Below are 40819 nucleotides of genomic sequence, written 5' to 3' on the forward strand. Positions count from 1 at the left end.
CGGTCAGCACCGTGATCGGCAATCCGGGGCAGGGCGACTATGCGCTGGCCAACGCGTTCATGGACGAGTGGGCCGGCTGGCGTAATCGCGAGACCCAGGCTGGTCGCCGTCAGGGCCGCACCCTGGCGATCAACTGGCCGCTATGGCGCAACGGCGGGATGCAGATCGATGCTCAACGCGAGCAACAGATGGTCGAGCAGACCGGGATTCAACCCTTGAGTGACAGTGGCGGCCTGGATTTTTTACGCCGAGCTTTGGCCGATGCTCAGGGGGCCGAACGCTGGATGGTGCTGGAAGGGGATATCGCCAGGATCAAGACGTTTATCGCCGGGCAGTGGCAGGAGCCGCCAGCTGCGCCAATCACCCAAGCGCCGGTCGAGGCGGCACCCTTGGCGCAAACCGTGGAGGGCGACCTGAACGCGCTGGCGATCCGGCATTTCAAGCAACTATTGTCGAAAACCCTCAAGCGGCCATTGGATAAGATCGACAGTGACGGCTCGTTCGAGCGTTACGGGGTCGACTCGATCATGCTTACCGAGCTGACCACTCAACTGGAACGCACCTTTGGCTCGCTGCCAAACACCCTGTTGTACGAACACCAGACCGTGCGCGAACTGAGCGACTACTTCATCCGGCAGCACCCCGAAATGATGCGGCAGTTGCTGATGGCCGAGCCGGCCAGGCGCAGCATTCCCTCCGAAAAAGCGCCGCCATTAGCCACGGCACAAGTGTCCCGGCGCCAGCACAGCCGCCGTCAACCGCCAGTAACCGTGCCAGCGGCCAGCAACAACCGCGATCTGGCGATCATCGGCCTCAGTGGCCGCTACCCCGGTGTCGAAGACCTGGAAACGTTCTGGCAAAAAATTGCTGGCGGTGAAGACCTGATCAGCGAAGTGCCAACCGCGCGCTGGGATCACCAGGCGTACTTTGACGAGGCGCGCGACCGCTTCGACAAGACGTACTGCAAGTGGGGTGGCTTTCTCGACGAGGTCGAAGACTTCGATCCGCTGTTTTTCAACCTCTCGCCCCGAGAGGCGCAAATCATCAACCCCAACGACCGGTTGTTCCTGGAAACCTGCTGGAACCTGCTGGAAAGCGCCGGGATCACCCGGCAACAGATCAAGCAACGCTATCAACAACAGGTGGGTGTGTTTGTCGGTGTGATGTACCAGCAGTACCAGGCGTTCGAGTCGGATCTGGTCCGGGAGTCGTTGGTGTCGGTGACGTCCTACAGCGCGATTGCCAACCGGGTGTCCTATTTCTTCGATTTTCAGGGGCCGAGCCTGGCAATCGACACCATGTGTTCCTCGTCGATCTCGGCGATCCATGCCGCTGGCGAAGCGCTGCGCAATGGCGACTGTAGGCTGGCGATTGCCGGCGGCGTCAACCTGACCCTGCATCCGAAAAAGTACATTGGCCTGAGCGTCGGCCAGGTGCTGGGCAGTCATGCCGGCAGCCGCAGCTTTGCCGACGGCGACGGTTATCTGCCGGCAGAGGGCGTCGGGGCGGTGTTGCTCAAGACCCTGGCCGACGCGGAGCGCGATGGCGACCACATCCTGGCGGTGATCAAGTCGACCGCTACCAACCACGGCGGCCACACCCATGGCTTCTCGGTGCCGAGCGCCAAGGTGCAGGCGGCGCTGATCGACCGCAACTTCAAGCGCGCGGGGATTGACCCGTGCACCGTCAGTTACGTCGAGTCGGCGGCCAATGGTTCGGCGATGGGCGACGCCATCGAGCTGAGCGCGCTGAGCCGCATTTTTAGCGAAGCGGGGGTTGCCAGTCAGTCCTGCGCCATTGGCTCGGTCAAATCCAACATCGGCCATGCCGAAGCGGCTTCGGGCATGGCCGCGCTCAGCAAGCTGGTGCTGCAACTGCAACACCGGCAGCTGGCGCCGTCGCTGGTGCTGGGGCCACTGAATCCCAAGCTGGATTTCGAACACTCGCCGTTCGTGCTGCAACGTACCCTGGCCGATTGGCCTCAGCCGGTGGTCGAGATCGATGGCGTGTGGCAATCCGTTCCGCGCCGGGCATCGCTCAGCGCGTTTGGTGCCGGGGGCTCCAATGCCCATCTGATTATCGAGGAATATCCGACAGCGTCCGCGCCCGACGTAGTGCCGCCAGAAGACGGTGTTGTACATATCGTGCCGCTGTCAGCCAACAGCAGCGGTTCGTTGCAGCAGGCGGTGGCCAGGTTGGCGCGGCATCTGGATGCCCATCCGGATCTTCGGCTCAAGGATCTGGCCCACACTCTGCAAACCGGCCGGGAAGCGATGCCGCTGCGGCTGGCGTTACAAGTGAGCAGCACCGGCGAATTGCGCACGGTGTTGGCCGATATCCTGCGGCCACTGGAGCAGGGCGAACCGATGACCGTACTGGAAACACTCGATTTGCCACTGGCCTTCGGCAATGTCGACGAAGTGTCGGCGGCACTGGCCAGCTTGCTGTCCGGTGCGGGTGCCGTGGCGCTGAGCAACGGCCTGATCGAGGCTGATGACCGGAAACAACTGGCACTGCTCTGGACCCAGGGCGGCGAGATTGCCTGGGACAGGCTCGCGCGAAATAACGGTGCACGCCTTATCGCCTTGCCCACCTATGGCTTCGACAAGCAGCGTTACTGGCTGGAACAGTCAAACAAGGCGTTGCGTGAGGAGGTCACGGACGCGAGCCCGGCCAGCCCGGCAGTGGGCAAACACCACACCGCCGCCGAACAGGGCCTGCGTCTGCTGGCCGACTTGCTGGGCATGCAACCCAGCGACTTGTCGCCCGCCAAGCCACTCAACGCCTACGGCGCCGATTCCATCGTCATGTTGCAGTGGGCCATGCAGGTGCAAGCGCAGATTGATCCCGGACTTACCCTGGCTGATATCCAGCAGTGCCTGACCCTCGGTGACGTCCTGCAATTGCTGAGCGCAACGGCCAGTTTCAAAAAGCCGGTGCTGCCCCCGGAAATCATCGGCCTGTTGAGCGGTTCGACCACACGCTTCCCGGAGTTGCAACGACTCAATCAGGTGCAACATGGCCGGCCGGTGTTCTGGTTCCATGGCGCCTTGGGCGGCAGTGAAATCTATCAAGGTCTTGCCCAGCACATTCAGCGCCCGTTCTTCGGGCTTCAGGCCAGAGGCTGGATGACCGATCGCGCGCCGTTGCTGGGGATTTCGGCAATGGCCGCCTATTACGTCCAGGTCATCCAGTCGGTTCAGCAGCAGGGCCCGTACGATCTGGGCGGCTATTCGCTGGGCGGCATGCTGGCGTATGAAGTGACCCGGCAGTTGCAGGAACTGGGGGAAACCGTCACCAGCCTGGTGATGCTCGATTCACCGGACGTGACCGGCGAACGCACCGCACGCCTGTGCGACAAGACCCGCCTGTTGCAGACCGTCAACATGTCCTTGCAGATGACCATCGGCCAGACCCCGGAGCGCTTCGCCGAGGTGTTGATCCATCGCGATGAAGTCGATCTGTCGCTGGCGCCAGCGGACTACCGGCAGCAATTGACGGCACTGGCCCGGCAGCGGGGCCTGAAGACCAGCGACGAGCGTTTGCAGCAACTGATGGCGCAAGTGACGCAGATCCAGCAGGCGTATCAGGTTGAGCATTATCGAATCCAGCCATTGCCCAAAGCCTCGGACGTTGCCTGCTATTACTTTCGCAACGCCAGCGGTCTGTGGATGGGCGAACTGGAGCCGTTTTTCTCCACCGACAGCCAGGAGTTCGCCGCTTTCAACCACGCCGAATACTGGCAGGAGTGGCAGCGACAATTGCCGAATTTCGAGATGATCGAGGTGGCGTCGGCCAACCACATGACGTTGTTGACCCAGCCGGAAGTGTTCAGGGTGATCGCGCAGTTCTGTGCGTCCCTGTATGGCGAAAAGCGGGTGGAGAATGCCGTTGGATAATACCCAAAGCGGCGTCCCCACCCACGGCCCGAAGGGGCTAGGCGGTTTGTTTCAGGCGCCAGAACTTGTACGCCAGATGGCCGTTTTTATAGGCCTTGATGCCGCTGTCGTCGAAAAAATGGAACATGGTGTCGAACGCGTGCCAGACCTCGGGTGGCAGCGAATCACTGTGCTGTTTTTTCTCGTTCACCAGGCTCTTGAGCAGGTGCTTGAGGTGACCTTGCTCGCTTTCAAACGCCCTGATCACGCCTTCGGAAATGTCGGCATGTTCCTCAACCTTGAAGCCTGTGTGGCGAATCATTGCCTGGTGCTGCTCCAGCACGTTGGTGAAGAAGTCGACACCAATGCTGTCACGCTCGGACAGGGCACTGGTGTTGTCGCCTTTCATGGTGTCGGCATAAAAAAACAAGCCATCCTTTTTCAACACACGCTGCACCTCTTCACCAAACGTGTTGAGGTCGGGGTAGCAGTGGGACGATTCGATATTGATCACAACATCGAATTCGTTATCGGCAAAGGGCAGCGCCATCGCGTTGCCGCCAACGAAGGTCAGCCCTTCAATACGGTGTACCCGGTTGCACAACTCGATATGCGCCGGACAGAAATCCAGCCCGGTTATAGACGCGGCGCCGGTATAGCGGGCGAGGTAGGAGCAGTTGCCGCCGCGTCCCGAGCCAATTTCGAGGATCTTCTTGCCGCGCAGATCGGTATCGCCCAACAGGGTGCGGATCAGGTTCGCCGAGCATTTCTGCTCCAGATCTTCGTCATTGATCCAGTCAAAGCGGCTGTCTTTGGCCAGGTAGCCGTAGTTGAGGAAGGTCAGACGTTTGTCGGGAAACATCCGGGTCATCATGTCGTACCACTGACTGATCGGCGATACGGTTTCTTGTCCTTGGGTCGTCATGTCTACCTCCGTGTCGAAAATTGCTGGGTTTGCATTGCTCTGCCAACGGCGGCAATTGCATGGCGCTGATGCGGCCGCCTGAGGAGCATAGCGGTCATGGGCTAAGGCTCCGAATATTTTTTCATCGATATCGCAGACCGTTCCAGAGCGGCTCCTATACTGCGAGCCGTAACGTCAGCTATCTATTTCAGGACGAAATTTATGCCTTATCTTTTTCAGGGACAGACGTCTTGCGTGGTGTTCATGTTTCCCGGTCAGGGCTGCCAGTTCTATCAGATGGGCCGCGAGCTCTATCAGAACAACTCAGTGTTCCACCGCTGGATGAACGAACTCGACACACTGATCCACGCCGAACTGGGGCAGTCGGTGATTGCCGGGATTTATCACGACAACAGCCCGCGTTCAAAGGCTTTCGACGATATTCGCCTGAGCCATCCGGCGATCTTCATGATCGAGTACGCCCTCGGCAAGACACTGATCGAGCACCGCATCACCCCTGATTATCTGCTGGGCACCAGCCTGGGCGAACTTGCTGCCGCAGCGCTGGCAGACGTCATTTCTCTGTCCGACGCCATTCGCCTTGTTGTACGTCAAGGGCAACTGTTTCACCAGCGCCAGTCACCGGCAGGCGAGGGTGCAATGCTGGCGATCCTGGCCGAAGAGTCGCTGTATCAGCAGACGCCGTCGCTGCGCGAGCACTGCGATATCGCGGCCCACAACGCGCCTTCGCTGATCGTCGTCGCCGGTCCGACCAGCGCGATTGCCGATGCCGAACGCCACCTCAGCGCTCGGGACATCGTGTTCCAGCGTCTGCCGGTCAATCAGGCCTTTCATTCGCGCCATATCGATTTTCTCAGGCCGGAGGTCGAGGCATTGTTGCGCCAGACAAGCCTGCACAAGGCGCAGATTCCGGTGATCTCCTGCCACAACACCGAAACCTTGCAGCAGCTCGACGCCGATCACTTCTGGCAGACCATCCGCCAGCCGATCCGTTTTTCCCAGACCCTGGCGCGGATCGAGCGTGAGGCCGCCGAGCGCGGCGAATCGATGATCTACCTGGACCTTGGTCCGAGCGGCACGCTGGCCAACCTGATCAAACAGAATATTCGTGACCGTGCGTTGCCGCCGATTTTCCCGGTGCTCAGCCCGTTCGGCCGCGACCTGGAGAAATTCGACGAGGTGCTGACCCTCGGTCGTGCCTTGCAGCCGCTGCCGGCGAAATCTGCGCTGATAACACCGCCGACAGCAGCACCGGCTCAGGTGGCCGCGCCGCCCGCGACATTTCAGGTCCAGCAGCCGACCCGCCTGGTACAGCGCCCATCGACGCCAATGCCGTCCGGGCCGAAACGCGTCTATGGGTTTCCGGGGCAGGGTTCGCAGCGACTGGGCATGGGGGCGGCGTTGTTCGAACAGTTCCCCGAGCATCTGGCCGAGGCCGACAAAATCCTCGGCTATTCGCTGAAAACACTGTGCCTGGAAGACCCCGATCAACAGCTGTCCAACACCCGGTTTACCCAGCCGGCGCTGTACACCGTCAGTGCCTTGGCGTTCCTCGCCAAACAGCAGGCGGACCCGCGTAAAGCCGACTTTCTCGCCGGTCACAGCCTGGGCGAGTACTGCGCGCTGTTTGCCGCGGGTGCGTTCTCCTTCGAGACCGGGCTGAAACTGGTGAAAAAACGCGGCGAGCTGATGGCCCTGGCCACTGGCGGCAGCATGGCCGCTGTTATCGGTCGCAGTCCTGACGAAGTCAACGAGCTGCTGGCCCGTCACGGCCTCGGTGCGCTGGACGTTGCCAACTACAACTCACCCTCCCAGGTGGTGCTTGCCGGTCCGGTCGAGGCACTCAGCGAGGCGAAGGAGATTTTCCAGGCGATGGACATTACCTTTGTAGCGCTGCCAGTCAGCGCGCCATTCCATTCCCGCTACATGGAAGGCGCGATGGGGGCATTCGGCGAGTACCTGGCTACGTTCGAGTATTCACCGCTGCACACCCCGGTGATCGCCAACATCGACGCCGCGCCTTATCGCGATGATCAGTTGGTCGATAACCTGACCCGGCAGATCTGCGGCTCGGTGCGCTGGCTCGATACCGTGCAGTACCTGATGCGCCAAGGGGCATTCGAATTCGAGGAACTCGGGCCGGGCGAGGTGCTGACAAAACTCGTCAAAACCGTGCGAAACGCTGCCGCCTTTTCGTGACTGCACAATCGAATGGATGCCTTGTCATGGAAAAGACGATGAACGCCACATTGACCGATCAGTTGTTTTTCATTGCCAGTGTGCTGAGCCTGGAAAGTCGTCAGCTGATCTCCGGTCGCGGGATCAACCAGTCGTTCGGGTTTGAGCGGTTTGCCGCCGCGGCTTCGATCAATCCTGGTCCGTTACGGGTGGCCTTCGACGGACTCAAGGCGTTTGGCTGGCTGAATCCGTCGAATGGCGACGAGTATTTCTTCACGGGTCGGGCCTCGGCAATCGACACATTGCCCACGCAGATGGCCGAACTGTTTTCGTGGTTGGCGCCGCAGCGATTGCCGGACGCGCAGGATATACCGCACCTGTGGCGCTGGCTCGAGCTGTCGGCGCTGGACTGGAATCTGCACTGTCCGGCGTTTATCCGTGGCCTGAACGAGTTGTTGTCGCTGGTGCTGTTGCGCCGATTGCAACTGAACGGGGCAATCAATACTGACACTGGCCAGGTGGATACGCGGTGCATCGACGACGGCCAGACCGGCCATGAGCAAACTCGGCTGCTGAGCGATTTTCTGCGCACTCAGCAGTGGATTCGCCGCGAAGAACGGCACCTGGTGTTCAATCCCGAGCGGCGCGCGCTCCTCTCGGAACGTCTGAGCGAGCCTTTTCTGGCGTACTACGCCAGTTTGCCCACGACCCTAGATGGCCTGTTGTTCGGCAAGGGCGAGCAGTGGGCAGACGTATTGCAATGGCTGAAGGGTGCAGGTGAACAACACGTCTGGTCAGGTGACCGACCCGCGCTTGAACAGCTGCTGGACAAGGTCTTCGATGCGCAGCCGTTGTCCACGCAACCGGACTGGATCGTCGAGTTGGGCAGCCATCCCGGCGTTTCATTGAGCGAGCTGGGGCAATGGGTGCGACACCATACGGCCCGGGGCCAGGTACTGGACAGCAAGCCCCTGCAATTGCTGGTGCTTGACGCAGCAGTGAGCGATCCGGCGGCGCTGCGCCAGCGGATTCGGGACGCGGGTGTTGGTGCCGATCAGCGAGTGTTGTGGCTGGGCATCGGCCAGCAGAATCTGCAACCGCCGGGGACGGCGCCGCAGCAATCAGCCTTACAAGCGCCGCAGCGTTATTACTTGCGGCCCGACGGCCTGGCGGCGGAAGGCGCCAGCGTGCTTGGCAGTCTGCAGACCTCGGCAAAAGCGCTGGCAGCGCTGATCGGCGAGCAACCGATAGTGCTCAGCGAAAGTCACTGGCGCCCCGACGGTCCCAAGGTGGATCACTTTGCCTGTCATTACCCGGTTGAAGCAGCGCACTACCTGATGGCGCTGGCCGGTGCCGGGCTGTTTGCCGATCCGGGGATGCTGCACAGGCTGCCGCTAGACGGCATCGACTGCGCGGCCACCAGCGGTTGTTACCGGGCGCGTGAATACCGCGTCCGGCATGTGACGCTGGCGGACATGCCCGCGCTGTTGACGCTGGAACAGGCCTGCTGGCCCGAAGGTGGCCGGGTGGATCAACACATTCTGCGCCGCCGTTTGGGCCAGGACCCTGCCGGCCAACTGGCGCTGGAGTTCAAGGGCGAAGTGGTCGGTGTCATCTATTCCCAGCGGATCACCCGGATCGAAGCGCTGTTCGGGGTCAATTTCGCCACGGTCGATCAGCTGTTTCACGGCAATGGCAGCACCGTACAAATCCAGAGCCTGAACATCCTGCCGGCGCATCAGTACAGCGGTTACGGCGATCAGTTGCTGGAGTTCATGCTGCAATATTGCACGCTGCTCAACGGTGTCGACACGGTGGTCGGCGTGACTCGTTGCAAGGACTATCCGAAGTACCGCGACATCGCCCAGGCGGACTACATTCATAGCCGTGACGAGCGGGGCGTGCTGCTGGACCCAGTGTTGCGTTTCCACGAATTGCACGGCGCGCGAATCGAGCGGCTGGTGCCCGGTTATCGTCCCGCCGATGCCGACAATGCAGGGTACGGCGTTCTGGTGCGTTATGACCTGGCCCGCCGTCAGCGCCAGGAAATTCAGCTGACCACGGCAATGGTTGAGCAGCCGGCGATCTCCATCGACGACGCGGTGCGCCAGGGCGTCAATCGCTGCCTGGGACAAGCGCAAGACAGCCGAGTGTCATCACGTCATAGCCTGATGGAGCTGGGACTGGACTCGGCTGATCTGCTCGCTCTCAGCGAACAGCTGGGAATGACGTTCGGTCTGGCGCTGGAACCGAGCTTTTTCTTTCGCTACAACAGCATCGAGAAAATCGTCGCGGCGTTGCAAGAGCGCCTCGGAAGGCAAATGCCGCCGCCGAAAGAAATTCAGGCGGCAAGACCGCCATCGACTCCAGTCAAAGAAGAGGATGATTTCGCCGTCATCGGCATCAGTGGCTGTTTTCCCGGTGGCGAACTGGAGGGATTTTGGACTGCTGTTCGCCACGGTGCCAGTCTGATACGCGAAGTGCCAAAGGAGCGCGCAACGGCTGGACCTGCGGGCGGCTACATTGACGGGATCGAGTATTTCGATCATCAGTTTTTTGGCATTTCGGCAGCGGAAGCGGCGCTGATGGACCCGCAGCAGCGGCTGCTGTTGCAGCATGCCTGGTGGGCACTCGACGATGCCGCGATTCCTGCCGCAGCGTTTGCCTGCCGCCAAACCGGCGTGTTTGTCGCCGCCGCGCCGAGTGAGTACCGCGACATTGTCGAGGTCCCCCGCGACAGCCCGTTTCTGCTGACGTCTTCTTCGCCCTGCATGTACGCCAATCGGATTTCCTGGTTCCTCGACCTGCGCGGGCCCAGCGAGTATTGCAACACCGCCTGCTCGTCGGTGCTGGTTGCGCTGCATCGAGCCATGCAGGCGATCAGGGCCGGCGAGTGTCAACAGGCGCTGATCGGCGCGGTCAATCTGTTGCTGTCGCCTGCTGAAACGGCCGGCTACCGGCAGATGGGGTTTCTCAGCGAACAGATGCACACCCGTTCTTTCCAGCCTGGCGCTGATGGTTATGTGCGCTCCGAAGGGGTGGGCGTGCTGTTGCTCAAGTCTTTGGCCGATGCCCTGCGCGACGGTGACCGGATTCATTTGAAGATCAAGGGCAGCGGTGTCGGGCATGGCGGTCGAGGGATTTCACTGACCGCCCCCGATCACGAGAGCATGCAGGCGGCGATGGTGGCCGCTTACCGCAGCGCCGGGGTTGCGCCGCACACTGTCAGTTACCTGGAAGCCCATGGCACGGGTTCGGCGATGGGCGATGCCATCGAAATCGGCGCGATTCAGGCCGCGCGCACGCAATTGAATGGCGATGACAAACCCGGCGCTGCGTGGAGCCTCAGCACCTTGAAGCCGCTGATCGGGCATTGTGAGTTGGCGTCCGGCATGGCGGCGTTGTTCAAGGTGATTGATGCGGTAAAACAGCAGCAACTGCCGGGCATACCTGGGTATCAACAACTCAGCCCGGCGATCACGCTCGATCCGCAGCAACTGTCGCTCGCGTCCGGGAACCGGCCATGGCCGGCGGTGCAGGATGCCGACGGCAACGAGCTGCCACGTCGGGCGAGCATCAACAGTTATGGTTTTGGCGGCGTCAATGCCCATCTGGTGGTGGAGGAATTTGTTGATCATCTGCGTGTAACTGCAGCTGATATCGGGCCGCAACTGATCCTGTTGTCGGCACACGATGCTGACAGGCTGACGGAGCAGGCTGCACGACTGAGCCGTGCCATTTGCCAACGCCCGGACCTGTGTCTGGCCGACATCGCCTATACGCTGCAAGTGGGCCGAACGGCGATGGCTTGCCGCTGGGCGCGTGTGGCGGACAGCATTGCGTCCCTGCAACTGCAACTGGACGAGCTTGCCCGAGGCATGCGCGATGACATCGTGCTGGCCGATGAGCAGTCGGATGCAGATGCCGACGCAATCACTCAGGCACTGGCGGAGCGAGACTTGCCCGCGCTGGCCGATTATTGGCGCCGGGGCGTGGAACCGGACTGGCGCAAAATGCCGCGTCTCGATGAACCACAGCGAATTGGATTGCCGGGCTACGCCTTTGCGCAATCGCGGCACTGGCTGGCACCGCGGCGGGCTGAACCCCTGAGCCACCCAAGTGAGGGCGAAACGCCGTGCCAAAAAAATGTGCGCCAGATCCTCGCCGAACTGCTGGGGTGTGAGCCGCAGGCACTGACGGGGTGCGAAACGCGCAGCCTGGCCAGCCTCGGCCTCAGCTCTCTGGGCGCCGTGGGCCTCAAGGCCAGGCTGGAACAGCAACTGCAACGGTCGGTATCGCTGTCACAGCTGAGCCCGTACTTGAGTCTCGGTGAAGTCGAAGCCAATCTGGCGGTGCAGGAACGGCAGCGCGACGATCAACTGGTGCCGGCGTTGCAGGTGGCGCCCGACGCCCGCCATCTGCCTTTTGCCCTCAATGATATCCAGCAATCGTTTTTGTCAGGTCGTACGCTGTTGGCCGAGGCTGAGCGGGTCGGCTGCCATATCTATCTGGAATTCGACTGGCCGGAGCTGGACGTCTACCGGCTGAATCAGGCGTGGAATCGGCTGATGATTCGCCACGATGCGCTACGGCTCAGGTTGCTGGCGGACGGTCGCCAGCAGGTCGGCGAACCGATGCCTTATCGTTTCAAGACCCGCGACTTGCGCCGCAGCGAACCCGCCGAACGCGAGCATTCGCTGGTAGCCCTTCGCGCATCGATGTCGCACAAGGTTTATCTGAGCGGCCAGGAAACGCTGTTTGAAATAGTCGTTTCGCTGCTGGATCACCAAGTCAACCGGGTTCACCTGAGCATTGACGAGTTGATTGTCGATGCCACTTCTTTGGAGGTGCTGTTGCAGCAATGGCTGATGATTTATCAGCAGTCTGCCACCGAGTTGCCGGATCAGGGCGTGTCGTTGCGTGATTATCAGCTGTCGCTGGAGGCTTTCAAACAGTCGCCACGCTACCAGCGTGATTTGCAGTACTGGGTCGACAAGCTGGCGCAGGCACCAACTGGCTTGTCCTTGCCCAAGGCATCGCGACCTGCTGGCCGCGAGCGTCGTCGATTGACCTCAACCCTTGAGCAGAGCTGCTGGCAGCGATTGAAAGCGCGGGGCGATGCTTTGCAGGTTTCAGGCACTGCACTGCTGTTGAGTCTGTTCGGGTTGATCCTGCAACAGGCCAATGCCGGCAAGGCCTTTTCGTTGATCTCGACCAGTTATGGCCGACTCCCGGTGCACCCGGACATTGATCGGCTGGTCGGGCCGCTGATCTCCACGCAGTTCTTTGTCTTTGCCGGCGCGGCGGAACAAACCCTGGCCGAACTGGCGCAACAGGTGCAGCGCCAGTTGCTGGCGGACCTTGATCACGCCAGCGTCAGTGGCATCTCTGCACTTCGCGAAGTCCGTCAGCGTGGCGACAAATCGAGGCTGTTCAACGGTGGCGAGGTGGTCTTCACCTCGATGCTCAACAACCCGGTAATCGACGGCGCGCCGAGCTTTGGCGACGCCCAACACTACTGCGTCACTCAGACGCCACAGATCAACCTCGATCACCAATTGCGCGAGCGTGGCGGGGCGTTGAGTTTCAGCTGGGACGTCGCCATCGACTGCTATCCCGTCGGCATGATCGATCAGCTGTTTGGCGACTATTGCCAGTTGCTGGTCACGTTGGCGAACGGTGATAACGACTGGTCGGCGCTCAAAACATCAACGCTGGTTCATGCGGCGCCTTTTGAGCTGGCGCCCGATGCGCCGCCAAAGACACCTTTTGCATTGACTGATCAGCAGCAGGCCTACGCTTTCAACCGTTCTTTGCACCGGGGGCAGGGTAGTTCACATCTCTATATGGCCGTTGCTATCGAAGCGCTGGATATTGCTCGACTGGAAAAAGCCTGGCAGCAGTTAGTGGCGCACCATCCGATGCTGCGGACGCGGATTCTGCCCAGTGGCACCCAGCAGATGATGGAAGCACCGCTATTGATGAAACTCGAAACAGTCGAGAAGAATATCAGTGGATCGCGGATCGTCGAAGAGATGCTTGGCCGGGTGACGGCGCTGGGAGAGTGGCCTTACGCTGAACTGCGGGTCAGTACACTGGATGAACAACGCAGCCTGGTGCATCTGGCGGTGGACCTGCTGCTCGTCGACCTTCCCAGTCGAGATCTGTTGATCCATCAACTACTGAATCTCTACCACGGTCTACCGCAGACGCCGTTGGTCATCAATTTTGGTAGTTATATGGAGGCTCTCGGACAGTACAACCGCACACCTGCGGCACAAAACGCAGCTCTTTACTGGCAGGAAAAATTCCGACTGCTGCCCCAAGGGCCGCAGGTGAATGACGAAATGGATATCAATGGCCTGTACCTGGAATATGAGCACTACCTTGATTGTTGGCCAGCGCTGCGTGATCGTATCGCACGAACGGGAATCTCTGCCGACGCGGTACTGATTTCTGCCTATGCCTGGAGCATTACGAAACATTGCGCCCAGCCGGCCTTTACTCTGGTGGCCCCTGGTTGGAAGAGGCCTGCAGTACACCCGCAGATCGACGCGCTGGTCGGCGACTTCACTACGTTGAGCTGGATCGATTTCAACAATGAACCTATGACTTTTATAGAGCAGGCCCGGCGTTGCGAACGGATCTTCACCGAGGATCAACAGCACAGCATGACCAATGGCCTGCAAGCACTTCGTAAGGTGGCGACGGATAAACAACGACCACGCAAACTTGATTTCCCTGTGGTGTTTACCCGACTCAACCCACAAGGTCCACTGGACCTGCCCGAGGGAGTAACACTCGTTAAAAGTGCGAGTCGCACTCACGGTGTGGCGCTGGACAATCTGAGTATCGAGCAGGCAGAAGGTTTGTTGATCCACTGGGATCTCGCGGCTAACCGCCTGACTTCGACGCTGGTTGACGCAATGTTTGCCGACTACTGTCGCTTGCTAGAGGGTTTGGCTGCCGACGAAGGAACATGGGATCAGGAGAATAAAACATACTAAGTGCTTGTACGGATCTTTCTTATAGAGGTATTTCTGGAAGGGAGTAGCTGAAATAGGGTTCCCGGCACTACCTGGTAAATCAGGCAAACCGGGCGTCCATTCAGGGCGACCGGTTTAAGTCTCGATCTTCACGTACTCGATGGCTTCCTGATAACGGGTGGTGCGGCCATCGAAACCGGTCTCATCCAGCAGGTGCCCGACCGGGTGGTAGTAGAAGTCCGTACGTCGCTCGTTTTCGTTTTCCAAGGCCCGATCAATTCAACGGCGGACTGGCGCCAGCTCGGGCCGAAGAAAAATTTAACGTCGTGTCTGGGATTAGTTGATCACTACATTTGGCTCTGTGCGTACTGTACGGAGTAGAGTGAGAACCTCACTCATTTGGATAGAGGCGGATGTGAATGGAAGCGTTAGCCACTTTTTCTACTAAGAATTTCAAACCAACAGGCCTGAGCCCAACCCCCGAGATTACTACCTTCTTGCCAGTGTCTATCAGCACCATGGAGAAATGCTACTCGGGTGCTATCGACGGTGTTTCCTCAACAGTTTTTACTGCGGCGTTCGACCAGACGACCAGGACGGGCAGTTACATCGCAATTGAGAGCTTCAAAGGTGCGGTGAATGGAAAAGAAGGCGCCTTCAATTTCATCCACTCTGCCTCCACAACCGGCACTGATCGGGCAGATGAATTTTTCTGCATAGTCGGAGGCAGTGGTACAGGTGATTTGAGAGGGATATCGGGATCAGGAGGGATCAAAATCGACACCGATGGCACGCACCATATTTGGTTGAATTACCAACTCGAATAGGTCAGAAATAGTTTTGAGGTAATGCCGCTGAGGACACCATTGCCCTGGATCGAGGTGGCATTTAAAAAACAGAGGCCTCGATCTGGAGCGGCCCTCCACAACAGCGGCTTTATGGTTGCTTCTCCGAGTAGCTGTAGAGAGCACTCGGTAGCACGGCTTGGATTGGAGTTATTTTTTCTGTTCTTGATCTACCCTTCGAGCAAGTCCAGAATTGAGTCCTTTCCTGCTTCGGCAAGAAAATAAACCCCTTAGATTTCAATGGGTCGGACGCCAGATGCGAGTCTCGTTTCCCGCTCCAAATATAGCGCTACAGAGTTCCATTGAATTCTGTAAGTGATTGAAATAAGGACCTTCGGGTCCTTTTTTCGTTTCGGCGTAATCATTTAATCCAGCATTATCCGATGCGTTGAAGTCCAGGATTAAGTCCAGAATCCTGACGGGTACTGAATCGGTTTGTTGCTGGAGCAATGTGCGTAGCGAGATGAGCATCTGTCGCCCGGTAGCTACCCCCAAATTGGGTTTAAAAAAGGCCGTGCCAGTCGTGACGAGGCACGTGCTTTGGTTGCCCGGGGCATCAAACCCCTATGATCATCGCAAACAACAGCGGCTTGCTGTTCGTTTTGCGACGGAGCATACCTTCGAGGCCGTGTTCAATCAGTGGGTGGAGTTCCGCAGGCTGAGTCTGAAGGACGGGCGTCAAAGCATTTTGAGCGCACCCCACACAAACATAAGGCGATAAATGCGCCTTCGATTGAACACTCGCGTTTCGCGCGCATAGCTAGCTTGCTCGCCTTGCCAGGCAGTGCTCGACGACCCAACTGGTTGGTTTGATCACTCCCTGCGGGCCGAACGCCAGCGGTCGCTGGGCCGATGGTCCCATTGAAGGCGTAGCACCGGTGCGGTGCACGGTATCCCATACACCCCAGGTCAAGACGGCTGATACCGTGCCTGTTCCGAGCACGAGGTCCAGGTATCGCTTGTACGTGCCGGCCACGATGGCGTCGCGTTGGTTCACGTCTCCCGTCAGGTGACTGTCGTCCACGTCGAGTTCAGTGATATAGACGTCAAGTCCCAAGTCATGCACCTGTCGCAGAAACCCGACCAGCCCTGAGCCGAAGCTGTGCGGGTCTGCGGCGCGCAGATGAGACTGGATGCCCAGCGCATGCACCGGTACGCCGCGCTGCTTCAGGGTCCGCAGGAGGGCAAGCACGGCGGCGCGCTTGCGTGTGCCGGCAGGTGAGTCGCTTTCCAGGCCGTATTCGTTGTAGCAGAGGGCGGCGTCTGGGTCGGCACGGTGCGCGGCCTCGTAGGCCAGGTCGATATATCCGGGACCGAGCATCCGGTACCAGAAGGTGTCTCGCAGCCCGCCTGCCTGCCCGTCGTCGAGCTGGATGGCCTCGTTGACGACATCCCAGGAGACTATCTTGCCGCGGTAGCGGCCGACCACCGCGGCAATATGTTGCGTCAGTACCTGTTTCGCGTTGGCGGGTGTCACCGTGTGTGTGACCCAGTCGGGCAGGGCGCGGTGCCAGCACAGTGTGTGGCCACGCATGTGCTGATGATTCGCCTGCGCAAACGCTAAGATACGGTCCACCGGTGTGAAGGTATAGCGGTCCGGGGCAGGGTGGACCTGGGCCCATTTCAACGCGTTTTCCGGCACCACGATGCCCGCTTGCCGGGCCACGACGTCCCGATACGATGGGTTGGTATCGAGCAGGGCGGGATCTACCGCGAAGCCGAACGAGAGCCCGTGTTCCGCGGCGACCGTGCGCAACGGCCTGAAATTATCGTCGGCAAGCGTGGGGCGAACACGCAAAAGCGGCGCGAGGACCATGGCCTGCAACGTCGTGGTGAGGAAGCGTCGGCGATTAAAGGGCTTCATGCGTGGACCCTCGGAGCGTGGAGATGCTTCGCAAGCTTATAGCTCATCTCATTTGCGAACTACTGTCGCGCCTGTCGGCTGTTTGTAACGCCAACACGCGGGCAATGCCGTGTACATCTGCGCCCGCGCTTGGGGGCAGCGCCAGGACTATGTCGGCCTTGGCAAACTCGCTAGCCAAAATACCGCCGATTTCCGAGGGTATCGATTGTTCGACCCAGCCATGGCTGGTCAAGCTGGCGCGTAGCTGATCCAAGGGCAGACCGCGCACCAGTGCACTATCCGTCTCGTGGTTGGGGTGGTCGAGCCAGATGCGAACTGGGCCCAGCAGGTCCAGCCGTAGCTCAGGTCGGGGCTGTGCAAGAATTGACTCCGCTGCCTTACGTCTACAGTGATGGCCTTCAGAATCCATCGGAAGCCAAGGCTATCCGGACATTTTCAGTCCATAAAAATGGCGGGCTTCGAGATCGGATTGTTACAAAAGCCCGACGAGTCATTTTCTGAATATCCAGCCCTGACGAGGCTGGACGCATGGCATCTTTCAGTTGCTGCGATCCTGCAGACCAAGCCCACCGGCAAAGGCTACACCCTCGGCGATATTGACGGCTTGTCCCTGGCAGTGACGGCGAGGGCGGGGATGGCTAGGAGACTATCGTTGTAAGATAATGAGTTTTCCTGCCCTGACGGTTTTTAAACGGGCCCAGCAATAGAGGTATATTCGATGGTAAAGGCGCGGCCGCGTCCAGCGGTAAACGGTGTGGCTTCGGCTGACCGAGTCTTGACCGTTCTGTCTGCATTCCGAATCGGTGATTCTGCGTTGAGTCTGGTTGAGCTGGTGGCGCGAACAGGGCTTATCAAGAGCACGATCATGCGTTTGATGGTTTCGCTTGAAAACCAAGGGTACATCACGCGGATGACCGATGGACGTTATCAGTTGGCCAGCGAGGTCATGAGACTTAATGCTGTGTATCAGGAGTCGCTTGATCTTGAGCGTCATGTGATGCCGCGACTGCAGTACCTCTCCGAACAAACGGGTGAGACCGTTTCCTTCTATGTTCGCCACGGCGCTTATCGGATGTGTCAGTACCGGGTGAATTCTTCACATCGCCTGCGACTGAATATGCAGCCTGGCGATATGCGTCCCATGGATGAGGCTGCTGGAGCCCAGGCACTGCGAGCCCCTTTTCATGTTGGCATTGCGCTGGAAAAACCGTACTACTCTCGCGGCGCGACGGATCCACATGCGTCTTCTATTGCGCTGCCGATCTATGGCGGGCAGCAAGAGTTGATGGGCGCACTCGTCATTTCAGGGCCGGCCAGCCGACTGACAGAGGAGTGCGCCGACAACTTGAAGGATGTTTTTTTCGAGGCTGCGCGCGACCTGATGCGTAGCTTGGGGCTCAAGCCGGCGGAAAGCCAAAACGCCGGGGTGGAGTTAGAAACCGTAAAGTGAGATGGGGTTGTCGCGAAGAACCAGTTCGCGTGTACCTGTGTCCGGGGCCCAGAGGGCCAATAGATCCAGAATAGTAGCGTCGTCAGGTTTCTGGTCTATTGCAAGTGTCGGGTGGGGCCAGTCGCTCCCCCACAGCATGCGCTCAGCGTTATGCCTGATCATGGCACTGGCTACCTTGCCGACATCGTCATATGTCGGAGCCCCCGTCTTTGAGCGCAAGTAGGGGGCGGACAGCTTGACCCAGGTTTTTTCATTATCCAGCAGCCGGATAATCGAAGCGAAGGCGGCAGCGTTCAGTCCTTCCGGTTGCGGCACGTGCCCCATGTGATCGATGACCACCCTTGCCGACAGCTTTGCCAGTCGTGGCTCCAGCTCCACCAGAAGCGGGCCGGGTGCGATCTGGACGTTCCAGCCCAGTTCATTCACGCGTGAAGCAAGTGGTTCGAGGTCGTCGAGTGCTGCACCGCCGACACTCAGATTAAAGCGTATGCCGCGCACGCCGGCGCTGTGCAGGCTCGCCAGCGCTGTGTCGGTGATTGACCCATCAACAACCGCAATTCCTCGGGCATCGCCGCGGCTGCGAAGCAATCCATCGAGCAAAATACGGTTGTCGGTGCCGTACGTGGAGGGCGTTACGATAACCATCCTTGTCATGCCCAGGCGTTTTTGCAGTTGGCGATAATCTTCCAGCGAAGCATCGGGCGGGAACAAGGTTGCATTGGTTGCAGCGGGGTAGCGGCCATCATACAAGTGCATATGGCAATCTACGCTGCCGGCCGGTGGCGTAAGCTTTGGTTTTTCGTCCCCTTGGCTGAAAGGTACGTTGGCAAGCGCACCCATGGACGCAGCAGCGCCCAATGCGGTGCCTGCCTGCAGGAAGCGGCGACGGGATAGGAGCATCGCAGAACCTCTTGTTTTTGTTTTACATAGTAATGCCGACGCTCCGTTACGGGAGCGTAGGTGTCGTGGTTTTAGTCAGCAAATGCCTACTTGGCGATTATGGATGCGCCCAGTTCGGCTTGTTCCCGCTGGCGCTTGCGACCGACCACCAGGACCATGATTCCGGCCAATGTGCAGAGGGCTGCAAGTGGCATGAGTGCCAGCGCATAACTACCGGTTGCATCGTGGATCGCGCCGTAAGCGTTCACCATCAGACCACCACCGATCAGGTTTGCCATCGCGCCTACAGCTGCCAGCCCGGCGGCGGCAGTGGAGGAGGATAGCCAGCCAGAAACCAATGCCCAGAATGGCCCTTTCATTGAGTATGCGCCGACCAGAACCATGGTCAGCATAATGACGGTGGCGGCCAATGAAGAGGTGAACAGTGTCATGAGCAGTCCGGCCGCGATCAGCAATAAGGTCATTGCCGTGTGCCAGCGACGTTCGCCTGTGCGATCTGAACTGCGCCCCCACACGATCATGAGCGCCGAGGCGATGCCGTAGGGAATGGCATTCACCAGGCCAATCTCGAGGGAACTCAATCCGAAGGTCTTGAGCAGTTGAGGCGCCCATACACTCATGGTGCTGCCGGCGGCGGACGCGCCCGAGTAGATCAGTGCGAGCACCCAGATGTCCTTATGGCGCAGCAGTTTCCACAGCGAGATATGGCCGATTGCAGTCTTTCTCGAGGCTTCGTCGGCCAGGCGCTGAGTCAACCAGTTGCGCTGTTCATCGCTGAGCCATTTGGCCTGCTCGGGGCGATCCGTAAGTACGAACAGGCAGGCAAGTCCAAGCAGTACAGCGGGTATGCCCTCGAGAATAAATAGCCAGTGCCATCCACGCATCCCCAGCCATCCATCCAGGCTGAGTAAAAGACCGGACAAGGGCGAGCCAATAAAGTTGGCTGCGGGAATAGCCACCATGAAGATCGCGACCATGCGTGCGCGATAAGCAGAAGGCAGCCAGTAGGTCAGGTAGAGGAGTACACCCGGGAAGAAGCCTGCCTCGGCGGCGCCGAGCAGGAAGCGCATCACATAAAGTGAATTGGCGCCCTGCACGAATGCTGTGCCGGCGGAGATGAGGCCCCACGTGATCATGATCCTGGCGATCCAGATACGCGCGCCATATTTTTGCATGGCCAGGTTGCTGGGTACTTCGAGGAGGAAGTAAGACACGAAGAACAGGCTGCTTGCGAAACCAAAAACTTTCGCTGTCAGCCCCAGGTCTCCGTTCATCTGCAGCGAAGCCATGCCGATGTTGCCGCGGTCAATGATCGCAATCAAATAGCAGATGATCAGAAATGGAAGGATGCGCCAGGCCACCCGGTGCATCGTACTGCGCTCTAGATCGCTTGTGGGGGAACTTGCTGAGGTCATGAGGCTCTCCGATTGTTATTTTTTCTGGAGTGTCGCGTTTCACGTTGGGGCTCCCGTTTTCAGGGAAGACAGCGGAGTGGGGATCACTCGAGCACTGAACAGACATCGAATAGATGTCGGTTGACAACACAGCGTGGATCCAGAGGTGCGCCCGCCCACACATCGAAAATCTGTTGAAGTGCAACGAGGCCTACGCGGTCACGTGCCTCGGAGGTATTTGCGCCGACATGGGGAGTGGCGACGAGTGTCGGCAGGCCCCAGAGTGGGCTGTCGGAAGGTGGAGGCTCTGGATTGAAGGTGTCCAGGCCGGCGCCCGCTATTTTTCGTTCGCTCAATGCTTCAACCAATGCCTGGGTATCAATCAGCTCGCCCCGGGCGGTATTGATGAGGAGGCTTCCTGGGCGCATGCGCTCCAACTGCGCGGCACCGATCAGGTTGTGGTTGGAGTCGGTCAGCGGGCAATGCAGGCTGATGATATCGCTCTCGGCCAGAAGTCGATCGAAATCGTGTTCGCGCTCCACATGATCACGTTGCGGTAACTGCTTCAGATAGGGGTCGTAGACCTTTACCTTCATGTTCAAAGGGGCGACCAGGTCCATCAGGATGCTGCCGATAGAGCCCAAGCCAACCAGGCCGAGCGTCTTGCCGAACAATTCAATCCCGTTCGCCGAGGACTTGTCCCAGTGGCCGTCGCGCATGCGCGCGTCCAGCAATGCGGTCTGGCGCGCAACGCTGAACATCAGCGCAAAGGCGTGTTCGGCTACGGACTGCGCATTGGCGCCGGCAGCAATGCTTACTGGAATGCCGCGTTCCGCCGCGGCCTGGATATCAATGGTGTTGTAGCCCACGCCGTGCTTGGCAATAGATTTGAGTTTGGAGGACGCCTCAATCATGGCGCGGGTCAATTGGCCCTGGCGGACAATGATTGCGTCTGGTTGCTCTGCACGGATTATCGCTTCCAGCTCTTCAGCAGGAATATAGGGAGTGGTGGGGATTACCCTAACGCCTTGGCTCGCGGCCATATTCATGGCATCCGCAGCGAGTTCGGGCCCGGTGAGCAGGATGGTTCGGGTCATGACAGGTACCTTGTTTTTATGGTTGCGGCTGGCGATCGAAGACAGGGCATCGCGACGAGTAGACAGTATCACAATGAAATGCCGTTGCAATATTTGATATAAAAATGCCTTTGATTGCCGATATCCGGTAAGAATGTGTTGTTGATTTTTAATAAATGAAATGGGATTCTGAAAATGTGAAATGACTGATCAGCCGATGAGCAGCGAATAAATTCAATAAGTAACGTCGATAGAGGTAGGGCACATGAGCATTGGGTTCAGGGTTCTGGAGCGTGCGCGCAAGGTTGATGTCGAGTGGGTTGCACGTTACCGGGAGGTTCCAGTGGCTAATGTCAGCGACTCAATGAATCGCATGACTGCGGGTGGCGCCAAGCTGCGCCCCATGCATCGTGCAGGTGTATTGGCTGGCCCGGCGCTCACGGTCAAGGCCCGTCCCGGTGACAACCTCATGCTGCATTACGCATTGGATATTGCAGAACCAGGTGATGTGGTGGTCGTTGATGCAGGGGGTGATCTGTCCAACGCCTTGATTGGCGAAATGATGGTTGCCTACGCCATCAAGCGCGGTGTCGCGGGTATCGTTATCAATGGTGCAATTCGAGATTCGGCAGTCATCGGTGCGGATGATTTCCCACTGTTCGCGGCAGGCATTTCACATCGTGGCCCTTATAAGGATGGGCCGGGTGAGATCAATGTGCCAATTGCCATCGATGGTATGGTGATCGAGCCCGGCGACCTGATTATTGGCGATGATGACGGTCTTCTGTGTGTGCCATTCGATCAAGTTGGCGAAGTCTATGACCGTGCAGCTGCCAAGCATGCCGCCGAGAGCAAGCAGATGGAGCAAATTGCTCAAGGCACCAACGACCGCACCTGGGTACTGGAGTCGCTGAAGAAAAAAGGTTGCCTGCTGCCGTGATGTGCCATTGAAGCGGGCGGGGCGGGCATTACTGGTACTTGTCAATCAGGAGCAATGACTTGCTTGACCCCACAACGCAACGCAGTAAGTGGCCCGCATCTGTGAGGGCGCTGGCGCATCGCAATTTTCAAATCTATTTTGCAGGACAAGCCGTTTCCACCCTGGGGAAATGGGTTCAACAAGTCGCGTTGTCGTGGTTGACCTACCACCTGACAGGGTCGGCAGTACTGCTCGGCACCATTACCTTCCTGACCTTGGTGCCACAGCTTCTGATTGGGCCTCTGGCAGGTGCCTGGACCGATAGGCACGACAAGCGTCGTCTGCTGATTATCGTGCAGACCATCCTTGCTCTGCAGTCCCTGGTACTGGCGATTCTTGCGTACGGGCTATGGATGAACGGCCTGACCCTTGCGCTCATGGCATTGCTGCTCGGAGTGCTCAATGCTGTGGAGACTCCGCTTCGTCAGGCGTTAATCGGAAGCTTTGTTCCTGACCCTGCCGACCTGCCAAACGCACTCGTACTCAACGCAATGTTAATCAATGCGGCTCGCTTTGTTGGGCCACCCTTGGCTGGAGCCCTGATAGCTTTCGCAGGGGAGGCGGGCTGTTTTTTACTGACCGCCCTAGCGTTTCTGTGTCTGTTGATAGGGCTTATGAAAGTGCGCACGACGCCAAGCCCAAGAGCCAGTGGCTCAACAGGTGAAGTGTTTCGTGAAGGGTTGCGTTATCTCTGGAGGACCCTTGAAGTCCGCCGGTTGATGGTCAGTGTCGTGATCATCAACCTGCTCGCGTCGTGCTACACCGCGTTGCTCCCCATTTTAGCCAAGTCAGTTTATGAGGGGGATGCTCGCACGCTTGGGTGGTTGTGGGGCGCTGCAGGTGCCGGCGCGTTCCTGGCGACCATCGTGTTAGCTGTAAGCGGTTCAGCGTCGAGACTGCAGCATTTCATATTGGCTGGAGCTGCGTTATGCGCAATGGGTTTGTTTGGGCTGTCCATGCCTGCCCATGTGCTCTTGGCATTACTGTGTTTAGCAATGCTCGGGTTTGGAATCACCATCAGTAACGTGAGCAGTAATATGCAATTGCAGAGTGGCGCGCCTGGTGCGCTTCGAGGACGAGTTGTAGCTTTTTACATCGCCTTGCGTTTCGGTTTCGAGGCTATTGGGGGGCTGTTTGCGGGGGTGATTGCGGCCCAACTCGGTGCGCCTTTGACGCTTGGGATAGCGGGTGGACTGTTGCTGGTGATCGTTGTTGTACGTGAAATCTCCAATCGTTATGAAGTGAGTCCTAGGAGATAGTCTGGAATAACCGAGCATTTTCCGGCCTGAGAGCCGTCAGTACGTGTCGAAAACACAACCGTGCGGCCAACTCACCTTCCTGACCTTGACGCAAAAACGGTGAGTGAAATCGAACAGTTGTTGCCGCATAGGTGGAGTCAGGATCATCAACATATTCTGACTTTGGACGCTGCACAAAGGGCCCGCACTTGCTTCAAATGGCACCGGTCATGCATCGAACATGAAAATTTCTCGAAAGGTAGGGTTCCAGACTTCATTCCTCTAGACTGGGGGCCGACAGAAGTAGCTTTCGCTCTTACAGATAGGTAGCCAGGATCCTGATTAGTGCAGATCTGCACGCTCTGAGAACGTGGAGTATATGTGGAGTATATGTGGAGAACGCCTCTTATAGCTTCAGCACCCAACCCTACCCACCCAGACAGCGTTTTGAAGTCTGGCGTGAAGAGGTTAATGCAATCTTTGACGTGAAGATTGGCGACCCTGAATCAACAGCGTTCAATTACCGGCTGACCACCTGTTACCTGGGCTCGCTGTTGATGGGGTGCGGCGTATGGGAAGGCACCGAAAAACCCGTGCATTATGATGTCAAACGGTCAGCTCAGAGGGTCCGCCGCGACGGGCTCGACCATTACTATATCTGCCTGGGCCTGTCTCATTCGATCAACGGCTCGGCCGGTCAGGCACCGTTGGTGGCAAGTGATTCGCAGATTTATGTGTTGGACCTTGCTCGGCAACTGGATTGCATTATCACGGCAGGCGATACGATTATCCTGACGGTTCCTCGGGACTTGCTGGCAGCTCAAATAGGTAACAAGGACATTCATGGGCTGGTATTGAGGGGCGGTTTGAGCGACCTGCTTGCCGATCACATGCGCGCGCTACGAGCGCGGTCAGCCAGTTTTAAAAGTGATGAAATACCCTATATACAACAAGCGACTCTGGCCATGGTCGCGGCCGCGATAACACCCTCCATTCCAAACCTCAAAAGCGCTGAAACCGAAATTGATCGCACACTGTTAAACCGCGCCCGAAAACTGATCGAACGGCATCTTCAGAACCCCGATCTGACGCCAACATTCATATGCCGGCACATAGGGATTTCAAGGGCTGGACTCTATCGTTTATTCGAGCAAGAGTCGGGTGTTGCGGCTTACATACAACGACGCCGGTTAGACAAGATAAGGGCCATTCTCCAGGGCGATAGTAGCGTTCAGCATCGAACCTCGGGGCTGGCCTTTCAATTCGGGTTCAAAAGCGAGTCACATTTCAGTCGCACGTTCAAGAAGGCTTTCGGTTATTCGCCAAAAGAGGCGCGTGACTACCTCATTGCATCTCACCCCTTAGACTCCGCAGGCCAGGCCTCTGTGCACACCGGTTTTTCACTTCGGACCATGCTTGATCAAATGACGCCAGGTTGAGACGGACAGGCAAGGAATTGGTACACAGGGGCAAGGAATTTTTCTCGTTTTTTTTTGTTACGTTTTATAGTTAACGCTCTTTCGGTTCGCCGGATTGATGAGCGGTGTTAACTATTACTCCATCACCATTCAGGCGAGCTGGGTTGTGGTTTTAAAATCAATAAACTACTCGGTTTTCAGTCAACAAAGGGATGCGTGATATGTCGCTGATTAAGTTGTATGTAATGGCAGCCACACTTGTGCTTTTGAGTGGCTGCAATGCGCTCGCCAGTAAGACGAATATGTTGAGTGACGATGACGTAAAATCTCAAAGCGCTGGTGCGTTGGGTTATGCTCCCACAGACTTGACTGTTATCAACCGGCGAACGCAAGGCACCAATACCTATGTACTGCTGAAAACCAATGATAATAAGCAGTTCAACTGCATTATCAACGGAGGCAATATCTTGACGTTCGGTATGTCCAACCCGCCGTCCTGCGCGCCAAAAGGTCAGCCGATAAAGAGCGCACCGTTTGGAGGATAAGACTGCGTGCTCAACAACATTCATGCTTATCAATTCTTACGGCCGGGAAGGTTCAGTATGGCTGAACACAAATTTAAGTATTTGATATTATTAATTTTTTCAGTGCTGGTATCCGGATGTGAAGTGCTGGCAAATGCTGTGCCCACCATTCCGGACGTTATAAATAAGAATAAGTTTGAAGGGGCTGATATACAGTTGGCCTATGCTCAATATGGGAAGCCCGGCCAAGTGGTGAAGAATGCTGGCGGCGGGTCTGTTGCGAGATGGTTTTATGAAAGCCAATATTCCTTGTCGGACACGGCAAATACCGTCAGCGCAGGCCCTGGCGGTGGCGTGATGCTGACACCTACAACCAGCACAAAATACTATGATAAAAAATGTACTTTAGAAATTACATTTAATGCGCAAAATATAGTCACTGACTATAAGACCATTAAAAACTCTCCCGGAAGCTGTAATAAGTGGTTCTAATTTAGGGTGGTGTGGTCCCGAGAAGCACGCCAAAGCAAGATAGTTCGATCCATCGCGCCATCCCGCGTCAGCTAACAGCTGGTACAACCTGCACGGAGCACGTTGTTTTGAATTACATGAATAACTAGACGAGCCCCCTCTGTCGTAGGGCTGCTTTTCGCTGGGCGAAGATTGGGAATGGAGAAATCACATGAGCACCACAAGGAAATTCATATTGGTTTTGTCTGCGTTGAGCCTGTTGGGTGGATGCGCCGTAAACCATTCTGACACGCTTGCTCGCAAACCCATGAGTACACTTGAGCAGGATCAGCAATTGGTCGCTATGGGGATTCTGCCGCCGTCTGTTTTGGAGATCGATGCGGAATTGGAAAAGGTTCCGCCTAACAGCCCCAGGGCCCTGCAACTGCTCAAACAAAAGCTTGCGGTGACTCAGCAGCAGCAGAACAGACTTCAAGCAGAAGACGCCCAGCGCCCACCCGTTAGCGTACCTTCGCAACCGCAAGAGCAAGAGCAGCGTATGTGTTCTGTGAATAATGGGTCCGCAATATATTTAGTACCTTGCTAAAAGCAGTTCTGTACAAAATTTCGGCTTGCGCGAGGAGCAGACGTTTATCTTGTAGCCGTCCTTTCACATCCCTTTCACAGTCGGGCGCCTATTGTCATTCCAGCTCCTGATGAACATCCCTTTAAGCCCGCTCTCCCCATCGCGGGCTTTTCTTTGTCTGCAATTTGAGCGCATAAAACCAGGCCAATGCTGAGCGGCTCGTATCTGCACCGGCACTTTCTGAGCCGAAGCATGTCAATCGTGCATCACTGCCACGTTGGTACGTCATCATGCACAGTTGGAAAAAAATATCGCTGACTGAGGGTCTGGAACGGAGTCTGCCCGGGCACCAGGTTGATTGCGTTCTGATCAATGGCTGGACGGCTACCGTTTTTGTCCGGCAGCCCGAACATGAATCACTGTTTTGCACGACGGGGATCGACCTGGCCAAGCTTGCAGACAGCTCGAGCGTTCAGCAGCTTGCTGACGAGATAACGTTTGAGGTTGATATGGCCAAGGACAGGAGTGCTGGCTAGCTGTATGCGTATCTGAAGAGTGTCCTCACGCGATTGCCGACGCAACGGGCAAGTGAAATCGATCGGTTACTGTTGCATAAGGGGGCAACTGTCTAACTACACAAGGCATGTCGTCATACACTCACTGCACTGGCTCGACTTCTTCACCAAAGGCGCCCATGTCCGCAACTATTCGCTTCGCTGTACCGCAAGATGCAGAACTCCTGCCGGCCATTGAAACCTCTGCTGCGCAGGCATTCCGCGCGATTGATAACTTGAGTTGGGTGGCGGATTCGCCCCCCATGGCCGTTGAGCGACACCGTCAACTCATCGCTCTATCAACCTGCTGGGTTGCCCTTGATACCGAAAATCAGCCGCAAGGATTTCTCAGCGCGGAGCGCCACGGTGACGATCTTCACATCCTTGAATTGTCGGTGAGGCAATCGATGCAAGGACAAGGTCTGGGGTTGAGTCTGGTTGAGGCTGCCAAGGATTATGCACGTTCAAAACGACTGCGTTTCGTAACGCTTACCACGTTCAAAAACGTTCCTTGGAATGCCCCGTTTTACTCGCGGATAGGATTCAAGGCTGACACCCGCGCGGATCTGGATCAAAGGTTGGCGGCGATTCTAAACGAGGAGTACACACACGGATTCGCTCCGGGGGATCGATGCGCAATGATATGGCCGGTGACTTGAATAAATAACTTTCAGGCATCCACGTCGATAGCAACGCGTTGAACGAAATCGGCTACCCCGGAAACCGGAGTGCGCGCCGTTCCCTTCCGCAGGGCTGGGCCTTGCCCAGCCTGAATCGAAGGGCCGGCCAGGCCAACGATGGTCTCATTCTCTCGTCACCTTCAACGGCGCGTCCGCCAACCTCAGGTTGGCGGCGATGTAAAACCCCAGGACCGTGCGTTTCTTCTCTTCATATTCACAGGGCACCAGCGCGGTATTGGGCAAGTGCGCGCTGTCCTGTGCCGGTTTGACCAGCATTCTCTTTCCCCCCGAGCGCAGGCGCACATATTGCCCGGGCTCGAAGGTGCTCATGGGCGCGTCTCGGCAACCGCCAGGCGTGTAGGTTCCCCCCATGCGCCGCCCAAGGCGGTGTAGAGGTTGACCTCGGCAATCAATTGCGCCAACCGATCAGTGATCAGCGTCTGTTGCGAGGAGAACAACGAGCGTTGTGCATCGAGGAAGACCAGGTTGCTGTCCACCCCGATGTGATAGCGACGTTGGGCGAGGTCGTAATAGAGCTGATTCGCCTGCACCAGGTCGCGTTGTGCATTCAGCTGGTCGTCATAGGTCTGGCGTGCCGCCAGGCCATCGGACACTTCCTGGAAGGCCGTCTGGATGGCTTTTTCATACCGAGCGACGCCGATGTCTTTCTGCAGCTTGGAGTAGTCGAGGCTCGCGCGCAGGCTGCCGGCGTTGAAGATCGGCAGGTTGATCTGGGGCTGGAACGTCCAGCTGCCCGAGCCGCCTTTGAACAGGCTGGACAGTTGGGAGCTGGACGCGCCGGCATTCGCCGTCAGGCTGACGCTGGGGAAGAATGCGGCACGGGCAGCGCCGATATTGGCGTTGGCGGCTTTGAGCTGGTACTCGGCCTGCAGGATGTCGGGTCGGCGCTGCAGCAGGTCGGACGGCAGGCCGGAAGGCATCTGGGCGATCAAGTCGCTGGCCAACGGCCGAGCCGGCAAGGATTCCGGCAGTGCGCCGCCGATCAACAGCGTCAGGCTGTTGCGGTCCTGTGCCACTTGGCGCTCGTAGCGGGCGAGGTTGGCGCGGGCGTTCTCGACACTGGTGCGTGCCTGTGCCGCGTCCAGTGAAGACGCGGCCCCCACCGCCAGGCTGCGCGTGGTCAGGCGCAGGCTTTCCTCGTAGGAGGCCAGGGTCTGGCGCGTCAGCACCAGTAACTCCTGGTCGGCGCGCCAGGTCAGGTAGGCATTGGCGACGCTGGCCACTAGGCTCAGTTCTGCGCTGCGGCGCGCTTGCTCGGTGGCCAGGTAAGCCTGCATCGCCTGCTCGCTGAGGCTGCGCACGCGACCAAAGAAATCCAGTTCATACGCACTGATCCCCAGCGTCGCCGAATAGGTGGAGGTGATCGTCGGCTTGCCGGTCTGGGTCATGTTCGCCGGGACACGCTGGCGAGTGCCGCCGACGCCCGCGGAGACCGCCGGGAACAGGTCGGCACGCTGGATCTGGTACTGCGCGCGGTAGGCCTCGACATTCAGGGCGGCCACACGCAGGTCGCGGTTCTGGGTCAGGGCGGTCTGAATCAGTTGCTGCAAGGCCGGGTCGTGAAACAGGGTGCGCCACCCCTGGCCGGCCGCGTCTTCGCTGACCGTTCCAGCGGCAGCGGCATACGCCGGGCCTTGTGGGTACTGTGTCGCCACCGGTGCCGCGGGTTGCTGGTAATCGGGGATGAGCGAGCATCCGCCCAGCGCCACTGCAACCGTCACCAGAGAGAAAGCAAACTTGTTCATGGGCCAGCCTCATTTGAAAAGGGGCACGGGTTACCGCGTAGTAACCCGTTGCTTGAATTGCGCTAGGCGCCGACCATCCACTTGGTCAATCCATGTCGGCCGCTGACCCCAAGCTTTGCGGTGGCACGCTTGAGGTAGGTTTCAATAGAGCTATTTTTCAGCTGCAGCGTTTCTGCTATTTCCGGCACTGTTCTGCCGTTGAGTAAGCCCAGGCAAACTTCCTGTTCGCGGGTCGATAAGGTGATGTCGCACAGCGCCAGGCGCTTTTCAAATTCGCGATGAATGTGCGTCGGCTCCTGATTGGTGACCAGGGTCGCCATCCAACTGCCCATTTTTCGCAACGTACTCTGACGACTGAACTGGGCATAACTTTCAATCAGCGGTAGCAAGGCTTCGGAGAGATTCTTGAGCAGCGACAGCTCGCTCAAAGAAAAATCCTTCTGCGTGTGCGACCGATACAAGGTCACGACGCAGCGCCGGCTGCCGTCGCGCGACACCAGCGTGCACTGGTGCGCCGCACGGCGCGCGCCTTTGGTTCGCGCGTTCACACGGATCAGCAGCGAGCCCTCCATCTCCAGCACTTCCTTGAGCAACTGAGGGTTGTGGGCGGGACGGCTCGCGTTGAGCGCCGGGATGTCGGCAGGGGCGCCGGCATTGCCCAACGGTTTGATGTCGGTCAGGTGGGTGTTTGACTTATCCAGCGTCCATTCGCAGAGCGTCAACGCCGTGACCGGCAGGAGCTTGTCGATCAGCTTGAGCATGTTGAGTGCGAAGTGATCCTGGTCAGTACTGGAGATCAACTCGCCGAGTATGAAATAGAAGTGGGGGCTGTCCGCATTTCGAATACGGCTGGTCAGATCCATAGTCCAATCATCCTTGATGGCGATGTTTTTATAAGTAGCGGGTGAGCGAGCCGTGCTGCCATCGTTCACTCCTGAAGGTTTCAACTCGGGTCCGTATTAGGCCCATTGATTGCGCAACGGTCTGTAATAGAAAGCGGGGACATTCAGGTCGCATCCGCTTCTCCCTCGCGGATTTGCCTCCCTCGACGTTTTGTACAGGCTTTCGGGGACAGCCGAATCCGGGGCAATCCGTACACTTGCGGCTCCGGCACCCCCTGGCCAGTCGCAGCAATTTGCCTGACCGGCCATGCCCGGTCTTGAGTGTATTTGAGGAGTTAATCCATGAATAAAGAGCATGAGAAGCCGCCCAAGCCGGGCTCGGTCTTGCGCCTGCTTTGGCAAAATCATCCCTGGCTGGCCTTCTTTTCAGTGGTCACCGGCATCGTCAGCGGCGTGGCCGCAATCGCCGTGGTCAACGTGATCAACCAGGCGATTTACGAGCAGGGATCGCGGTTGCACTTGCTGTATTGGTTCATCGGCTTGAGTGTGGTGGCGCTGGCGTTTCGCAACGGCGCGACCTTGTTTCCCGCGTACGCCAACATGAAATTGATGACGCGCTTGCGCATTGCGTTGTGCCAGAAAATCCTTTCTTCGCCCCTCGAAGAAGTGGATCGGCGCGGGCCGCCCAATGTGCTGACGCTGCTGACCACCGATATTCCGCAGCTCAATGCGACGCTGCTGGTGATGCCCGTGATACTGGTGGAGTGCACGGTGTTCTTGTGCGGCCTGGCTTATCTGGCTTACCTGTCCTGGACGGTATTTGCCTTGACCCTGGCGCTGCTGGCCGTGGGGGCGATTCTGTACGTCTTCCTGTTCCTGGGCGGCGTGAAGTTCACCGGCCGCGTGCGTGATGAATTCACCGCCTTCAACGAGCACACGCACGGGCTGGTCTTCGGCCTCAAGGAATTGAAGCTCAATGGTATTCGCCGACGCTGGTTCGGCCGCTCCGCCATCAAGGAGTCGTCCACACGGGTGGCGCGGTTCAATTTCATCGAGCATATGTGGTACCTCGGTGCGGAAAACATGGGGCTGGTTACCCAGTCACTGCTGATCGGCAGCCTGGTGTTCGCCTTGCCGTTGCTGATGGTGACTGACAGTCAAGTGATGACCGCCAGCGTGTTGACGGTGATGTATATCCTGGGGCCGTTGGGGTTGCTGATCGGTGCGATGCCGGTCATGGCGCAGGGGCGGATTGCGGTCGCCCGTCTCGCCGAATTTGGTTTCCTGATCAACGAACACCACGCCGAACAGGACGAGCCGGATAACGCCAATGTGCTGCGCCTGGAGCACAAGAAGCACTGGCGCCAGATCACGCTCAAAGGCGTGGTGATGAACTATCGCGGTGCCGATGCCGAGAACGGCTTTGCCCTGGGGCCGGTCGACCTGACCATCAACAGCGGTGAGTTGATCTACATCATCGGCGGCAACGGTTGCGGCAAAAGTACCCTGGTCAAGGCGTTGTGCGGGTTGTACGTGCCCCAGGCCGGGCAGATATTGCTCGACGGCGTCGCCGTCAACGATGAGACCCGCAGTGACTACCGAGACCTGTTTTCCGCAGTGTTCAGCGACTTCCATCTGTTCAATCGCCTGATTGGTCCTGAAGGCGAGGAAGTCAATCCGGCCCAGGCGCAGAAGTACCTTGCCGCGCTGGGTCTGGCCGACAAAATCAAGATCGAAGGGCTCGGGTATTCCACCACCAAAGAGCTGTCCTACGGCCAGCAAAAACGCCTGGCCCTGGTCTGTGCCTATATGGAAGATCGTCCGGTGTATGTCCTCGATGAGTGGGCGGCGGATCAGGACCCTCCGTTCAAGCGCTTCTTCTATGAAGAGCTGCTACCGGAGCTCAAGCGTCGCGGAAAGACCGTGCTGATCATTACTCATGATGATCAATACTTCCAGTTGGCTGACCGTATCGTCAAGTTGGTCGATGGCCATATCGTCTCCGATGTAACCCTTGTCGCCGAGGACCGTCGCGCCTGATCCAGGCGCTGCCGACGCCTTTCCCCAAGCACGACACCGAGAGTTTTTAAAACTAACGGTGTCGTGCTTTTTTGTTTTTAAAAACTCTTAAATATCAAAAAGATAAAAGAGTAATTTCGAAATTTCTGCGTGTCCCTTGGTTGTCCGGGATTCGGGTGACATACAGCCCAAAACGCCGGTGCTTAAATTTGCCAATGCGCTTATCAGGTGACGCTGTGGGCGGCTTTTCTATCCGGCGTACGAGGCCGCATCGGCACTTTGAGTTGTCCATTGGCCTGACTGTTTTAACGATTTTTGCCTCAACCTCCCTCGCTGCTGCGCTGTGACCCAGGTGGCACTGACAAAACTCTGAGAAGGCTTTTATGAAACGTTTTTCTGCAGTGGCCATGGGCGACCTTGTCGCGAAAAAAGTCCTTTCAAGCAGCCTTGCCGTGGCTGGGTTTACCGCGCAGGTGATCGCATGAATTCGCCCGTGCAGTTGCCGCAGACGTTCCCTCTGACCGCCGCGCAGAAAGCCATCTGGCTGGACCAGATCACTCAGGGTGAATCGCCGCTGTACAACATCGGCTCTTACCTGGAACTCAACGGCCCGATCAGCGCCGAACGGATGCAACGCGCCGCCCAATTGCTGGTGGCCAAGCACGACGCCCTGCGCATCACGCTGCTGGAAGCCACCGATGCCGACGGCGTACCGCTGCAATGCATCGCGCCAACGGTGTCGGTGGAGGTACCGCTGCTCGACCTTTCTGAACACGCTGACCCTGTCAGCGCCGCGTTGGTATGGATGGGCGAGCATATGGCCCGCGCGTTTTCGCTGACCCAGGCGCCGCTGTTTCGCTTTTTCCTGATCAAGTTGGGGGGGGCGCATTACTACTTCGCCAGCCAGGCCCACCACATCATTCTCGACGGCTGGGGTTTCGGTAAAATGCTGCAATCGCTGGGCGGCATCTACAGTGACCTGGCCGAGGCGCGACAGCCTGATATGGAGGCCAGCTCCTATGTCGACTTCATCGACGACGACCTGCGCTACCGCGAGTCGGCACGTTACGTAAAGGATCGCGAATACTGGCAGCACAAGTATCAGACCCTGCCCGAAGCGCTGTTTGCCCCGCGTTATCAGAATCAGCATGCCAAGGGCAAAGCCCCTGGCCGACACTACGTGCGGCCGTTCCCGGTGGTGTTGCACGATCGGATGGGAGCGCTGGCGAAAGCCTGCCAGGCCTCGACCTACCACGTGTTGCTGGCGGCCATGTACGTCTACTTCACTCGTGTGACCCAGCGCGATGAGTGGATGGTGGGCCTGCCGTTGCTCAACCGCTCGGCCAGGTTCAAAACCACCCTGGGCCTGTTTACCCAGGTCAGCGCCGTGCGCTTCAGTTTCGGCCGCGAGTTGACCTTCAGCGCCCTGGTCGGTGCCGTACGTGATGCACTCAAGCAGGATTATCGCCACCAGCGCTTCCCGCTGAGCGGCATGAACCTGCGTACCGAAGGTGGCCAACTGTTCGACCTGACCCTGTCTTACGAACAGGACGACCACCGGTACCAGTTCGCCGAGCAGATCGTGCATCCGCTCAAGGTCACCAACCACCACGAACAGATGCCCCTGGCGTTTCACCTGCGGGCGAGCAATCACAAGGACAAGGCCTGGGCGCACTACGTTTATAACGAGGCGTATTTCAACGGCGATGACATCGAGGCCCTGGCCGAGCGTTTTACCTACGTGCTTGAGCAGGCCCTGGAGAATGCCGAGCTGGCCGTGGCTGATTTTTCCTTGACCACCGAGGCCGACCGCGCGCTGATGCAGCATTGGAACGCCGGCGTTGGCACGTACCCCTGCGATGGCACGATTCATGGCCGGTTTGAGGCGCAGGCGGCATCCCGTCCCACTGCGACAGCGCTGATTTTCGACGGCCAACGCCTGAGCTACGGCGATTTGAACCGCCGCGCCAATCAGGTCGCGCATCGCTTGTTGAGCCTCGGCGTGCGTCCGGATGACCGTGTGGCGATCTGCGTCGAGCGCGGCCTGGACATGATCATCGGCCTGCTCGGCATCCTCAAGGCCGGTGCCGGTTATGTGCCGATTGACCCGGCGTACCCGCAGGAGCGCATCAGCTACACCCTGCAGGACAGCGCGCCGGTGGCGGTGCTGGTGCAGCAGGCGACCCGTGCCCTGGTGAGCGAGGTGTCGGTGCCGGTGATCGAACTGGACGGCGGCGATTGCCGGGCCGAATCCATCGATAACCCGCAGGTCCCGGGCCTGACCTCGTCCAGCCTGGCCTACGTGATCTACACCTCCGGTTCCACCGGCCTGCCCAAGGGCGTGATGATTGAGCACCGCAACGTAGCGCGGCTGTTCAGCGCCACCGAGGGCTGGTTCAACTTCAACGAGCAAGATGTGTGGGCACTGTTCCACTCGTTCGCCTTCGACTTCTCGGTGTGGGAAATCTGGGGCGCGCTGATGCATGGCGGACAGTTGCTGGTGGTGCCGCAGCTGACCAGCCGTTCGCCGGACGAATGCTATGCGCTGCTGTGCAATGCTGGGGTGACGATCCTCAACCAGACGCCGAGCGCCTTCCGATCGCTGATTGCGGCCCAGAGCCAGAGCGAACTCAAGCATTCCCTGCGCCAGGTGATCTTCGGCGGCGAAGCCCTGGAGCCGGGGATTCTCAAGCCGTGGTATGCGCGGATGGGTAACGCCGGTACGCAGCTGGTGAACATGTACGGCATCACCGAAACCACTGTGCATGTGACCTATCATCCGTTGACCGCCGCTGACGCCCAGCGGGTCGGCACCAGCCCGATTGGCGGGCGTATTCCGGACCTGCGCCTGTACATCCTCGATGCCCAGGGCCAGCCCGTCCCGCACGGCGTGGAAGGCGAGTTGTATGTGGGCGGCGCGGGGGTGGCCCGTGGTTACCTGAACCGACCTGAATTGAATGCCGAGCGCTTCCTCGACGATCCCTTCGACACTGCCCCAGGCGCGCGCATGTACCGCACCGGCGACCTCGGCCGCAGGCAGGCGGACGGCAGCATTGACTACCTGGGTCGCAACGACGATCAGGTGAAGATCCGGGGTTTCCGTATCGAGCTGGGTGAGATCGAAGCGCGCCTGGCGGCCTGTGAAGGGGTACGCGAAGCGGTGGTGATTGCCCGCGAAGATGAGCCGGGCGACAAGCGCCTGGTGGCCTATGTGATCGCCACCGAGGGGGCCGAACCGTCGGCTGGCGAATTGCGCACGCAGTTGCTGGTGTCGCTGGCCGAGTACATGGTGCCCAGCGCCTTTGTGATGTTGTCGGATTTGCCGCTGACCACCAATGGCAAGCTGGACCGCAAGGCCCTGCCGGCGCCGGATACCGAAGCCTTTGCGCGACGCGAGTACGTCGCGCCGCAGGGGGAACTGGAAACCACCCTGGCGCGCCTCTGGAGCGAACTCTTGGGCGTCGAGCGGGTAGGGCGCCACGACCAGTTCTTTGAGCTGGGCGGCCATTCGTTATTGGCGGTCAAACTGATCGAGCGCATGCGCCAGGTTGGCCTGAACGCCGATGTGGGCGTGCTGTTCGGCCAGCCGACCCTGGTCGCGCTGGCTGCTGCCGCCGGCAGCCGGCACCAGGTACAGGTGCAGGCCAATGCAATCCCGGTCGATTGCACGCGGATCACCCCGGCCATGCTGCCCCTGGCGAGTTTGCCCCAGGAGCAGATCGACCGTGTGGTCGCCGCTGTCCCGGGTGGTGTCGCCAACGTACAGGACATCTACGCGCTGGTGCCGTTGCAGGAGGGCATCCTGTTCCACCACCAGACCAGCACCGACGGCGATCCTTACCTGCTGCAGGCGGTGTTGCGCATGCACAGTCGCGAGCAGCTGCAGAGTTTTGTCGACGCCTTGCAACAGGTCATCGATCGTCACGACATCCTGCGCACCTGCGTGGCCTGGCAAGGACTCGACGAGCCGGTGCAAGTGGTCTGGCGCGAGGCGCGTCTGCCCGTGCAGGAAGTACAGTTCGAGCCGGCGCTGGGAGCGATTGCCACGCAACTGTCCGAGCGCTTTGACCCGCGCCACACGCGTATGGACCTGACCCGCGCACCAATGATGGCGTTGCATTTCGCCGAGGACCTTGCAGGCGGCGGCTATGTCGCGGTCCTGCAATTCCATCACCTGATCGATGACGCTACCTCGCTGGCGCTGCTGGGTCAGGAAATCGAGGCGGTGATGCAAGGTCGCGGCGATCAGTTGGCACCGTCGGTGCCGTATCGCAACTATGTGGCGCAGACCCGCCTGGGCATCAGCCAGGCCGCCCACGAGGCATTTTTCCGCGAGATGCTGGGCGACGTCGATGAGCCGACCCTGCCGTTCGGCTTGCAGGATGTGCAGGGCGATGGCCAGGGTATCAAGCAAGCCGGCTTGCCGGTGGCGTCGCTGCTCGGGCAGCGCCTGCGGACCCAGGCCCGTCGCCTGGGGGTGAGCAATGCCAGCCTGTACCACCTGGCCTGGGGGCAGGTGGTCGGGCATCTGGCTGCGCGCCGCGACGTGGTGTTCGGCACCGTGTTGATGGGCCGCCTGAGCAGTGGCGAGGACGCCGACCGGGCCTTCGGCATGTTCATCAATACGCTGCCGTTGCGCGTTGAAGCGGGCGACCAGGGCGTCGAACGCGCGCTGAAAACCACCCACGCACGCCTGGCCGCCTTGCTCGGCCATGAACATGCGCCGCTGTCCCTGGCGCAACGTTGCAGTGGCGTGGCGGCACCGACCCCGTTGTTCAGCGCCTTGCTCAATTACCGGCATGCCGCGGTCGGCGCACAATCGGCCGAAGAGGCCGGCCAGGCGCTGATGTGGGCCGGGGTGGAAATGGTCGGTGGCGAAGAACGCACCAATTTCCCGCTGATGTTGTCGGTGGACGACCTCGGTGATTCCTTCGGCCTGAGCGTGCAGGCCGTGGCCGGCGTCGACCCGCAGCGCATCTGCGGCTACATGCACCGCGTGCTGGAAGCCATCGCCGACGCCCTGGAACACCAGCCGGATCAAGCGTTGCACAGCCTCGCGATCCTGCCGGGCGTTGAACGTCAGCTGCTGCTGGCCGACTTCAACGCCTTCGACAGGCAATACCCGGCCACGTCGACCGTGCACGCGCTGTTCGAAGCACAAGCGCAGCGCCGGCCTGACGCAACCGCCGTGACTTACCCAGGCCAGTCCCTGAGCTACGGCGACTTGAACGCGCAAGCCAACCGGATTGCCCACCGCCTGATCGCCGACGGCATCGGCGCCAATGACCGCGTGGCGATCTGCGCCGAACGCAGCCTGGAAATGGTCGCCGGCCTGCTGGCGATTCTCAAGGCCGGCGCGGGTTATGTCCCGTTGGACCCGGCGTACCCGGATGAGCGCCTGGCGTACATGCTGCAAGACAGCGCGCCCAAGGCCTTGTTGATCCAGCAGCGCCTGGCGCAACGTTTCGACGCGTCCTGCGTGCCGACCCTGTTGCTGGATACCACCGAGGGTCTGGATGCGCAGCCCGCACACAACCCGCAAGTACCGGGCCTGGATGCCGAGGCCCTGGCTTACGTGATCTACACCTCCGGTTCTACTGGCCGGCCCAAGGGCGTCGCCATGCCCCACGGGCCGCTGGTCAACCTGATGCAGTGGCAGATTGCACAAACCCTGGCCGATGGCCGTCCGGCCCAACGCACCTTGCAATTTGCCGCACTGGGCTTTGACGTGGCCTTCCAGGAAGTCTTCAGCACCCTGTGCGCCGGCGGTGAGTTGTCGTTGATTCCGGGTGACTTGCGCCTGAATTTCCGCGAACTGTTCCGGCATATCTGCGAGCAGCGCGTGCAGCGCCTGTACCTGCCGTGCATTGCCCTGCAGGCGTTGGCCGAGGCTGTGGCCGAGACGCCTGAGCTAGGCCGTTTGCCTTGTGCGCTGCAGGATGTGATCACGGCCGGTGAGCAACTGCGTATCAGCGAACCGATGCGTGAGCTGTTCCAGGGCCTGCCTGGCTGTCGCTTGCACAACCACTACGGGCCGACCGAATCCCACGTCACCACCGCCCTGACGCTGGAGGGGGATGCGCGGGCCTGGCCGGTGCTGCCCTCGATTGGCGTGCCCGTGGCCAACACGCGGATCTACCTGCTCGATGAACACCTGCAACCGGTGCCGCTGGGTGTGGCCGGCGAAATTTATATCGGCGGTGCCTGTGTGGCCCGTGGCTATTTGCACCGCGATGACCTGACCGCCGAACGCTTTCTGGCCGACCCCTTCATGCCCAACGGCCGCCTGTATAAAACCGGTGACCTGGGGCGTTACCAGGCCGACGGTCAAATCGATTACCTGGGGCGCAACGACGGTCAGATCAAGATCCGCGGTTTCCGTGTGGAACTGGGCGAAATCGAAGCGCGCCTGGCCCAGCACCCGGCCATCCGCGATGCGGCGGTGCTGGTGCGCGAAGACAGCCCCGGCGACAAGCGCCTGGTGGCCTATTTCACCGCCCACGCCGAGGGCGTGCCGGCGGGTGTCGACGCGCTGCGCGAGCATTTGCAGGCGCTGCTGCCCGACTACATGATCCCGGCAGCTTATGTGCAGCTGGACGCGCTGCCGCTGTCGCCCAACGGCAAACTCGACCGCCGCGCCTTGCCGGTGCCGGATGTCGAGGCGTTTGCCAGCCGTGAATACGAAGCGCCGCACACCGCCACCGAGACCACCCTGGCCGAACTGTGGAGCCAGGTGCTGGGCGTGGCCCGGGTGGGGCGTCAGGACAACTTCTTCGAACTGGGCGGCCACTCGTTGCTGGCGGTCAAGCTCATCGAGCGCATGCGCCAACAGGGCCTGAGCGCCGACGTGCGGGTGCTGTTCGGCCAGCCGACACTGGCGGCCCTCGCGGCGGCCGTGGGCGGCGGCAGTGAAATCCAGGTGCCGGCCAACGGTATCCCGGCTGATTGCGCACACGTCCGCGCCGACATGCTGAGCCTGATCGACCTCGGGCAGGACACCCTCGACCGCATCGTCGCGCGGGTGCCGGGCGGGGCGCGCAATGTGCAGGACATCTACCCGCTGGCGCCGTTGCAGCAGGGCATTTTGTACCACCACATCACCAGCGAGCAGGGCGACCCCTACCTGCTGCAGGCGACCTTCAGCCTGGACAGTCGCGCGCAACTCGATACCTTCATCCAGGCGCTGCAGGCCGTGATTGACCGCCATGACATGACGCGCACCGCGATCTACTGGGAGGACCTGCAACAGCCGGTGCAAGTGGTGCTGCGCCGCGCCGAGCTGCCTGTCGAAGCGCTGCATTTCGATCCGGCCCGGGGCGCCATGCTCGAGCAATTGCACGCGCACTTCGACCCGCGCCACGTACGGCTGGAGTTGAGCCAGGCACCGCTGCTGCGCCTGGCTTACGTGCACGATGAGGTCAACCAGCGCTGGCTGGCGATGCTGCTGTTCCACCACATTGCCATGGACCACACGGCGTTGGATGTGATCAACGAGGAGATCCTGGCCTACCGCAGTGGCGGCTTTGCGCAATTGGACGCGGCGATGCCGTACCGCAATTACGTGGCGCAGGCGCTGTTGGGCGTCAGTCAGGCCGACCACGAACAGTTCTTCCGCGAGATGCTCGGCGACATCGACGAGCCGACCCTGCCGTTCGGCCTGCAGGAAGTGCAGGGCGACGGGCTCTCGGCTGAAGAAGCCAAGATCCAACTGGATGCCGAGTTGTGCCGGCGCCTGCGTGCGCAGGCGCGCCACTTGGGCGTCAGCGCGGCCAGCCTGCACCACCTGGCCTGGGCTCGCGTGCTGGCCAGTGTCAGTGGGCGTGATGATGTGGTGTTCGGCACCGTGTTGCTGGGGCGCATGCAAAGTGGCGACGGCGCCGACCGGGCACTGGGCATGTTCATCAATACCCTGCCGCTGCGGGTCAGCGTCGACGAGCAAGGCGTGCGTGCCGCGGTGCGCGCTGTACACGCACGGCTCTCGGCACTGTTGGGCCATGAGCATGCACCGTTGGTGGTGGCGCAGCGTTGCAGCGCCGTGCCGGCTTCGTCGCCGCTGTTCAGTTCAATGCTCAACTACCGACACAGCCCGTTGCTGGAACGCGAAGGGCCGCAATACTGGTCCGGCGTGCAGGTGCTGGAGGTCCGCGAGCGCACCAACTACCCGTTGGTGTTGAGCGTAGATGACCAAGGTGATGACTTCCTCTTGTGCGTACAGGCCACTGCGGTGGATGCCCGGCGTGTAGTGGGTTATGTGCAGACGGCCTTGT

Annotated in this window: 24 protein-coding genes (1 of these 24 only partly in view); 15 read left to right on the forward strand and 9 right to left on the reverse strand. The window is 59.3% G+C overall.

Annotated elements, in window-relative coordinates:
• Nucleotides 1-3899, forward strand: the 3' portion of a protein-coding gene (locus EXW71_RS27720; RefSeq protein ID WP_134660728.1) for a type I polyketide synthase. 3688 nt of this gene lie to the left of the window's left edge; 3899 of the gene's 7587 nt are visible here — the last part of the coding sequence; its start codon lies beyond the left edge, outside the window; the stop codon is at nt 3897-3899.
• A 37-nt stretch (nt 3900-3936) separates the two neighbouring features.
• Here the strand turns inward: EXW71_RS27720 and EXW71_RS27725 are convergent, their stop codons facing one another.
• On the reverse strand, nt 3937-4803 hold the full coding sequence (locus tag EXW71_RS27725; protein ID WP_134660729.1) for a class I SAM-dependent methyltransferase: 867 nt from the start codon (nt 4801-4803) through the stop codon (nt 3937-3939).
• Nucleotides 4804-5004: 201 nt separating this feature from the next.
• Between EXW71_RS27725 and fabD the strand changes: the two genes are divergently transcribed.
• Together fabD and EXW71_RS27735 are read left to right on the forward strand one after the other, a co-directional pair.
• Nucleotides 5005-7002 (forward strand): ACP S-malonyltransferase, encoded by a 1998-nt coding sequence (gene fabD, locus EXW71_RS27730; RefSeq protein WP_134660730.1) that lies wholly within the window; start codon nt 5005-5007, stop codon nt 7000-7002.
• 26 nt (nt 7003-7028) lie between these two features.
• On the forward strand, nt 7029-13988 hold the full coding sequence (locus EXW71_RS27735; protein WP_256657144.1) for a beta-ketoacyl synthase N-terminal-like domain-containing protein: 6960 nt from the start codon (nt 7029-7031) through the stop codon (nt 13986-13988).
• A gap of 114 nt (nt 13989-14102) precedes the next feature.
• On the opposite strand, the gene EXW71_RS29195 is transcribed toward EXW71_RS27735, so the two are convergent.
• Entirely contained in the window at nt 14103-14234 is a 132-nt protein-coding gene (locus EXW71_RS29195; RefSeq protein ID WP_256657145.1) for a hypothetical protein, read from the reverse strand.
• A 152-nt stretch (nt 14235-14386) separates the two neighbouring features.
• Between EXW71_RS29195 and EXW71_RS27740 the strand changes: the two genes are divergently transcribed.
• Nucleotides 14387-14794 (forward strand): DUF3224 domain-containing protein, encoded by a 408-nt coding sequence (locus EXW71_RS27740; protein ID WP_134660731.1) that lies wholly within the window; start codon nt 14387-14389, stop codon nt 14792-14794.
• Nucleotides 14795-15572: 778 nt separating this feature from the next.
• On the opposite strand, the gene EXW71_RS27750 is transcribed toward EXW71_RS27740, so the two are convergent.
• A complete protein-coding gene (locus tag EXW71_RS27750) occupies nt 15573-16676 on the reverse strand; it encodes an endo-1,4-beta-xylanase (protein WP_134660732.1) in 1104 nt (367 codons plus the stop codon).
• A gap of 718 nt (nt 16677-17394) precedes the next feature.
• Between EXW71_RS27750 and EXW71_RS27760 the strand changes: the two genes are divergently transcribed.
• Entirely contained in the window at nt 17395-18126 is a 732-nt protein-coding gene (locus EXW71_RS27760; protein WP_134660734.1) for an IclR family transcriptional regulator, read from the forward strand.
• Here EXW71_RS27760 and EXW71_RS27765 read toward each other — a convergent pair.
• From EXW71_RS27765 to EXW71_RS27775, 3 genes are all read right to left on the reverse strand, one after another.
• Nucleotides 18109-19026: an amidohydrolase family protein gene (locus EXW71_RS27765; protein WP_134660735.1), complete on the reverse strand. Its 918-nt coding sequence runs from the start codon at nt 19024-19026 to the stop codon at nt 18109-18111. The two genes, EXW71_RS27760 and EXW71_RS27765, sit on opposite strands and share 18 nt — an antisense overlap.
• A gap of 86 nt (nt 19027-19112) precedes the next feature.
• Complete coding sequence (locus EXW71_RS27770) at nt 19113-20441, reverse strand: MFS transporter (RefSeq protein ID WP_134660736.1); 1329 nt, start codon at nt 20439-20441, stop codon at nt 19113-19115.
• An 83-nt stretch (nt 20442-20524) separates the two neighbouring features.
• On the reverse strand, nt 20525-21517 hold the full coding sequence (locus tag EXW71_RS27775; RefSeq protein ID WP_134660737.1) for a hydroxyacid dehydrogenase: 993 nt from the start codon (nt 21515-21517) through the stop codon (nt 20525-20527).
• 244 nt (nt 21518-21761) lie between these two features.
• Between EXW71_RS27775 and EXW71_RS27780 the strand changes: the two genes are divergently transcribed.
• The 8 genes from EXW71_RS27780 (at nt 21762) to EXW71_RS27820 (ending at nt 27904) form a co-directional block, all read left to right on the forward strand.
• Complete coding sequence (locus EXW71_RS27780) at nt 21762-22436, forward strand: RraA family protein (protein WP_134660738.1); 675 nt, start codon at nt 21762-21764, stop codon at nt 22434-22436.
• A 101-nt stretch (nt 22437-22537) separates the two neighbouring features.
• A complete protein-coding gene (locus EXW71_RS27785) occupies nt 22538-23734 on the forward strand; it encodes an MFS transporter (RefSeq protein ID WP_134660755.1) in 1197 nt (398 codons plus the stop codon).
• A 371-nt stretch (nt 23735-24105) separates the two neighbouring features.
• Entirely contained in the window at nt 24106-25152 is a 1047-nt protein-coding gene (locus tag EXW71_RS27790; RefSeq protein ID WP_134660739.1) for a helix-turn-helix domain-containing protein, read from the forward strand.
• A gap of 200 nt (nt 25153-25352) precedes the next feature.
• Nucleotides 25353-25676 (forward strand): hypothetical protein, encoded by a 324-nt coding sequence (locus tag EXW71_RS27795; protein ID WP_123715892.1) that lies wholly within the window; start codon nt 25353-25355, stop codon nt 25674-25676.
• A 57-nt stretch (nt 25677-25733) separates the two neighbouring features.
• A complete protein-coding gene (locus EXW71_RS27800; RefSeq protein WP_134660740.1) occupies nt 25734-26147 on the forward strand; it encodes a hypothetical protein in 414 nt (137 codons plus the stop codon).
• A gap of 190 nt (nt 26148-26337) precedes the next feature.
• Nucleotides 26338-26712 (forward strand): hypothetical protein, encoded by a 375-nt coding sequence (locus EXW71_RS27805; protein WP_134660741.1) that lies wholly within the window; start codon nt 26338-26340, stop codon nt 26710-26712.
• 269 nt (nt 26713-26981) lie between these two features.
• Nucleotides 26982-27227, forward strand: a complete 246-nt coding sequence (locus EXW71_RS27810) for a hypothetical protein (RefSeq protein ID WP_123715891.1) — start codon at nt 26982-26984, stop codon at nt 27225-27227.
• 158 nt (nt 27228-27385) lie between these two features.
• A complete protein-coding gene (locus EXW71_RS27820) occupies nt 27386-27904 on the forward strand; it encodes a GNAT family N-acetyltransferase (RefSeq protein WP_134660742.1) in 519 nt (172 codons plus the stop codon).
• Nucleotides 27905-28048: 144 nt separating this feature from the next.
• Here the strand turns inward: EXW71_RS27820 and EXW71_RS27825 are convergent, their stop codons facing one another.
• The 3 genes from EXW71_RS27825 to EXW71_RS27835 form a co-directional block, all read right to left on the reverse strand.
• Nucleotides 28049-28255: a hypothetical protein gene (locus EXW71_RS27825; protein WP_134660743.1), complete on the reverse strand. Its 207-nt coding sequence runs from the start codon at nt 28253-28255 to the stop codon at nt 28049-28051.
• A complete protein-coding gene (gene adeC, locus EXW71_RS27830; protein WP_134660744.1) occupies nt 28252-29691 on the reverse strand; it encodes an AdeC/AdeK/OprM family multidrug efflux complex outer membrane factor in 1440 nt (479 codons plus the stop codon). Before adeC ends, EXW71_RS27825 begins: the two co-directional genes overlap by 4 nt.
• Nucleotides 29692-29753: 62 nt before the next feature.
• A complete protein-coding gene (locus EXW71_RS27835; protein WP_123715887.1) occupies nt 29754-30554 on the reverse strand; it encodes a helix-turn-helix transcriptional regulator in 801 nt (266 codons plus the stop codon).
• A gap of 321 nt (nt 30555-30875) precedes the next feature.
• Between EXW71_RS27835 and EXW71_RS27840 the strand changes: the two genes are divergently transcribed.
• Both EXW71_RS27840 and EXW71_RS27845 read left to right on the forward strand, forming a co-directional pair.
• The gene (locus EXW71_RS27840; protein WP_123715886.1) at nt 30876-32573 is read left to right on the forward strand and encodes a cyclic peptide export ABC transporter; all 1698 of its coding nucleotides are present in this window, start codon (nt 30876-30878) and stop codon (nt 32571-32573) included.
• 460 nt (nt 32574-33033) lie between these two features.
• Nucleotides 33034-40819, forward strand: a 7786-nt coding sequence (locus EXW71_RS27845; RefSeq protein ID WP_134660745.1) for a non-ribosomal peptide synthetase, incomplete at its 3' end; no start/stop codon positions are given.

The organism is Pseudomonas sp. BCA17 (assembly GCF_004519405.1).
GTDB lineage: Bacteria > Pseudomonadota > Gammaproteobacteria > Pseudomonadales > Pseudomonadaceae > Aquipseudomonas.

Coding starts and splice junctions, on each gene's coding strand:
- EXW71_RS27725 (WP_134660729.1), bottom strand. CDS start 4,803: ATGACGACCCAAGGACAAGAAACCGTATCGCCGATCAGTCAGTGGTAC.
- fabD (WP_134660730.1), top strand. CDS start 5,005: ATGCCTTATCTTTTTCAGGGACAGACGTCTTGCGTGGTGTTCATGTTT.
- EXW71_RS27735 (WP_256657144.1), top strand. CDS start 7,029: ATGGAAAAGACGATGAACGCCACATTGACCGATCAGTTGTTTTTCATT.
- EXW71_RS27740 (WP_134660731.1), top strand. CDS start 14,387: ATGGAAGCGTTAGCCACTTTTTCTACTAAGAATTTCAAACCAACAGGC.
- EXW71_RS27750 (WP_134660732.1), bottom strand. CDS start 16,676: ATGAAGCCCTTTAATCGCCGACGCTTCCTCACCACGACGTTGCAGGCC.
- EXW71_RS27760 (WP_134660734.1), top strand. CDS start 17,395: ATGGTAAAGGCGCGGCCGCGTCCAGCGGTAAACGGTGTGGCTTCGGCT.
- EXW71_RS27765 (WP_134660735.1), bottom strand. CDS start 19,026: ATGCTCCTATCCCGTCGCCGCTTCCTGCAGGCAGGCACCGCATTGGGC.
- EXW71_RS27770 (WP_134660736.1), bottom strand. CDS start 20,441: ATGACCTCAGCAAGTTCCCCCACAAGCGATCTAGAGCGCAGTACGATG.
- EXW71_RS27775 (WP_134660737.1), bottom strand. CDS start 21,517: ATGACCCGAACCATCCTGCTCACCGGGCCCGAACTCGCTGCGGATGCC.
- EXW71_RS27780 (WP_134660738.1), top strand. CDS start 21,762: ATGAGCATTGGGTTCAGGGTTCTGGAGCGTGCGCGCAAGGTTGATGTC.
- EXW71_RS27795 (WP_123715892.1), top strand. CDS start 25,353: ATGTCGCTGATTAAGTTGTATGTAATGGCAGCCACACTTGTGCTTTTG.
- EXW71_RS27800 (WP_134660740.1), top strand. CDS start 25,734: ATGGCTGAACACAAATTTAAGTATTTGATATTATTAATTTTTTCAGTG.
- EXW71_RS27805 (WP_134660741.1), top strand. CDS start 26,338: ATGAGCACCACAAGGAAATTCATATTGGTTTTGTCTGCGTTGAGCCTG.
- EXW71_RS27810 (WP_123715891.1), top strand. CDS start 26,982: ATGCACAGTTGGAAAAAAATATCGCTGACTGAGGGTCTGGAACGGAGT.
- EXW71_RS27820 (WP_134660742.1), top strand. CDS start 27,386: ATGTCCGCAACTATTCGCTTCGCTGTACCGCAAGATGCAGAACTCCTG.
- EXW71_RS27825 (WP_134660743.1), bottom strand. CDS start 28,255: ATGAGCACCTTCGAGCCCGGGCAATATGTGCGCCTGCGCTCGGGGGGA.
- adeC (WP_134660744.1), bottom strand. CDS start 29,691: ATGAACAAGTTTGCTTTCTCTCTGGTGACGGTTGCAGTGGCGCTGGGC.
- EXW71_RS27835 (WP_123715887.1), bottom strand. CDS start 30,554: ATGGATCTGACCAGCCGTATTCGAAATGCGGACAGCCCCCACTTCTAT.
- EXW71_RS27840 (WP_123715886.1), top strand. CDS start 30,876: ATGAATAAAGAGCATGAGAAGCCGCCCAAGCCGGGCTCGGTCTTGCGC.